This is a genomic window from Streptomyces sp. NPDC020845, from assembly GCF_044334165.1.
GTDB lineage: Bacteria > Actinomycetota > Actinomycetes > Streptomycetales > Streptomycetaceae > Streptomyces.
Genome location: NZ_JBIRSJ010000003.1, coordinates 624663 through 681406, shown reverse-complemented (window position 1 = coordinate 681406; position 56744 = coordinate 624663). Strand labels below are relative to the sequence as shown.

The following is a 56744-nucleotide window of genomic DNA, read 5'->3' as shown; positions in this document are numbered from 1 at the left end:
GCGATGTGTGTGGTGGGACGCCCCCTGGGTCTGTGCCTGCCTCGTGTGTCTGTGCGGTCATTCCCCTTCCGGGGCAGTGGGGTCCGGGGTATCCGGTGTATCCGGGGCGTCCGGGGTCGGCAGTGCGATGCCCGGCCGGTACTCGACGCCGTGCTCGGGCGGAACCGGCTCGCCGGTGTCCGCGTCCGTGCAGTACGCGCTGAAGACCTCCGCCTCGCTCAACGGCCGCAGCCAGCCCTGGTGCAGCGACCAGCCGCGGACCGTGTCCGGCGATCCGGGCGTGCTGGTGCGCAGCACGATGCCGCCAGGGCTGTCCGTGGCGATTCCGCAGGCCAGCACGGTGCTGAAGATCAGGGCCTCGGTGCCGTCGAGGTCCGCCGACCGCTCCACCGGCCCCTCCCCCGTCGCTTCCGCGTGCACCACGGCCACGAGCGGGACGCTGCTCGCCATGACGCTGCACACCACGTGGTGGCTGCCGGACCCGGCCGCCGTGAGCAGTCGCCGCAGTGCGGCCTGGGCGCGGCGGAACGCGGCGTGGCCCGGGTCTTCCGAGCAGCCGCAGCCGCCCGCGCGGGACAGCAGGGCCGTGGCGTACTCCCAGGTGGCCTGCTGCTCAGCCGCGCCGATGAGCCGCTGGAGAAGCTGGTCGAGCGGCTGACCCTCGTACGTAACGGTCGGGCCCGCGGCGGCGACTTCAGCCGTGTAGCGGGTGCGGGCGGCGGAGGTGTCGGGGTCGATGCCGGAGTCCGCGCAGAACTCGTCGTACTCGACCGGGTCGAACAGCGCGATGGATGTGTGCACGCCCTGCGACGCGAGCATCCGCAGCAGCCCCTCCGTCTGCCGCAGATACGCGGTGTGGTCGTCGAAGGCGAACGACGCGTACTGCCGCATAGCCGCGAAGTCCTCCTCGTCGGCCAGCAGCGCCACGGTGCTGGGCGCCTCTCTGCGCAGCGCGCGCCGTGCGGTCCGCTCCCTCCGGTGCGCGCCACCTCGTGCGCTGTCTTGTGTGCCGCCCGGTGTGGTGTGTTGTGTGGTGTGCGCCATGACTCCCCCTCAGCGCGGTCGATCAGTGCTCACTCACCGTAACCGGGGGCACTGACAACGCACCGTCGCCGAGGTGGTGTCAGGCGTCCGGCTCGGTCGGCCGCTCGCGCGCCAGGCGCTCGTAGAAGCGCAGCAGCTCCACGTTGTCGACCGAGCCCGGGTTGACGGCCTTGTCCAGGGCGGTGCCCTGGAGCAGGCGCTTGACCGGCACCTCGATCCGCTTGCCGGTCAGGGTGTGCGGCACGCCGGGCACCTCGATGATCTCGTCGGGCACATGGCGCGGGGAGAGCTGTTCGCGGATGGTGCGCTTGATGCGGTCGCACAGCCCCGCGTCGAGGGTGGCGCCCGGCGCGAGGTGGACGAACAGCGGCATCCAATAGCCGCCGTCGGGCTGTTCGACGCCGATGACGAGGGATTCGCGGATCTCGGGGAGGCGTTCGACGGCCTCGTAGATGTCCGCGGAGCCCATCCGTACGCCCTGCCGGTTGAGCGTGGAGTCGGAGCGGCCGTGGATGACGACCGTGCCGCGCGAGGTGAGGGTGATCCAGTCGCCGTGCCGCCAGACCCCGGGGAACATGTCGAAGTAGCTGTCGCGGTAGCGGCTGCCGTCCGGGTCGTTCCAGAAGCGGACCGGCATGGACGGCATGGGTTGGGCGACGACCAGCTCGCCGACCTCGTCGATCACCGGTTCGCCGCTCGGGTTCCAGGCCCGCAGGTCCGTGCCGAGCCCGGGGGCCTGAAGCTCTCCGATGTGGACCGGGAGGGTGGGGACGGCTCCCGCGAAGCAGCTGCACACGTCCGTGCCGCCGCTGACCGAGGCGATCCACATGTCGCCCGTACTGCCGGCGGCGAACTCGTCGTGGATCCAGCGGAAGCCGTCCGGCGGGAGCGGGGAGCCGGTGGTGGCCACGCAGGCCACGCGCGAGAGGTCGAAGTCGCGGGCCGGGTGGACCCCCGCCTTGCGGCAGGCCATGACATAGGCCGCCGAGGTGCCGTAGAGCGTGGTCCCGGTGCGTTCGGCGATCCGCCACTGGGCGGCGGTGTCCGGGTAGCCGGGGCTGCCGTCGTAGAGGACGACGGTGGCGCCCGCCAGCAGGCCCGACACCAGGAAGTTCCACATCATCCAGCCGGTGGAGGTATACCAGAAGAACCGGTCGCCGGGTCCCAGGTCGCAGTGCAGGCCGAGCTGTTTGAGGTGTTCGATCAGGATGCCGCCCTGGGACTGGACGATCGCCTTGGGCAGTCCGGTGGTGCCCGAGGAGTAGAGCACCCACAGCGGGTGGTCGAACGGCACCTGCTCGAAGACCGGTTCCGCCGCCTCGCGCACCACCGCGTCCCACTCCAGCGCGCCCTCGGGGGCGGGGGTGCCCAGCAGCGGGATGTGGACGACGGCGCGCAGGGTGGGCAGTTCGCGGCGCAGCTCGGCGACGGTCTCGGTGCGGTCGTGCTCCTTGCCGCCGTAGCGGTAGCCGTCCACGGTGAACAGGACCACCGGCTCGACCTGCTGGAAGCGGTCCAGGACGCTGCGCGCGCCGAAGTCGGGGGCGCAGGAGGTCCATACGGCGCCGACGGCGGCAGTGGCCAGAAGCGCGACGACGGCCTGCGGGATGTTGGGGAGGTAGCCGCTGACCCGGTCTCCGGGGCGTACGCCTAGCCGGCGCAGCTCGGCGGCGACCGCGCCGACCTGGCCGCGCAGCTCGGCCCAGCCGACGGGCCGCGGTTCGTGGCTCTCGTCGACGTGGAGCAGCGCGGGTTCGGCGGCGCGGGCGGGGTCCTCGGCGGCGCGCAGCGCGTGTTCCGCGTAGTTGAGGGTGGCGCCGGGGAACCACTGGGCGCCGGGCATGGCGGCGTCGGCGAGCACGGTGTCGTACGGGGTGGTGAAGCGCACCTCGAACCACTCGGCGACCGCCTGCCAGAAGCGCGCCAGCTCGGTCACGGACCAGCGGTGCAGCGCCGCGTAGCTCGCCGCCGGGTCGGCGGGGTCGGGGGCCGGCGCCCCGTGCCGCTCGGCCGCCCAGGTGTGGAAGCGGGTGAGCTGGGCGCGGGCGATCCGCTCGGGGCCCGGCTGCCACAGGGGTCTCGGCAGGTGGTCTGGGTGCGCTGCGGTGGTCATCTGTCGGCTCCCGGCTCCCGGCGGTGCGCGGCTGCGCGTGGTGTGTCCGTTCAGGACGATGCCATGTGATCGACTTGTACACCAGGGCCGCCACTCCATATAGAGGGCCGTGGGGATGTGTGGGGACCACGGGTGAACGGCAGTTGAACAGCCGCACGCACGGGGTGTTGTCAGTGGCAAGGTGATCATCATGGATGCGCGTGACCTGGTGCGGTCGGTGAAGGTGGTCAGTACGGCGCAGGGGCTCAGGTCGCTGCGCTCGGCATGGCGGCGTTGGCGTTCCGACGCGGTCGGGCTGCCGCGGCGCGGACCGGAGCGCGCGCGGGTGCCGGGCCTGGTGCGGGGCGCGGATCCGGAGCCGGGGGGTGGGGTGGTGCGGTTCGCGCGGTCCTCGCTGCGGGTGCGGGTGACGGCGGGCGGCGCGGTGTTCTGCGGCTGGGACGGCGCCGAGCCGGAGCCCTCGTACGCGCTGGACGGGTCCTGCCCGGACCCGGACGAGCGGGTGCGGCTTGAGCCGGACACGGACGGTGGCTGGCGGGTGGTCGCCGAGCGGGTGACGGTGACGGTCTCGCGGAACGGGGCGGTGGAGGTGCGCACCCCGGGCGGGGTGGTGCTGCGGCGGGATCTGCCGCCGCGCTGGTGGGAGCCGGTGGCGGGTGGCGATGTGCCGGGCGCGAACCCCAACGGGCAAGCCGATGGGCGGGCCGATGGGCACGTCAATGGGCAGGTCAATGGGCAGGTGGACGGCCACGAGGCGGGCGGCCGAGGGCCGGACGCCGGCGGTGTGGCGGCGCGCTGGGAGCAGCGGTCGCAGGTCGCGGCGGACGCGCGGTTCTTCGGGCTCGGCGGGCGGGCGGCCGGGCCGCGGCTGCGGGACGGCTCGTACCGGCTGTGGAACACCGATCCGGGCGGCAGCTTCGAGCCGGGGGACGATCCGCTGTATCTGACCATGCCGGTGCAGCTGGTCGTGGCGGACGCGGGCACGCATCTGGTGTTCCACGACAACTCGTGGGACGGCACGGTCACGCTGCGGGAGGGCGAGGAGGGCAAGGGGTCCGGGCACGACCGGCCGGGCGGCTGCCGGACGCGGATGGAGGGCGGCCCGCTGCGCTACTGGGTGATCGTGGGCACGCCCGCCCGCGTGCTGCAGAGCTGGGCGGCGCTCACGGGCGCCGCCGCGGTGCCTCCGAGCTGGGCGCTGGGCTACCACCACGCCCGCTGGGGGTTCGGCGGTCAGGAGGAGGTGCGGCGGGTGGTGGCGGGCTACCGGGAGCGGGGGCTGCCGCTGTCGGCGCTGCACCTGGACATCGACCACCTCGCCGGGCACCGGGTGTTCACGGTGGACACCGAGCGCTTCCCCGATCTGCCCGGGCTGGCGGCGGAGTTGCGGGCGGGCGGGACGCGGCTGGTGTCGATCGTCGATCCGGCGGTGAAGGCGGAGCGCGGTACCGCGGTGTACGACAGCGGCGCGGCGCAGGACGCGTTCGTACGCGATACGCGCGGGCGCGAGGTGCGCGGGGTGGTGTGGCCGGGCGAGGCGGTGTTCCCGGACTTCACCGATCCGCGGGTGCGCTCATGGTGGGGCGGGCTGTACGCGGACCGTCTTGAGCAGGGCTTCTCCGGGGTGTGGCACGACATGAACGAGCCGGTCTCCTTCGCGGCCTTCGGCGATCCGACGCTGCCGCGCTCGGCCCGGCACGCCCTGGAGGGCCGCGGCGGCGACCACCGCGAGGCGCACAACGTCTACGGTCTGGCGATGGCGCGGGCCGGCTACGAGGGACTGCTGAAGCTGCGGCCCGAGGAGCGGCCGTTCCTGTTCTCCCGCTCGGGGTGGGCGGGGCTCCAGCGGTACGGGGGCAGCTGGTCCGGGGATGTGGCGACCGGCTGGCCGGGGCTGCGCGCCTCGCTGTCCCTGGTGCTGGGGCTCGGCCTGTCGGGGGTGCCGTACTCCGGTCCTGACGTCGGCGGGTTCACCGGCAGCCCGTCCCCCGAGCTGTATCTGCGCTGGTTCCAACTGGCCTCGTATCTGCCGCTGTTCCGCACCCATTCGGCGATATGGGCGGGGCGGCGGGAGCCGTGGGAGTTCGGGGAGCAGGTCCTGGAGCACGCGACGGCCGCGCTGCGCGAACGGCAGCGGCTGCTCCCGTACTTCGTCACGCTGGCGTACGAGGCCCGGCGCACCGGGGCCCCGTACGCGCGCCCGGTGTGGTGGCGTTGGCCCAAGGACCGGGCGCTGCGCGACTGCGAGGACGCGTTTCTGCTGGGGGACGCGCTGCTGGTGGCCCCGGTGCTGGAGGAGGGCGCGGAGCGGCGGTCGGTGCGGCTGCCGCGCGGCCGCTGGTACGACACGGCGACCGGCCGGGCGTACGAGGGGCCGGGGCAGGTGGTGCTGGACGCGCCGCTGTCGCGCGTCCCGGTGCTGGCGCGGGCGGGTGCGGTGGTGCCGGTGGCGGGCGCGGACGGCGGGGTGGAGCTGGAGGTATGGGCTCCGGCGCAGGCCCGCGGGCACGGCTGGACGCTGGTCGTGGACCCGGGCGACGGCTGGGACAAGCCGGAGTCGGTGCGGTTCACCACGCGGCTGCGGGACGGCGAGGTGGTGGTCGAGCGGACGGGCGCGGCGGAGCCCGGGTATCCGGTGCGGGTGCGCGGTCAGGTGCCGCAGGAGCGGCCGCGCGGGCGGTGAGTCGCGTACTGGCAGTGAGTCGCGTTCCGAACAAGGGCGGCCGGGGCTTGTTCGGGACCCCGCCGCCCTGATATCTGAGGGGGCCATGCCGAGATTCACTGCCGCGCTGCGCGCGCTCGCCCTGCCCTTCGCCGCCCTTCTGGCCGTCTCCGCCTCGCCCGCCCCGGCGCAGGCACAGGCCGAACCCAAGGCCCCGAAGGAGTTCGTGGCGCTGAGCGACGTGGACCCGACGATCCTTCAAGAGATCCGCTACTACACCCCGCACAACTTCACCGGCCACCCCGTGGACGGCTACCGCGAGCCGCTGTGCATCCTGACCCGCCCGGCCGCCGAGGCGCTGCACCAGGCGCAGTCCACCCTGCTGCGGCAGGGCTACACGCTCAAGGTGTACGACTGCTACCGGCCGCAGCGCGCGGTCAACGACTTCGTCGAGTGGGCCAAGGACCTCGACGATCAGTCGATGAAGGGGGAGTTCTACCCGGACGTCGACAAGACGCGGCTGTTCGAGGACGGCTACATAGCGGAGAAGTCGGGGCACAGCCGGGGCAGCACCATGGACCTGACCATCGTGAAGCTGCCCGCCGTGCCCACCCGTCCGTACGAGCCGGGCGAGAAGCTGGTGCCGTGCTACGCGCCGAAGGACGAGCGGTTCCCGGACAACTCGGTGGACATGGGCACGGGTTACGACTGCTTCGACACCCTCTCGCACACGCTGGACCCGCGGATCCAGGGTGCGCAGCGGGCGAACCGGCTGCTGCTGAAGGACACGCTGGAGGGTCTGGGCTTTGTGAATCTGGCCGAGGAGTGGTGGCACTACACCTACAAGCCCGAGCTGTTCCCGGACACGTACTTCGATTTCCCGGTCTCGCACAAGGCGCTGCGCGGAAACTGAGACCGCGGGTGCGCGCCCGGTGGGCGGCACGGCTCACAGCCGTCCGCCCGCCGGGTCGGCGGGGCGCGGGCCAGGGCGACGCGCTGCCGCTGGCCGCCGGAGAGCTCGGCGGGGGCGCGGCCCGAAGCCGTCGAGTCGGACCGTGGCGAGCGCGTCGCGGGCGCGGGCGATGCGCTCGGCCTTGCGTACGCCGCGCACCGTCAGGGCGTAGGCGACGTTCTGCTCGACGCTCATATGCGGGAAGAGGGCGTAGTCCTGGAAGACGGTGCGCACATCGCGGCGGTGCGGCGGCAGGGCGGTGACATCGCGGCCGGACAGCTCGACGCGGCCTGCGGTGGGCCGCTCGAAGCCGGCGGCGAGGCGCAGCAGGGTGGTCTTACCGGAGCCGGACGGGCCGAGGAGGGAGAAGAACTCGCCTTCCGCGAGGGAGAGATCGACGCCGTCGACCGCCCGTACGGAGCCGAAGTCCTTGACCACGGCCACCAGCCGGACCGCCGCTTCCGTCATGGCCACGCCTGCTCCCTCCATGGGGCGTCGTAAGGGCCCTCCGGGCTCTTGGTCACGCGCCCCGGCTGCGCCGGGAGGCGCCCTCTATGCCGGGGTTACGTGCCCCACGGCCGCTGTGCCACACTTCTGACGTACCGTCAGTTACTCGATTCCGCAGTCTGGGAGGCGTTGTGCCGCGCACCCGTACCCCGGTGGTCCCCGGGTGGTTCACCACCGAGGGCGAGGAGTTCCGGCTGCTGGGGACGCGGTGCCGGGCCTGCGGCTCGGTGTTCTTCCCGCGCGAGGACTCCTTCTGCCGCAGCCCCGGCTGCGCGTCCACCGAACTGGACGAGGTGCCGCTGTCCCGACGCGGCCGCGTCTGGTCGTACACCGACGGGCGCTACCGGCCGCCCGCGCCGTACGTCAGCGACCCGGACGCCGAGTGGCGGCCGTACACGCTGATCGCCGTGGAGCTGGCGGCCGAGCGGATGGTGGTGCTCGGGCAGGGCGCGCCCGGGGTGACCCTGGCCGACCTGGCCGTGGGGATGGAGGTCGAGGCGGTGCCCGGGGTGCTGAACGAGGACGCCGAGCACATCTGGACCACCTGGAACTGGCGGCCCGTCGTGCCCGTCGTGCCCGTCGTGCCCGTCACCGGGGAGCGGTCATGACCGGCGACGGCCGCGATGTGGCGGTGCTGGGCGCGGGGATGCACCCGTGGGGCAAATGGGGCCGCGGTTTCGTCGAGTACGGCACGGTGGCCGCGCGCGCCGCGCTGGCCGACGCCGGTCTGGACTGGCCGGCCATCGGGTCCGTGGTCGGCGCGAACACCGTACGATCCGGCTACCCCGGGCAGGTGGCGGGCGCGACCTTCGCGCGGGCGCTGGGCTGGCAGGGGGCGCGCGTGACCAGCGTGTACGCCGCCTGCGCCTCCGGTGCGCAGGCCATCAACACCGCCCGCACCCAGATCCTGGCCGGGCTGGCGGACACCGTGCTCGTCGTCGGTGCGGACGCGGCGCCCAAGGGATTCTTCGCCCCCGTCGGCGGCGACCGGCCCGACGACCCCGACTGGCTGCGCTTCCGGCTGATGGGCGCGACCAACCCCGCGTACTTCGCGCTCTGGGCGCGCCGCCGGATGGCCGTATACGGCGACACGCCCGAGGACTTCGCGCGCGTCAAGGTGAAGAACGCGGCCGCGGGAGCCGCCAACCCCCACGCCCGCTACCGCACGGCCGTCACCGCCGAGGACGTCGCCGCCTCCCCGGTCGTCGCCGATCCGCTGCGGCTGCTGGACATCTGCGCGACCTCCGACGGGGCGGCGGCGCTCGTGCTGAGCAGCATGGACTTCGCCCGGCGGCAGGGCGTCCCACGGCCGGTGCGGATCCGCGCGGTCTCCACCGTCACCCCGCGCTATCCGCGCACCGCGCTCGACCTGCCGGACATCGCGACCGACTCGGCGGCGGCCACCCTCGGCCCGGAGCCCGGCACCTTCCGCGCCGCCATCGCACGGGCGGCGTACGAGGAGGCGGGGCTCGGGCCCGAGGAACTGTCGCTGGCGGAGGTGTACGACCTGTCCACCTCGCTGGAGCTGGAGTGGTACGAGGACCTGGGGCTGTGCGGGGCCGGGGAGGGCGCGAAGCTGCTGCGCGAGGGCGCCACCGCGCTCGGCGGGCGGCTGCCGGTCAACCCGAGCGGTGGCCTCGCGTCCTTCGGCGAGGCGGTCCCGGCGCAGGCCATCGCCCAGGTGTGCGAGCTGACCTGGCAGCTGCGGGGCCAGGCCGGGGAGCGGCAGGTGGCCGGGGCGCGGGCCGGAATCACCGCGAACCAGGGGCTGTTCGGGCACGGGTCGTCGGTGATCGCGGTCCGCTGAGCGCGGCGGCGTGTGTCGGTGATCGCGGTCCGCCGAGCGCGGTCGCGCGTGTCGGTCATCCCCGCCCGTCGGGCGCGCCGCGCGTGTCGGGCATCGCGGTCCGCCGTGCGCGGTCGCGCGTCGTGTCGCGCGTGTCAGGCCAGTGACAGGAACAGCTTCTCCAGCCGCGCCCGCGTGCGCTCCCGGGTCTGCGGCCGGGCGCCGTTCTCCTCGGCGAGGCAGTGCTGCAGACCGTTGGCGATGATCGCGAACCCCGCCCGGTCCAGCGCCCTGGACGCGGCCGCCAACTGGGTGATCACCTCTTCACAGTCCCGGCCTTCCTCGATCATCCTGACGACCCCGGCGATCTGCCCCTGGGCCCGGCGCAGCCGGTTCAGCACCGCGGTCAGCTCCTCGGCCGCCAGCTCCAGCTCAAGTTCCGGCTCCACAGCCCCTCCCCTTCCAGATACCCGGCGGGCGACCTGCCCGGCCGGAGAAGACCCGAGACACACCACGGCCCGCACCCCGGACGGCGGGGTACGGGCCGTATCGCCGACGCGGCCTGGCGACGCCTGCCTAGCGCCTGGCCGCGGAGGCCATCATCGCGTGCTCGACGACCGAGATGAGCACGCTTTTGACGGATTCCCGCTCCCGGGCGTCACACAGGATGACCGGTGTGCCCGGGTCGAGGTCGAGTGCGTCGCGCACCGCGTCCTCCGGGTAGCGGGTGGCGCCATGGAAGCAGTTGACCGCGACCGTGAAGGCGATGCCGCGCCGCTCGAAGTAGTCGACCGCGGCGAAGCAGTCCTCCAGCCGCCGGGTGTCGGCGAGGACGACGGCACCCAGCGCGCCCGTCGCCAACTCGTCCCACAGGAACCAGAATCGGTCCTGTCCCGGGGTGCCGAACAGATAGAGCACCAGGTCCTCGCGGAGCGTGATGCGCCCGAAGTCCATGGCCACGGTGGTGGTCGTCTTGGCCTCCACCCCCGCGATGTCGTCGACCGGCCGACCCGCCTCGCTGAGCAGTTCCTCGGTGCGCAGCGGTTTGATCTCGCTCACCGCGCCCACCAGAGTCGTCTTGCCCGCGCCGAACCCGCCCGCCACCAGAATCTTCAGCGTGATGGGGTCAACGACATGAGAGCGGCCCATGTCAGAGTGCCCGTAGACCATTGATCACCTCGCGCAGAATCCTCTCGTCCGGCAGTTCCGCCGGAGGTACGGGCCGGGACACTCGGACGAGTGCCGCGTGCAACAGGTCTCCGATGAGCACCCGGACGACGCCGACCGGCAGGTCGAGTTCGGCTGCCAGTTCGGCGACGGACTGAGGGGAGTCCCGGCTCAGCTCGACGATGTCGATGTGCTCCGGGGACAACGTCTGGTCGGCGACGGGCATGTGGTTGACGCTGTCGGCGACGACCACCGCGATGAGGTCGAGCTTTCCCTCGGCGGCGCTACGGGTGCGACCCCGTGTCATCGCGTAGGGCCGGACCACCGGTCCCGCCGCGTCGTCGAACCAGCGGGCGTCGCCTTCACCCTCTGCGGACATCTCCCCTCTCCCCCGTCACCCGCCGGCTCGAGGCGCGCTGCCCAGATGCACGCCCACCCGCTTGACCAGCAGCGTCATTTCGTACGCCACCTGTCCGACATCCGAGTCGGCGTCGGCGAGCACCGCCAGACAGCTGCCGTCGCCGGCCGCGGTGACGAACAGGAAGGCGTCGTCGAGCTCGACGATGGTCTGGCGGACCCGCCCGACGTCGAAGTGGCGGCCCACTCCCTTGGCGAGGGAGTGGAAGCCCGAAGCCACGGCCGCCAGGTGCTCGCCGTCCTCGCGGGACAGGTCACGGGATCCGCCGGTGGGCAGGCCGTCGCCCGACAGCACCAGCGCCTTGCGGATGCTGCCGACGCGCCCGACCAGTTCATCGAGCAGCCAGTTCAGCTCGCCAGAACCTCTCGGCGAGGCGTTCCGTGCTGCGTGCGGTGCGGTCATCGACCGTCCCCCTCATATGTTGTTCCAGGTGCTGTGTCCGACCCGCCGTTCCCAGTGGCCGTCTGGCGCCGGCCGCGCTGCCATCCCCGTTGGAGCGAGGCCATGGTGGCCCGCGCCTGTTCGGCGTCGCGCTCGGGGTCGGTCTCGGCAGGGTATCGGTCCGCCTCGGTCTGCGGAGCGGGGTCGTTCTTCAACTGGGGTGCCAAGCTGGCCTGCCGCACCCGTTTGGGCAGACCGGACGCCGACCGCTGGGCCGGCACCGGGCGCTCCGGTCGCTCCGGTCTGGTGCGCTCCCCGTTCCAGGCCGCCTGCGCCTGCTGCTCGGGGGCGGGGGCTCGGCCCGCGTTCCAGGACGCGGATCCACCCTGGCCGTCGGCCGGGCCCGGGCCGTCGGAACGGCCCTCCCTCTGGGCCCAGGACGGCTGCGCACCGCTCTGCGTGCGGTCCTGCTGTGCACCGCTCTGCGGGCGGGCGTGCCGGCCGCCGACCGGGGCGCCCCGCACCGGGCGGCCGTTGTCGGAGACCAGCACCGGCGGTACGCGGCGGGGCAGCGGCGCGGGGCCCTGGTCCCGGCCGCCCGGCGCGCCGTCCCGCGCCTGCTGGTGCCGCGCCTCGGGCATCCGCTGATGCGGCACGGGCCCGGTGGGCCTGGCTGCCGCGGGCGGTGTCTGCGACAGCCCGCGGGCGCGGAAGATCGCGCCCACTTCGTCGTCGTCCTCGACGGCGTCCTCGGCACCGGCCTGTGCGAGCGGCGCGACGGACGGTTCGAGTTCGACCGGCCCGTCGACCACCGACACCTTGCGGCCCGCCCGGTCGGAGAAGTCGGAGAAGGAGACCGGCGGCTCCTCGTAGGAGACCGGCGGCTCCTCGACGGCCTGCAGCCTGCTGTCCGGACCCATCCTGACGTCGGAGACGCCGCGCCCGCGGTCCCGGCCGCTCTCGTACGCACCGCTCTCGTAGCTGTCGTCGGCATCCTGGCCGCCCTCACCGCTGTCGGTGAGCAGGGCCGAGGGGATGAGCACGATCGCGGTGGTGCCGCCGTACGGGGAGGGCTGCAGCGAGACCCGTACGCCCTGCCGCTGGGCGAGCCGGCTGACCACGAACAAGCCGAGCCGGTCGGTGTCGGACAGCTCGAACTCCGGGGTCTCGGCGAGCCGCTGGTTCGCCTCCAGCAGCGCGTCGGACGTCATGCCCAGGCCCCGGTCGTGGATCTCCAGCGTGAACCCCTTGGCGACCCGCTCGCCGTGCACCTGGACGGCGGTGTGCGGGGGCGAGAAGACGGTGGCGTTCTCCAGGAGCTCGGCGATGAGGTGGGTGAGGTCGCCGACCGCCGGGCCGTTGACCGCGAGCCGCGGCATGCGCCGGACCTCGATCCGCTCGTAGTCCTCGACCTCGGCGACCGCCGCGCGGACGACGTCCATCAGCTGGATCGGCTTGCGCCACTGCCGGGAGGGGGCCGCGCCGGAGAGGATGACCAGGCCCTCGGCGTGCCGCCGCATACGGGTGGTCATATGGTCCAGGCGGAACAGGTCGGCGAGCTCGTCGGTGTCCTCGGTGCGCCGCTCCATCGCGTCCAGCAGGGTCAGCTGGCGGTGCAGCAGCACCTGGCTGCGGCGCGCCAGGTTGACGAAGACGTCGGAGACGCCCTGGCGCAGCTCGGCCTGTTTGACGGCCGCCTCGACGGCGGCGCGCTGCAGGGTGTTGAGGGCCAGGCCGACCTGGCCCATCTCGTCCTGGCCGAACTCGCGGCGGGGCGCCTCGGTCTCCACGTCGATCTGCTCGCCGGCGCCCAGACGGCGCATCACGTTCGGCAGCCGCACGCTGGAGGCGTCCTGGGCGTCCTTGCGCAGCCGGGACAGGTCCCGGATCAGAGTGCGGCCGATCCTGAACGACACGAAGATCGAGGCGAGCAGGGCCAGCAGACCCAGGATTCCGGCGGCACCGGCCCTGAGCATGACGTCGTCGGCCACCGGGTCGATGCGCTTCTGGAGGCGGTCGGTGGCCTCCTTGCCCAGCCGGTCGTAGTCGTTGAGCATCGGCTGGGCGGCGGCCTCCCAGTGCTTCCGGTCCAGGGCGCGGAGCGCGTCGGACGGCTTGATGGAGGCCATGAGCTTGCCCTCGGCCAGGCGCAGCGCGGCGGGCGCGGCGTTGTTGCGCCGGTAGTCCGAGAAGATCTTCTGCTCGGAGGCGGGCAGGATCGGCAGGCTGGTCTCGTACAGCAGGTTGCGCTCGGCGATGAGGTCGGAAATCGCGTGCATGTCCTCCGGGTTCATCTTGCGCGCCGTCAGCGCCGAGACATACAGCGCGTCCTCGCGGGAGAGCGCCTCGCGGGCACGGATCATGGCGACCAGCGCGCGGCCCTGCTTGTCCAGGTCCGTATCGGGCACGGCGTGCAGCGAACTGCGGAAGGTGTAGCAGAGGTCGACGAGTTTGTTGTAATACTCATATGCCGTCGCGCGGCTGGCGCCGTGGTCCTCCACCTTGCGGCGCAGGCCGTCCAGGCCCTCGGCCGCCTTGAGAATGGCGGCGAGCTGATCCTCCGAATCGGAGTTCATCATGTCGCGCACATCGCCGTCCGCGGCCGCGTCCCTCAGGACGCCGATGACCTCGTCGGTCTTGCGCTGTAGCGCGTGGAGCACGGGAAGTGCGTCGGCCTGGCGCGGATCGGCCAGGAGGACGAGGGTCTGCCGGCGCTCCTTCTGAATGGCGTGAACGGCCTCCTCGGCCGGCTGACCGGCCTTGTCGATGATGTCGGAGGCGTCCAGGAGCCGAATCGCCTCACGAGTGGTGATCACTGTAGCGAAGGCCCAGATTGCCGTCAGCGAGACAAGTGGCACCAGCAACAGCGCCACGATCTTCCGGCGGATCGATTTCCCGCGAAAGCGCATGGCCTCCCCAACGTCAACCCCGTTATACGGGGGCGGTGTTCGAGTTCCGACAACAAGCGGCGCGAGCCTACTACTGCCCGTTCGACAACTCGAAGGGCTGTCCGCTTGATGCCGGGGCCGGTCACCCTGCCGCCATCATGAGTTGTCCGGTGATGGGCTGACTTACCCCCCGGCGCCCAACCCTCATTTGTCGGCCTCAGCGGGCCGGAATGAGCCAACCCTTGGCTGGATTTCCCCTCTCCGGGGGAACCTCCCAGCGCTGTTATTCGTGCACTGAGGGGGCACACTAAGGGGGAATACGACCCATGTCCCGCTTTCTGAAACCGCCGGACTTGGGCAGCCGCTGAAAGGTGTAGGGGCTTCATGGACGCCATGGACAAGGATCGCGACATCCCGCAGCGCGCGGTTCGCCCGCTGTGGACAGAGGAGCCGGCCCGAAGGCGCCGGCTCCCCGATCCGGTCCGTACGGCGGCGGTGCGCGCGGTCATCATCGTCGCGGTGACCTTGGTGCAGGCGATGATCGCGGTGCTGAGCGCGCTGGCCGACTCATGGCTGGCGTTCCCCTCGGTGCTGACCACGGTGGGCAGCACGGTTCTGGCCACCTGGGGTGTGCTGGACGTATGGGTGACGCGGCAGGTGTGGAACCAGCGTTACGGGGTGGTGTCCCGGCCCAGCAGCACGGCGCGGCAGCTGCGCCGGCAGCGCCGCCGGGCCCGCAAGGCGGGGCCGGTCGGCGCGCCCCCGCGAACCGCGGAGCGCGGACCGGCGCGAGGGGCGGCGGCATGAGGGGCTGGTGGTTGACGGTGCCCGCGCCGTCGCGGGGGCGTGCGCACCGGCGGCGAGCTCCCCGACGACAGCCGCAGGCCCCGCTGTCTCCGTAGGCCCCCGCAGCCCCGGCTAGTCGGCCGGGGTCTCCGCCGGGTCCGGGGCGTCCGGGCGGCGGTACATGCGGGTGGCCGTGATCTGCCCGTGCACCTGGCCGTCCTCCGGGTCCCGCTCGGGCAGCCCGGGCCGCAGATGCTCCTCGACGCTGATGTACTTCAGCCCCGCGCGCAGATCCGCGTCATTGCGCAACCGGATGACCAGCGGGAACTCGGCCAGTGCCGTCGTGTCGAACAGCCCCGTGGTGTAGAGCAGCTGGACGCCCAGCGCATCCGACACCGCCCGCTGAAGCTCCAGCAGATACGTCGCGTTGGCGCGCCCGATGGGGTTGTCGAGGAACAGCGTGCCCGCGTGGCGGTGCCGGTCCCGGCCCCGGTCGTTGGAGCGCAGCGCCGCCATCGTGCAGTACAGGGCGATGGCGGCGGTCAGCAGCTGCCCGCCGGAGAAGACATCGCCCATCTGCCCGACCGGCACCCGCTCGGCGCGCAGCACCGCGTCCGGCTTGAGGATCTCCACGGCCACGCCCCGCGGCAGGAGCGCCGCGTGCACCCCGCGCAGCAGCAGCGACATGCCGTCACGGCGCAGGTCGGAGTTCTTCCGCACGGCGGAGCGGGTCGCCTCGTCGATGACCTCGCCAAGCCGCTCGGCGAGCGTCGCCTGGTCCGGGTCCTCGAAGCGGATCCGCAGGAACTCCTGCCCCGACCACTCCCCGAGCCCTTCGGGCAGCCGGGAGAGCCGCTGGGCCGAGCGCAGCGTCGCCAGCGACGACTCGACCAGGCCGCGCAGCCGGTCCACGATGCTGTCCCGGTTGCGCTCCAGCTGGGCCAGCTCGTCGGTCAGCACCCGCAGCCGGGGCGCGAACGCCTCGGCCCAGGCCGCGGCGTGCTCCGGCAGGGCGGACGCGGGCAGCTCGCGGATCTGCTGCCGGGCGGGGGTGCGCACCTGCTCGTAGCGGTTCGCGTTGGCATGCCGTACGAGCACATCGCTCGCCTCCCGGACGGCGGCCTCGGCCGCCGACAGGTCACCCGCGCAGCCGCGCAGCGAGCGGCGGGTCTCGGCGGCCGCCTGCCGGGCCTCCGCGAGGCTCCCGGCGTACGCCTCGGGCTGCGCGGGTGTTCCGTCGACGGCCGCGTCCTGGTGGTCGCGGAGCAGGTCCCGCAGCAGCGCGGCGGTCTCATCGAAGCCGCCCGCCGCGTCCTCGGCGGCGCGGTGGGCGCGCAGCAGCTCGCTGTGGGTGGTGCGGGCGGTCTCCAGCGCGTCCGTACGGGTGCTGAGTTCGGCGTTCGCCGAGCGCAGCAGCTCCTTGGCCTGCTCGGCGTCCTGCGGGACCATCCCCTCCGGCAGCTCGGTGTGCGCCTCGCCGTCCGCGGGCGCCAGCCGCTCCGCCTCGCCGCGCAACCGGCCCAGCTGCTCGCTCGCCGCCGACGCGCGCGTCTCCATCATGTGCACCAGCGACTCGGCGCGGGCCGCGGCCGCCTGGCGGGACGGGCCGTCCGCGCCGTCCGTGCTCTCCAGGAGCTGGGCGGCGCGGGTGCGGACCTTGTTGGTGAGCCGGTCCAAGGTGGCCAGCGCGGCGCTCTCGTCGCTCTCCGCACGGGCCTGTTCGGCGCGCAGATCGGCGCCGACGCCGACCTTCTCGTACACCTGTGAGGCCGCGCGATACGCCTCGCGGAGCGCGGGCAGCGAGGCGGTGGGCGGCGCGTCGTCCACCACGTCGTCGGGCGCGCCCGCGATCTCGGCGCGCTCGGCGCGCAGCGCGCGGGCGGTGCGGTGCGCGTCGTCGGCCGCGCGCTGGGCGGCGCGCCGGTCCTCGTCCGCCGCGCGCGCCCGGTCCACGCACGCCGCGGCCCGCTCCTCGTACTCCGCGGCCTCGTCGGCCAGTTCGCGCAGCCTGGTCTGCCAGGCGGCGCGCTCCCGCAGCCGGAACGCGAGCCCCGCCAGCGCGTCGGCCGTGCGGCGGGCCCGCTGCGCCGCTTCCTGCCGCTCATCGCGCACCCGGGCCGCCTCGCCGGCCGCCTCGTCCGCCTCCACCCTCGCCGTACGGGCCTCCGCCAGCTCCCGCTGCGCGGCGTCTGCCGCCTCACGAGCCGCCTCGGCCGCCTCCGCCAGCTCCGCGAGCCGCCCGGGCGGGCATCCCGTACGCCACGCCGACAGCCGCGCCGCCAGCGCCCGGTCCCCCGCCAGCCGGGCCGCGAGCGCCCTGATCTCCTCGTCCCGCGCGGTGGCCCGCGCGCGCAACTCCCGCCGCTCGTCGTCGGCGGCCCGCTCGTCGTGCATCGCCGGGTTCGGCGGCACCAGGAACACGCCGCTGTCCTGCGCCCCGGGCGGCGGCGTCGGCGCGAGCAGCGCGGCCGCCGTCCCTACGGCCACGGCGGAGCGCGGCAGCAGCGACGCCGTGCCGAGCACCTCGCGCGCCCGCGCGTGCGTGTCGGGGTCGGTGATGACCACCCCGTCGACCAGCTCCGGCCGTGCGGCCAGCACCGCGGCGTGGTCGACGGGGTCCACGGCCTGCGCCAGATACCGCCAGCCGGGCAGCGCGGGGATGCCGTGCTCGCCCAGGTACTCCACCGCGGCCAGCACATCGGGGCTGGGCGGCAGCAGCCCGCCGTCGCCGAGCGCGCCGAGAATCCGCGCGTCGTCGGCCGCGGCCGTACGCAGATCGAAGAGCTGCCGCTCGGCGGAGGCGACGCTCTCGTCGAGCAACTCCCGCAGCGCGTCGGCGTTCCGGTCCAGCTCCTCAGCGCTCAGCGGCCCCTCTTCACGGGCCCGCTCGGCGGCACCACCCGCCGCCTGTCCCCGGCCGGAGCCCGCGCCCTGACGCGCGTCGGCCCGGCGCGCCGCACCGCCGGTCGGGCTCCCCTCCCCGCGAGCCATGGCGCCCGTCGTGGCCTCGGCTCCGCTGTCCCCGTCGCCGGGCGCATCCCCGGTCTGGTGGGCCGTAACGCCAGGCGCGCCCTCGGCCGGAGGGGCCCCGGCGTCCATCGCGGTCCCGCCGACAGCGGCACCCAGCCCTCCCAGGCCGGGCTCGCCGTCGGCCGGGCCGCCGTCGTGCTCGGCGCTGCGCGCCGACCCGCCGGGCACGGGCCCGGCGCTTCCCGTCATGCCCGCGCCACGACCAGCTGCCGCGCCGTCATCCTGACGGGCCGTAGCGGCCGTTGCGCCCTCGCCGCTGTCGGACGTGGCGGGCCGGTCGTCGCTGAGTTCGGGGGCCCAGCAGTCCTCGTCCGGAGCGGACGGGTCGGCGGTGCCCGCGCTCTCTTCGGGGACGTCCCCCGACTCGTTCACATGGGCGGAGACGCCACCGGGCGGGCGGGCTTCGGCCGGTAGGGAACGGGTGTGGCGCGCGGGAGCGGTCTGCTCCACTTCGTCGACGCGCATCGTCACCCGCTTCGGCCGCCCGGCCTCGGCCGCCGACGGGCGCCCGGCGCGCGGGGCCGGGACGGACGGGGTGGCCGGAGTGGCGGTGGGGAGGCCGAGGAGTTCGACGATGCGCTGTTCGGAGCCCAGGGACTCCGCCGCGCGACGCTCCGCGTCGTACGCCGCCACGGCCGCGCTGGACGCGTCGGCCGCGCGGGCGGCGGCCAGTTCGGTGCGGGAGTGCTCGGCGGCGGCCTCCTTGGCGGCGTCCGCGGTGCGGCGGGCCGCCTCGCGGGCGGCGTCCCAGGCGGCGACGGCGGTCTTCTCGGCGTCGCTGGCGGCGAGAGCGGCGCGGGCCGGGTCGGCGTCCGGGGCGGAGTCGTCCAGCCAGCCGGCGCGCACCGCCTCGGCGGTCTCCTGCTCGACCTCCACGAGCCGCTGCCGCAGGTGCTCGGTCTCGCTGCGGGCGCGCTGGGCGGCCGTGGCGGCGGCCGTGGCGTCGCGGTGGGCGGCCTCTCCCGTCTCCTGGAGCGCGGCGGAGCGCTCCTCCTCCTCGTTGGCCAGCCGCTCGCCGTCCTCGGCCGCCGCGTGCAGGGTCCGTACGAGGTCGGCGGCGGCCTTGGCGCGGGCGGCCAGCGCGGGGGCGGCGTCCCGCTCGGCCTCGCGGATCGCGGCGGCGACGCGCGCCGAGCGGTCGGCGGCGGCGCGGTGGCGCAGCACCGTCTCGGCGGCCTGCCATGCGGAGTGCAGGGTGCGCGCGTCGTTGACCTCGCGCCGCTGCGCTGCCGCGCCCTTCTCCGCGGCGGCGAGCGCCAATGAAGCGTGCCGGTAGGCGAGTTCCGCGGCGACCAGGGAGCTGCGGCCGCGCGCACCCTCCGCCTCGGTGACGGCGTGGGCCGCGGTGGCGACCTGCTGGGCGAGCTCGGCGGCGCGCTCGCGCTCCTCGGCGCCGCGCCCCGACAGCCGCCGGGCGAGCGTACGGGTGCGGCGCTCGGCGCCAGCGTGCACCCCGCGGGCCTGCTCGCGCCGCTCCGCGGCGTCGGCGATGCGGGACAGCAGGTCGAGCGAGCCGGCCGTGAAGTCGCGCTCGGCCGTCAGCTCCGCGCGGCGGCCGAGCTTGTGGGCGAAGCCGTGCACGAGGTCGGCGAGCCCGTCCGTGTCGCGGGTGTCGGTGACGGCGCGCAGCAGCAGATCGGTGAAGTCGGAGTCGTTCTTGACGGCGAACAGGCCGGCGGCCTCGCCCTCGTCGGCGTTCATCTCCCGCTGGTAGCGGAAGAGTTCGGGGTCGAGTCCGAGCTCGCCGAGGTGTTCGTTCCAGCGCTCGTGGATCTCCACCCAGGTCACGTCGAGGTGCGGATAGGCCTTGTCCGCCTCGGTGATGGCGTCGCGGAAGCCCTTCATGGTGCGGCGGCGGCCGCGGGCCGTGGAGGTGCCCTCGACGAGGGGCCGCACGGCCGCGGACTCGGCGACCGGCAGGGAGTCCAGGCTCAGGCCCGGGCCGGGGCGGAAGGAGTACCACGCCTCGGCGAACTTCCGCGGGTCGTTGGACACCTGGCGGCCGCGCCATTCGCTGACCTTGCCGACGACGACCGTCTCACCGGTGACCGTGTGCTGCCACTCCAGCGCGACGTGCCCGCAGTCGTCGGCGAGCAGGAACTTGCGCAGCACGCCGGAGCTGGCGCCGCCCAGCGTGTTGCGGTGGCCGGGCAGCATCACCGAGAAGATCAGCTTGAGCAGGACGGACTTGCCGCCGCCGTTCTCCAGGAAGAGCACGCCGGCGGGCGCGGGACGCCGCGGCGGGCCGACGGGCTCCTCCTCGAAGAACTCCGCCTGGGTGGGGGCGGGGCTGGGCACCGGCTCGCCGACTCCGCGCAGGTCCAGCACGGTGTCGGCATAGCGCGCACCGGCCGGCCCGATGGAGTAGAGGCGGACCCGGGACAGCTCGTACATGGCGGCGGACTCTCGTTGTCGTGAAGGGAGAAGATCGGGGAGGGGACGGTCGGGGAGGGGACGGTCGGGGAGGGGCCGGCTTGAGCGGGGGCGGCCGGGTGGTGGCTGGTCAGGGCGTGTGGAAGGGCAGACCCGCGTCGGCGACCAGCTCCAGGTCGTCGCTGTCGTCCGGCGGCAACAGCGACGCGCTGCCGTCGCTCATGGGCACGACGCCCAGTTCGAGCAGTTCGGCCATGGCGGCGCTGCCCGCCATGTCGCGCACCTGGAGCTGGTAGCGGGCGGTCGTGCGGTACGCGCCTCCGGCGTCGTCCCCGGTGCGCTGGAGAAAGCCGGAGTCGACGAGGAAGGCGACGGCCTTGCCGACAATGCCGGTCGTCGAACCGGCGAGCCGCCGCGCGTCCTTGGTGGCACCGGTGGCGCTGCGCCGCGCGTACACCCGCCAGGCTGCCTCCAGGCCGGGCGCGTCGGTGGCCGGGTCGGTGTTCTCCCCTTCCTCCTCGGCGCGCTCCTCCAGACGGCGGCACGCCTGCCGTACGAAGGCGTCGATGCCGTTGACCGTGACCCGGCCGATGTAGCCGTCGTCAGCAAGGTCCTCGGGGCGCGGGAAGGCCATGGCCGCTACGGCGAGATGGGCGAGGCCGTGCAGGAAACGGTCGGCGGAGTCGGTGGAGGCCCGGCGGGCGTAGTCGCCCATGCGGACGGCGAAGACGGAGTCCTCCGCGGCGGCCACGGCCATCCCGGCCCGGGTGGAGACCTCGAGCACGATCAGGCCGAGCCCGGCGGCCACGGCGTCGGCCAGCCGCGCGAACGCCGGGTCGTCGCGGTGGCGGCGCAGCAGCTCGGCGTACTCGACGTCACGGGCGGGCAGCAGCTTCGGCTGCAGCCCGAAGGCGACCAGACGCGCCGCGTCGGCCGCGTCGGCGGGCGTGAGCGGAGCGGCGCCTTCCGCCGCGCCCGGCAGTCCCGCCGTGCCCGCGCCCAAAACGCCCGACACTCCCGACGCGCCCGGCGCGCTCTGTGCCGAGGACGTCAGCTCCGGCTGCGCGCCGTCTGTGGGGTCGTACTCGCTCACGGGTGAAGCTCCTTGTGGGCCGCGGCCTGGTCAGGGCCGCGGGTCGCGGTAAATCCGGTGGCGCCGGCCTGCGCCGTCTGGGTCGCTCGCCGAAGCGGAAGCCGAAGCGGTGGAGGGTGCTGCCCGGCGCGGCGGGCGGCCGCCCTGCGGCAGGCCCCCGCGCCGCCGCCCGCTCGCGCGCATGCGCGCGGCGGCACCAGGGAGGTGCCGCTGGGCCCCGCCGGCAGAGGCCCGCGGGGAAGTGCCGCGGAACAGGCGGGCAGCCACGCGCCCGGCGGCTCCGGCGCCCGGCCGGCCACCGGACCGGGGCGCCCCGAGCACGGCGTCGAACCGCACCGTCGCGGTCCGGCCCCGCAGGCGCGCGCCGCCTCGCCCCGCCGTACGGCGCACCCGCCGCGGCAAAACGCCGCCCCACGGCAGGGGCAGGGTGCCGCCCCGCGGCATGGCACCGCCCCACGGCGTGGCACTGCCCCTCGCCGTGGCGCCACCCCACGGCGCGGCGCCGCTACGGCCGGTCCGCCGCATCGGCACGACGCACGCGTCACGCCACCTCCGCCATATCCGCACAACGCGCGCATTACGCCACCTCCGCGCGGTCCGCCGCCATCCCGGCCGCGTCCAGCAGCGCCATGCCCAGTATCAGGTCGGCGCCGCCGAACTCCGGGTCGTCCAGCTCGGTCCCGTCGTCGACGGCGAACAGCAGCCGCTCCTCGCCCTGGCGGTAGGCGGTGCCGACGGGCGGGCTCGCGGCGTGGACGGCCAGCAGGGCGATGAGGTACGGGAGTTCGGGGTCGCGGCGGCGGGCCTCGGCCAGCAGGCCGGAGAGCCGGCGGGGGGCGTCGGCGGGGAGGTCGAGCAACTGCATGGCGACCGCCAGCTGCTCCTCGCTGAAGCGGCTGTCGTCGGGGGTGGCGATCAGGTCGGGCTCGGGCATCTCCGCGCCCAGGTGCTCGCGCTCCACGGGCGGGGTCAGCAGCATGTCCACAAGGTCGCCGACGCGCACGGACGTCGGGGTGCGATACCCCGTGCCGCGGGCGAAGAAGGCGTCGGTGACACGGAGGGCGCGGTCCACGGGAAGCGGCAGCAGGGGCGCGAGGAGCTGCCCGTACAGGTCGAGTCCGGCGTGCGCGGCCGGGGTGGCGAAGGCCTGGCGGTCCTGCTCGGCGCGGAACAGCGGCCCGGCCTCCAGCAGCCGGGACTGGAGCTGGGTGTGACGGCGGATGCAGTCCTTGACTATGTCGACGAGCTCGGCGGCGCGCCGCTTGTTCTCGGCGCTCTCCGCCTCGTCGCGAGCCTTGCGGATATTGGTCAGGATCGCGTTCTCATGGCGGTAGCGGTCGGCGACGTGGTCCAGGGCCTCGCTGATCAGGTCGGGGACCGTACGCAGCCAGTCGACCGCGCGCACATTGCGCCGGGTGGCGTCGAGGGTGCGGCGCAGCGTCTCGGAGTACTGCACGGTGCGGTAGCGGGCCTGTTCGGCGGCGAGTTGGGCGTCGGCCAGGCGGCCGCGGCTGATCAGCACCTCCAGCTTCACCTCGGCGGCGATCTGGGCGCTGGTGACGTCCGTGTCGAGCGCGCCCACCAGGACGTTGACCGCCTCGTCGGTGGTGCGCAGATAGACGCTGCCGCCAGGCCCCGGCACCTCCTCGACCAGCTTGAAGTCGTAGTCGCGGCGCACATAGACGCCGTCGGGGCCGAACGTGCCGTAGACGGCGCGGAAGCCGCGGTCCACACTGCCGACGTTGATCAGGTTTTCCAGCACCCAGCGGGCGACGCGCTCATGCTCGGCGGTGGGCCGGTCCGGGGCCTGCGCGCCGACGCGGGGCAGCAGCCTGGCCACTATCTGCTCGTGGTCGGCGCCGGTGTCGAAGTCCATGTTGAGCGTGACCAGGTCGATCGCGGCGAGGGCGACCTCCGCCATCGCGTACACCGAGTACTCGCCCGCGAGGCTGCCCTTGCGCGCGTCGAGGTCGTGCAGCGGCGCGGTGCAGGCGAGCGCGCGCAGCCGCCGGGCCAGGCCCTCGTCTGCGGCCGGACCCGGGGCCGGGCGTGCGGCCCCGGCGTACCCGTTGAGCTGGGGCGCGGCGGCTCCAGGCGGTGGAGAAGTCACGTCGCACAGATTAGGCGCTCGCACCGACAACGGACGAAACGGCGCGGAGCGGCCGGGCACGCGGACGGATCCATCAGTCTACGGCGCCTCCCGAGCCGCTGCGCGGACCTGGGTCGGCCGCTGCGCGGACCTGCCTTCGTCAGCCGCCAACGGTCGGCTCTGTACGACCCCGTCAGCCGCCGGGCGGGCCCTCGTCCAGGGCGAGTGCCGCGAAGGTGGCGAGCCAGTGGTCGCCGGTGAAGTCTCCGGAGACCACGTACGGCAGTCCGGCGGCGAGGTGGTCCTCGGCCGCCGAGGTCAGGACGGGGCCGCGCGGATCGCCCTCGGGCAGCGCCGCGGCGATACGGCGCAGCGCGGCCGCCCTGCTGAGCGAGAGCCCGATGAGATGGCCGATCTGCGGGTCGGTGGGGTCGGAGACGACCGGCGGGGTGAGCAGCGGGGCCGGGGCGCCGCGTTCGAGGCCGGGCAGGAAGCCGTCCAGCCAGCCGGCGAACCTGGCCCGAGGGAACACCCGGCCGACCGCTTCGGCTTCAGTCAAGGCGGGTGAGAGGAAGTCCTGTCCTGAGGGCTCCCAGTGGGCCGGGGCGTCGTGGTCGTCGCCGAACCAGCGGACGACCGCCGCCGCGACCGGCTCGGCGAGTGCCGCCCGCCCGGCCGCGGCGGCGCTGTCGAGGATCAGGCCGAGGGCGAAGGCGCTGTTGGTGTGGACGCCGTGCCGGACCGGGTAGGTGGCCCGCCGGAGCCAGTCACGCAGCAGCGCCTCGACGGCGGCGGCCGCCGGCTCCAGGGCCGCAGCCCAACCGCTGCCCGCCGGGCCCAGGGCCCGGCATTCGGCGGTCAGCGCCAGCAGCCATGCCCAGCCATAGGGACGCTCGAAGGACGGATGGGCGCGCAGATAGTCCGCCTCGGCCGCCAGGTGCGCGGCCGTGAGGTGCTTGTCCAGCACTCCGGTCACCTCCTCGGCGCGGACCCGGTCGGGGCAGCGGCGCAGCAGCCGGACCAGCAGCCAGTGCATATGCACCGAGGAGTGCCAGTCGTACGAGCCGTAGAAGGCGGGGTGGTGGTGGCGCGGCGGCACCAGGTCCTCGGGGCCGCGCAGCAGATGAGTTGGGGCGTATGGGTAGGGCCGGGTGACGTTGGCCGTGGCCACGGCGGCGAACCGGTCGGCGAGTTCGGCGAGTTCCGGGGCCGCCGCAGTCCGGGGTGGCGTCGTATCGGGTCGGCCGCTGCTCAATGGGTGGCTCCCTCGGCGACTCGGAGGTCTTCGCGGGTGGTCACGGCCGCGGTGATGATCGCCCGCAGCGCCTGCGCCACCGTCTCGATGGGCAGCGAGGGCTCGGCCCGGTCCACGACCTGCTCGGGGGCGTACGGGACATGGACGAATCCGCCGCGCAGGGCCGGCTTGCGGGTGGTTATCAGGTGGGCGAGCCCGTAGAAGACGTGGTTGCACACGAAGGTGCCGGCCGTCTGGGACACGGAGGCGGGAATTCCGGCCGCCCGCACCGCCGCGACGCACGCCTTGACGGGCAGGGCGGCGAAGTAGGCGGCGGGGCCGCCCGCGACGACCGGCTCGTCGACGGGCTGCCGTCCGGCGTTGTCGGGGATACGGGCGTCGTCCACATTGATCGCGACGCGTTCCACGCTGATGCCGGTGCGGCCCCCGGACTGCCCCACGCACAGCACCAGATCGGGGTCGGCCCGCTCCACCGCCGCGGCCAGCTCGTCGAGCGCGGTGCCGAAGACACAGCTCAGCCGGGCGGCGGTGACCTGGACGCCGGGCGGGGGTCCGGCGTCGACCAGCGAGACGGCCTGCCAGGAGGGGTTGACGGCTTCGCCGCCGAAGGGTTCGAAGCCGGTGAGAAGCACACGGGTCACGGGAGTCTCGGGGGGCACGGGGATCGCGGCGGGCACGGGAATCACGGGGGTCCTTGGGGTCCCAGGAGTGGTCACTGATGTCACACGGGCCCCCTCAGAAGGCGAAGAGCGAGATGATGACGATGTTGCACACCAGCAGCGCCCCGGCGGTGGGGATCTGGGCCTTGATGGGCCCGTACTGGTCCTTGAGTTCGAGCAGCGCGGCGGGCACGAGGTTGAAATTGGCGGCCATAGGGGTCACGAGAGTCCCGCAGAAGCCGGCCAGCATCCCGACGGCGAGGACGACCGCCGGTTCGCCGTGCATCTGCTGAATGAGTACGGGCCAGCCGATGGCGGCGGTCATCACCGGGAACGCGGCGAAGGCGTTGCCCATGATCGTGGTGAACAGGGCCATGCCGACGCAGTAGACGGCCACGGCGACGTACTTCTGGCCGTCCGGCAGCAGCTGTTCGGTGATCTTGCCGACCTGGGTGCCGACCCCGGCCACCTGGAAGATCGAGCCGAGTACGGCGAGCAGTTGGGGCAGCAGCAGCGCCCAGCCCATGGACTCCAGCAGGCCGCGTCCGGCGTGCAGCGGTACGGCGGGGTTGTGCTCGCGGACCACGAGCATGGCGACCACGAGACCGGCGATGGCGCCGAAGCCGAGGCCGAGTACGGTCTCGCTGCCCGGCTCCAGGACCGGTTCGCCGCCGACGCGCCAGTGCTTGAGGGCGGAGGCGCAGACGACCGCGACGGTCGGGATGGTGAGGGCGGGGATGAACAGTTTGCCGCGCAGCCGTGCGGCGAGCGCGGTGCGCTGTTCGGCGGTGGTGGTGCGCGGGGTGCCGCGCCCGGTGAGGCCGAAGCCGGCCAGGCAGACCATGACCAGCACGGCGAGGCCCAGCGGTTCGGCCGGGGCCTGCTTCTTCACCACCCAGGTGCTGTAGAAGAAGCATCCGCCCAGCAGGCCCCAGAAGGCCGCGGAGCCAAGGCGCTTGGGGTTGCTGCGGTCGACCGCCATCTGTGCGGCCATGGCGAGGAAGACGGCGCCGACGAGCCAGTAGAACCACTCGACCTTGATCACTTGGCATCCTCCGAGGTGCGGTCGCCGGCCTGGGCCGAGCGGGAGGCCGCGGCCGCCAGGTCGCGGTCCAGGGTGCGGTCCAGGCGCAGCAGCCGGGCGCCGTGGATGAGGAAGGCGCATACGGCGGTGGGGATCGCCCACAGCGCCAGCTGGAGGGGCTCCAGGTGGGTGTGGTAGGTGGTGTTGACGAAGCCGGTGATCAGCAGGATCGAGCCGATGGCGAGAAAGCAGTCCTCGCCGAAGAAGAGGCCGACGGTGTCGGCGCTCGACGCGTACGAGCGGACGCGCTCGCGCATCCGCTCGGGCAGCGGGCCGTGGCGGCGCTCGGCGGCCCCCTCGGCCATCGGCGCGACCATGGGCCGCACGCTCTGCGCCGGTCCGCCGATGCTGGTGAGGCCGAAGGCCGCGGTGAGCTGACGGAGCCCCAGGTAGAGGGCGAGGAAGCGGCCGGCGGTGAGTTTGCCGAGCCGGCCGATGAGAACGCGGGCCTGCTCCTGGAGGCCGTTGCGCTCCAGGAGGCCGATGACCGGGAGGGTGATGACGAAGATCGTCACCGAGCGGCTGGAGGCGAAGCCGTTGCCGAAGGCCGCGAGGACTTCTTGCGGCGAGAGCTTGCCCAGCAGCCCGGTGACGATGCCGGCGACTCCCACCACCAGCAACGGGTTGCGTCGGGTGGCGAATCCGAGGACCACCACCAGGACGCCGAGGAGAACGATCATGTCCCGCCTTCCGTGCGCAGGACCTCACGAGCGACGCCGTGAGGAAGAATGCACCGGAGGCTAGGCGATCGTTGAACGATCCGACAAGACTTCGATATGCAGTTGTTTCTCGGCCTGGGGATCGTTTACGACTCGGAAACCCGCTGGGCGTAGGCGTCGGCCAATTGGAGCCGGGAGTCCTCGAGGTAGGAGGCGAGCAGCCGCTCGCCCTCAAAGGCGTCCCCGGACTGCAGCACCTCCAGGATGTGCCGATTACGGACCAGATACGGCGCATGGAAGCGTCGCGGGTCGTCCATGACGTGGAAGACCAGCCGGAGTTCGGCCAGCACGCCCCGCATCAGCTCGTCGGCGCGCGGGCTGCCCGCGAGCGCCACGATCCCCTGGTGGAAGCGGATGTTGGCGGTGGACAGGTCCTGCCAGGCCCGCGCCTGCGCGGCGCACTCCCCGGCCAGGACGGCCGACTCGACGGCCTCCAGCGGGTACGGCGGCTTCCCGAGGCCGCGCACGGCGCCGCACTCCACCAGCGCGCGCACGCGGTAGATGTCGTTGAGGTCGTCCACCGTCACGACGCGTACGAACACGCCGCGGTTGAGCTTGTGCACCAGCAGCCGCTCGTGCGTGAGCAGCCGGAACGCCTCCCTGAGGGTGTTGCGCGAGACGCCGAGCGCCCCTTTGACGCTGTCCTCGGACAGCCGGGTGCCGGGCGGGAAGAACCCTTCGGCGATGCGGTCGCGCAGGACGTCCGCGACGCGCTCGGCGGTGCTCGTCCGCCCCAGCAGTGCGCGGTCGCCCTCCAACTCGGCCAGTGAGGACGCCTCCGCGATCCGCCGATCCGCCCCGTCTATCACTCTTGCTCCTCTTTTTGGGTTATTCACCGCTTCTGAATGCCCTATGGCGAGAAGTCAATCCCAGAACCCTTCCCGGAACAACATTCATCTTGTCGGATCGTTCAACGATCGCTTAGGTTGTCATGTCATGGCGGACCTCACCATCGACCTCAACGCCGACCTCGGCGAGGGCTTCGGACGCTGGCGGCTCACCGATGACGACGCCCTGCTGTCCATCGTCACCAGCGCCAACGTCGCCTGCGGCTTTCACGCCGGCGACCCCTCGACCATGCGCCGGGTGTGCGAGCTGGCCGCCGAGCGCGGTGTGCGCATCGGGGCGCAGGTCTCGTACCGGGATCTGGCGGGCTTCGGCCGCCGCACCATGGACGTACCGCCGCATGAGCTGACCGACGAGATCGCCTATCAGATCGGCGCCCTGCGGGTGTTCGCGCGCTCGGCGGGGTCGGACGTGGTCTACGTCAAGCCGCACGGCGCGTTGTACAACCGCTGCGTACACGATCAGGCCCAGGCCGCCGCGGTCGTCGAGGGCATACGGCTGGCTGCCGACGCCCCGCTCCCCGTCCTGGGGCTGCCCGGCTCCCGGCTGCACGAGGCGGCCGGCGCGGCCGGACTGCCCGTCGTGCGCGAGGGGTTCGCCGACCGCGCGTACACCGCGGCCGGGACGCTGGTCCCCCGCGGCGAGCCCGGCGCCGTCGTCACCGACCCGGGCACCATCGTCAAGCGCTCCCTCGCCTTCGCCCGGGACAAGTCGGTGACCTCGATCGACGGCCGACTGGTCGAGGTGGACATACGGTCCCTGTGCGTGCACGGCGACACCCCCGGGGCGGCCGATATCGCCCGCCGGGTCCGGGCCGAACTGGAGGGTGCCGGCGTGCGCGTGGAGCCGTTCGCATGACCGGCAGCTCCGGCGGGGGAATCCGCGTGCGCGGTCTGCCGGTCGGGGACCACGCGCTGCTGCTGGAAGTGGACACCGGCGAGGCCGCCCTGGCCCTCCACGCCGAACTGCTGCGCCGCGCCGAGGCCCGGACGCTGCCCGCGGTACGGGAGATCGTGCCCGCGGCGCGCACCGTACTCCTGGACGGGGTGGCCGATCCGCGCCGCCTGGCAGCCGAGGTGGCCCGGTGGGACATCCCCCCGCCGGCCGGCGGCTACGACGCCACCGTCGAGATCGCGGTGCGCTACGACGGCCCGGACCTGGCCGATGTCGCCGAGCTGTGGGGGGTCGCCCCGCACGAGGTCGCGCGCATCCACGCGGACACCGAATTCCGGGTCGCCTTCTGCGGTTTCGCCCCCGGCTTCGGCTATCTGACCGGCCTGCCGGAGCGCCGCCATGTGCCGCGCCGCGCCACCCCGAGGACCAGGGTCCCGGTCGGCTCGGTCGCCCTCGCGGGCCCGTACACCGGCGTCTACCCGCGCTCCTCCCCCGGCGGCTGGCAGCTGATCGGCACCACCGACGCGGTGCTGTGGGACACCGCGCGCACCCCGGCCGCGCTCCTGGCCCCCGGAACCCGCGTCCGCTTCGTACCGGAGCGACCCGCCAGAGAAGCAGAGGAAGCGGAACAACAAATAGGAGCAGGGAAACAACCCGCAGGGAAACAGCCCGCAGGGAAACAGCCCGCAGGGAAAGAGACCTCCGCATGACGGACAGCGCCTTCGCGGTGGTGCGGGCCGGCGCGCTGACCACCGTCCAGGACCTCGGCCGGGTCGGCCACGCCCACCTCGGCGTACCGCGCTCCGGGGCGCTCGACGCGCCCGCCCTGCGGCTCGCCAACCGCCTGGTGGGCAACCCCGAAGGGGCCGCGGCCCTGGAGACCACGCTCACCGGCTGCGCCGTACGGCTGCGCCGCGCCGCGACGGTGGCGGTCACCGGCGCCCCCTGCCCGGTCACCGTGGACGGCCGCCCCGCCGCATGGGGCGCGCCCGTGCGGGTGCGCTCGGGCGCGCTGGTGGAGGTCGCCGCGGCGGCCCATGGCGTGCGCAGCTATCTGGCGTTCGGCGGCGGCGTGGAGGCCGAGCAGGTGCTCGGCAGCCGCTCCACGGATCTGCTCTCCGGCCTCGGGCCGCCCCCGCTCGCCGACGGCACGGTGCTGCGGCTGGGCGCGCCGTACGGTCCGGCGCCCGCCGTGGACGCGGCGCCCTGCCCGGGGCCGGCGCGCGAACTGGCCCTGCCGGTCGCGCTCGGCCCGCGCGACGACTGGTTCACCCCCCGGGCGCTGCGCACCCTGGCGACCGGCGAGTTCCGGGTGTCGGCCGCGAGCAACCGCATCGGGCTGCGCACCGAGGGGCCCTCGCTGGAGCGCGTGAGGGACGGCGAACTGCCCAGCGAGGGCATGGTCCTGGGCGCGCTGCAAGTCCCGCCGGACGGCCGCCCGGTGCTGTTCCTGGCCGACCATCCCACGACCGGCGGCTACCCCGTCATCGGCGTCGTCCCCGAGGACCGTCTCGCCGCGGCCGCCCAGGCCGTCCCGGGCACGGTGGTGCGCTTCGTGCCACGCCGGGCCGGGTAGACACCCGCGCTGATCAGTACGCCGAGCAGTACCCCGCACGGCACGCCGATCGGTAGGGCGATCGGTACGCCTAGGGGAGGCCCACCGTACGGCCGAGGGTCGCCACGGCTTGGCCGAAGAACTCCTCGCGCGCCTCGACGACGCCTTTGAACTGGCCGAAGAGCTCAAAGCTGACCAGGCCGAACAGCTGCGCCCAAGCCGCGATGAACCGCGCGAGCGCCGCGTCGGGCAGCTCGATCCCCAGGGTCCCGGCCAGAGCTCGCGTATCTCCCCGCACCGCCTCGGGCACCTCGGCCTCCTCGGGGACGCGCAACGTACCCACGGCGTGGGCGTCGCCCACGATGGCGAGCAGGGCGAGACCCACGCGGGAGGCGGGCACGACGGTGGTCTGGGGCGCGGAGTAGCCGGGCACCGGGGAGCCGTAGATCAGCGCGTACTCGTGCGGATGGGCCAGCGCCCACTCCCGTACGGCCCGGCAGACCGCGCCCCACCGCTCGACGGGCTCCTGGCCGTCCGCCTTCGCCAGTGCCGCTTCCGCGGCGGCGCCGAGGGCGTCGTACGCGTCCACGATGAGCGCGGTCAGCAACTCGTCGCGGCTCGGGAAGTAGCGGTAGAGGGCGGACGAGACCATGCCGAGCTCGCGGGCGACGGCGCGCAGCGACAGCTTGGCCGCGCCCTCGCGGGCGAGCTGGCGGCGCGCCTCTTCCTTGATGGCGGCGGTCACTTCGGTACGGGCCCGTTCCCTGGCCCCTCGGATCGCACTCATGGCAGCCAGTCTCTCATCTGGACGGAGCACCGGCCAACAACAAGAGCAGTGCTCTTGCAACGGCGCACCCATTCATGCACACTGATCTCAAGCGAGAGCACCGCTCTCGAAATGGAGCACGGCAAGCACAGGAGGACACCATGTCGGAGCACCACATCAAGCCCAGCCGGTTCGACAGCGCCATGAACGCCACCGTCGCCTGGCTCGCCCGGCGCGGGGTGAGCTTCTTCGGCACCGCCGAACTGTCCGTCGTCGGCCGGAAGTCCGGTGAATGGCGGCGGGTGCCGGTCAACCCGCTGTCGATGAACGGCGAGCGCTATCTGGTGTCCCCCCGCGGCGCCTCCCAGTGGGTGCGCAACATGCGGGCGGCGGGCGGCGGGCGACTTCAGCTCGGGCGCCGCCAGCAGGCCTTCACCGCCATCGAGCTGCCGGAAGGCGCGGAGAAGACCGAGGCGCTGCGCGCCTACCTCGACCGCTGGGGCTGGGAGGTGAAGAGCTACTTCGACGGGGTGACCGCGAAGTCCTCGGACGATGAACTGGCGCGGATCTCCCCGCTCCACCCGGTCTTCCGCATCACCACCGACGACGCCTCCACCACCGCCTCCGCCGAGCCCCCGGCCGCCAAGGCGTGAGCGGCGGCCGGCGGAAGGCATCGGGGCCGCCCGGGCGACGGGCCGGCCAAGCGACGGGCCGGCCGTGCCGCTACCGGCGGTCGAACGCGGTCAGCGCCCGCCGGGCCGCCGGATGGGTGCGGACGATCTCGGCGAGGGTCGTCGTACCGCGCGTGATCTTCGTAAACGCCCGCCACGCCGGCCTGAAGCCCGTGAGCGCCGCGTGGAACATTCCGGGGCGGCGCGCGAACACCGAGTACAGCCGCCGCCCGACCCCCATCTCCACCCCGAGCCCCGCCTTGATCGCGAAGGCGTAGTTCAGCGCCTGGCGCCGGGCGTCGACCGCGTCATGGGCCTCGGCGATCCGCACCGCCCACTCCCCCGCGAGCCGCCCCGAGCGCAGCGCGAAGGAAATGCCCTCCCGGGTCCACGGCTCCAGCAACCCCGCCGCGTCCCCGCACACCAGCACCCGGCCGCGCGACAGCGGAGAGTCGTCGGAGCGGCAGCGGGTCAGATGGCCCGAGGAGATACGCGGCTCGAACCCGGCGAGCCCGAGCCGGGCGATGAAGTCCTCGAGATAACGCTTGGTCCCGGCGCCCTCGCCGCGGGCCGAGATCACCCCGACCGTCAGCGTGTCGCCCTTGGGGAAGACCCAGCCGTAACTGCCCGGCAGCGGGCCCCAGTCGATGAGCACCCGGCCCGACCAGTCCTCCGCCACGGTCGGCGGCACCGGAATCTCCGCCTCCAGACCGAGGTCGACCTGGTCGAGCTTGACCCCGACATGGGCGCCTATCCGGCTGGCGCTGCCATCCGCGCCGACCACAGCCCTGGCCAGCACGGTCTCGCCGTCCGAGAGCACCACGGCCACGGTGCGCCGGTCGGGCACGGACGGGCCGTGCTGCTCGACGCGCGCCACCGCGGTGCCGGTACGCACCTGAGCGCCCGCGTCCTTGGCTGCCTCGACCAGCCCGGCGTCGAACTCGGGCCTGTTGATCAGCCCGAACAGAGCCTGCTTGGAGCGGCGGGTACGGGTCAGCTTGCCGTTCAGCGAGAACGTCACGGCGTGTACGCGCTCACGCAGCGGGAGTTCGAAGCCGGGCGGCAGCGCATCGCGCGTGGGGCCGATGATGCCGCCGCCGCATGTCTTGTAGCGCGGCAGCTCGGCCTTCTCCAGCAGCAGCACCCGGCGGCCCGCACAGGCGGCGGCGTAGGCGGCGGAGGCACCCGCCGGGCCCGCCCCCACCACCACGACGTCCCATACCGACTCGTCCGCCGGCTCCGCCGGGGAGGCCCCGTTCCGGGCCGCGTTGTCGCTGCTCACGTGTGCTTCCGCTCCCACTCGACCGACCTGATCGCCCTGCGCCACCACCGCCGCGGGCCACCGTCGCATCCTACGGCTCACCAGGGTGTGACCCCGCTGTGGGATGATCGGCAGCACAACTATCAAGTCGTACAGTCGTACATCCGTGCCATCGCGCGCATCCCACAGGAGCGTCCCCACATGGAGCAGGCACCTCACGCCCGAGCCGACGGCCCCGTGGCCACCACCCCGGCCGACCGCCGGGCCATCGCCGCCACCGTCGCCGCGCTGCAGCCCCGCGCCAAGGCCGAACTGACCGAGCTCGTGGCCTTCAAATCGGTCGCGGACCCGGCGCAGTTCCCCAAGAGCGAATGCGAGGCCGCCGCGCGATGGGTCGCCGACGCGCTGCGCGCCGAGGGGTTCACGGATGTGGCGCTGCTGGACACCCCCGACGGCACCGAGTCGGTCTACGGCTTTCTGGCCGGCCCGGCCGGGGCCCCGACGGTGCTGCTCTACGCGCATTACGACGTCCAGCCCCCGCTGGACGAGGCCGCCTGGATCTCCCCGCCCTTCGAGCTGACCGAGCGCGACGGGCGCTGGTACGGGCGCGGCGCCGCCGACTGCAAAGGTGGCTTGATCATGCACCTCACCGCGCTGCGCGCGCTCAAGCAGCACGGCGGGATCCCGGTGAACGTCAAGGTCATCGTCGAGGGCTCGGAGGAGCAGGGCACCGGGGGCCTGGAGCGCTACGCGGAGGCGCACCCCGAGCTGCTGACCGCCGACGCGATCGTCATCGGCGACACCGGCAACTTCCGCTGCGGGCTGCCGACGGTCACCGCGATGCTGCGCGGCATGGCGCTGCTGCGGGTCCGGGTGGACACCCTGGAAGGCAATCTGCACTCCGGCCAGTTCGGCGGCGCCGCCCCGGACGCGCTCGCGGCGCTGATCCGCATCCTGGACTCGCTGCGCGCCGAGGACGGCTCCACCACCGTCCAGGGTCTGGCGGCCGACGAGACCTGGAGCGGACTCCAGTATCCGGACGAGGACTTCCGCAAGGACGCCAGGGTGCTGGACGGGGTCGAGCTGATCGGCTCGGGCACGGTCGCCGACCGCGTCTGGGCCCGCCCCGCGGTCACCGTCCTGGGCATCGACTGCCCTCCGGTCGTCGGCGCCACCCCGTCGGTGCAGGCGAGCGCGCGGGCGGCGGTGAGCCTGCGGGTGCCGCCGGGCGTGGACGCGGGCCAGGCGGCCGAACTGCTCACCGCCCACCTCCGGTCCGCCGCGCCCTGGGGCGCGCGGGTCGCCGTCGAACAGGTCGGCCAGGGCCAGCCGTTCCGCGCGGACACCGCCAGCCCCGCGTACACGGCGATGGGGCGGGCCCTGAGCGAGGCGTACGACGGTCAGGAGATGGCGATCGCGGGCGCGGGCGGCTCGATCCCGCTGTGCAACACGCTCGCCTCGCTCTACCCGGAGGCGGAGATCCTGCTGATCGGGCTGAGCGAGCCGGACGCGCAGATCCACGCCGTCAACGAGAGCGTTTCGCCGGATGAGCTGGAACGGCTCTCGCTCGCGGAGGCGCTGTTCCTGCGCTCTTACGCGGACGAGGCCGCGGATACGGCGGCCGCCTCGACGCGATAGCCGCTGCGCGGGGCGCCTGCTGAGCGGGCGTCACGCCCCGCGCGGCGGGGCACCCGCTGATACCTCCCGACCGGTCCGGTCGGGCGCGGTGCCCCGCCGGGCCGGTTCCGGCCGCCGGGCTGGGACACGGCCGGAACAGCTCGGGGCCGCGGTCCCGGCGGCCCCAAGCCCGTACCCGAAGCGCGACCGACCCTGGCCCCGGCCGCCGTCGGCCGCAGATCTGAACCGGGGCCGGGTGCCCCCCGGCCGGGACAGGCCGGAGCGGCCTGGCGCAGGCCCAGCCGGCCAGGCCGGTTCCGGCGGCCGGGTCGAGACGGATCGGAGCAATTCGGGGCCGCAGCCCCGGCGACCCCAAGGCCGCACCCGAAGCGCGGCCGGCCCCGCCGGAACAGGAGCCCCACACGAGCTCCCGGAGACCGAGCCGACGCAAGCCGGGCCGGGGCCGGCCGAAACACGCCCGGTCCAGGGCAGGGCCGGCCCTGGCCGGGGCCGGGAGCCGCCGGACCAGACGCCGGGCCGTAAGCCGCCCCGTACCGCGGCGCGGCACGGGCGCCACGGAGCCGTACCGAGCCCGTCCCCGCCGGTCAGCCCGTCGGCGTGCCCGCCTCGAGGTACAGGGGGCGCCCCTGTTCTCGGGCGCGCAGCGCCCAGCGCAGTCGGCTCAGGCGTACCGGAGGCAACAGCTCCGCGGCTTCCCCCTCCGTGACGAAGCGCCAGGCGCGCAGTTCGGAGGCCGGGAGCAGGACGTCGCGGGCCGCCTCGGCGGTGAGCCGTCCGCCGTCGAAGAGCAGCCGCAGGCCGCCGTAGCCGGGTGGGCAGGGCTGCTCCCAGTCGACGACCAGCAGCCGCAGCGGCTCGGCCGGTCTGAGGCCCAGTTCCTCGACCACCTCCCGGACGCCGGCGTCGGTGGGCGGTTCGCCGGACTCGACGACGCCGCCGGGGAACTCCCAGCCGGGCTTGTACGTGGGGTCGACGAGCAGGACCCGGTCGTCCTCGTCGAAGAGCAGCACCCCGGCCGCCAGGGTCTCGGCTCTGGGCTCCGGGGTCTGCACGATGTCGCAGCTGCCCGCGCCCTCGCGGACGGCGTCAGCGATGTGCTCGGCGGTCTGCCGGGGGGTGAGCCCGGTGGTGTCCACGACATACGCGTCGTCGACGAGCCACGGCAGGGCCGAACGGTAGGGCGCGAGGTGGTCCAGGCACCAGCGGCGGACGGATTCGCTGCCGTCCGCGTCGCCCGGGATGGCCTCGCGCTCCGCTATTCGCTCGCGCAGTATCGTTTCGTCGGTGTGCAGCAACACATGCCGCACGGGGATACGCCGGGCCGCGAAGCCGCCGAAGATCTCATCGCGGTACTCCTGCCTCAGGACTGTCATCGGCACCACCAGCGGGCCGCCGACCTCGGCGATCAGCGCCGCGCCGGTGTCGACGACCAGCCGCCGCCAGGACGGCAGGTCCTGGTAGTCGGACACCTCGTCAAGGCGCTTGCGCGGCAGCATCATCCGCAGGCCGTCGCCGACAAGTTCCGGGTCATAGAACGTGCTGCCCGGCAAGAAGTCCACCAATTCGCGGGCCGCGGTGGTTTTGCCCGCGCCGAACGCACCGTTCAGCCAGACGATCACATTTCCCCCTATTCCATCGCCCCCTGTCAGTTGCCCGCATCACCCTGTTGTGAAAACGCCCGGGGGCCGGGGAGTGACGGATCGCGCCGCCGCCGAGGCGGCGGCGCAGGCCGTCAGCGCACCCCGGAGCCGCCCTTCAGCCCTTGCTCGCACCGAGGGTGAGGCCCGCGATGAAGTGCCGCTGGAGGAGCAGAAAGACCAGCACCGTGGGCAGCGCCACGATCACCGAGCCGGCCGCCAGCAGGTTGTAGTCCGTGAAGAACTGCCCGCGCAGGTTGTTGAGCGCGGAGGTGATGGGGAGCTTGTCGCCGTCGGAGACGAAGACGAGGGCCCACAGGAAGTCGTTGTACATCCAGGTGAACTGGAGCGTGCCGAGCGCCGCCAGCGCCGGGCGGCACAGCGGCAGGGTGATCCGCCAGTACTGGGTCCACACCCCCGCGCCGTCCACCACCGCCGCCTCCAGAATCTCCAGCGGCAGCGTGCGCATGAAGTTTGCCAGGACGAAGACGCAGAAGCCGACTTGAAAGGCGACCTGGACGGCGATCACCGCCCAGTAGGAGTCGTACATCGTCATCGAGTCCGACATCCAGTACGGCAGGTTGATCTTGGTGAAGAGGACATACAGCGGGGTGACGATCACCTGCTGCGGCAGCAGGTTCCCGGCCGTGAAGACCATCAGCAGGATCAGCCCGCCGCGCATCTTCAGCCGGGAGACGGCGAAGGCGACGAACGAGGCGAAGAAGAGCGTCAGCAGCACCCCGGGCACCGCGATGATGAGCGAGTTGACGAAGTACTTGCTCATGCCCGAGTCGCTGAACGCCTGCTTGTAGTAGTCGAACGACAGATGGCGCGGCAGCGAGAAGTAGCCGTGCTCGGCGGTCTCCTCGTACGGGCGCAGCGAGGCGTAGACGGCCAGCAGCAGCGGGGCGAGGAAGGCGAGCGAGACGGTCATCAGGAAGGCGTGCAGCCCCAGGCGCGCGGGGCGCGTCCGGCGGCGCCCGCCCCGCGTGGGCGTCGCGGGCGCGGGGGTCCGCGCGGGTGCGGTCCGGGCGGGTGCGGTCCGGGCGGGTGCGGTCATCCCCCTGGTCATCCCTTCTTCTCCCCTCGCAGCTCCTGCACCAGATAGGTCACGATGAATCCCAGCGACACGGTGAGCAGGACGACGGCGATGGCGGATCCGAAGCCGATCCGGCTGGCCTCGCCGATGATGTTGTCCGTGACGAGCACGGAGAGCAGTTCCAGGCCGTTGCGCCCGTGGTTGATGGCGTAGACGATGTCGAAGGCGCGCAGCGCCTCGATGACGGTGATGACGCCGACGATGACGTTGACCGGCCGGAGCGTGGGCCACACGACCCGGAAGAAGGTCTGCCGCTCGTTGGCCCCGTCGAGGGCCGCGGCCTCCTTGAGCGAGGGGTCCACGGACTTCAGCCCGGCCAGATAGAGGATCATCACATAGCCGGTGTGCCGCCAGGCGGCGGCCAGCAGCACCACCCAGATGTTGAGGTCGGGGTCGCCGAGCCAGTCGACCGGGTCGTCGGTGTTGCCGATGATGGCGTTGAGCACGCCCTGGTCGCGGGAGAAGACCAGTTGGGCGATGAAGCCGACGATGGCGAGCGAGAGCACCACCGGCATGTAGAGGGTGGACTGGTAGAAGCGGCTGAACCGGACACCCTTGTCGAGGAGTACGGCCAGCAGCAGCCCGAACGGGGTGGCGACGAACCCCAGGAAGGCCAGCCACAGCAGGTTGTTGCGGGCGGCCGGCCAGAACGGCGGATAGTCGGTGAACAGGGTGCGGTAGTTGTCGACGCCGACCCAGTGGATATCGCCGATGCCGTCCCAGCTGGTGAAGGACAGACCGATGGAGGCGAGGGTCGGCCCCCAGATGAGGGTGAGGTCGAGCAGTACGGGTATGCCCAGCAGCACGCCGATGACGGCGAGGTCGCGGGTGGTGAACTTCCGCGGACCCCGCCGCCTGGCACGCCGCGCGGTGGTGTGCGGCACGGCGTGTGTCTCCTAGTCGCTGGTGAAGATGGTCTTCTTCTGGGACTCGATGCTCTTCGTCAGGGAGTCGATGTCGTTCGGGCTGTTGATGAACTGCTGGATGGCCCGGATCATCACCTGGGACGCGAAGTCGGGGCGGGTGTCACGGTCCATGAACTGCGAGATCTGCTTCGCGTCGGCGATGAGCTCGACGGCCTTCTTCTGCAGCGTGTTGTACGAGGAGGTGGACGCGCCCTCGTTGACCGCGATGTTGTTGGGGTCCCGTTTGAGGTAGATCCCCTCGGCGGCCGGGGTGGCGAGGTACTTCAGCAGCTCCTTGCCCTGCTTCTGCCGTTTGGACTTCTTGGACAGCAAAAAGCCGTCGATCGGCGCCTCGACCGCGTCCTGGCCGTACGCGGAGTCGATCTCGGGGAAGGGGAAGAAGTCGAGGTCGTCCCGGTCGGCCTCGGGGAACTGCTGACCGGGGTGCGGGAGGCCGAAGACCGCCATGCCCGACTTCTTCTGCGCCAGGCTCTGCGCGGCCTCCTGCCAGGTGCGCCCGTTGGCCCCCTTCTGGTGGTACGGCATCAGACCGCGCCACAGGTCGAAGACCTGCTTGACCTTGGGATCGGTCCAGGACTCCTTGCCCCGCATCAGGGAGATGTGGAAGTCGTAGCCGTTGGCCCGCATATTGAGGTAGTCGAAGGTGCCCATGGCGGGCCAGCCGTCCTTGTCGCCGAAGGCGATCGCGTCCAGGCCGTCCTTGTCCATCCGCTTGGCGAGCGCGCGGTACTCGTCGAAGGTCTTGGGGATCTCGTAGCCGTGCTGCTGGAACACGCTCTTCCGGTAGAAGACGGCCCATGGGTAGTAGTAATACGGCACGAAGTACTGCTTGCCGTCCTCGCCGGAGGACTGCTGCTTGAGCGCGTCGGAGAAGCCTTTGAAGCCCTTCCAGATGTCGCTGATCTCGGCGAGCAGCCCTTGTTTGGCGAAGAACTGCATGCGGTACCCCGCGAACCACATGAAGACATCGTCCGGGGTGCCCTTGAGATAGCGGTTGATGTTCTCCTGGAAGGACTCGTGGTTGACGGTGTTGACCTTGAGCTTCTTGTCGGACTTCTTCTCGTACGCGTCGAATACCTCGGCGAACGCCTTGCGCGGTACGGCATCCGAGGCGTTGGACCCTATCTTCACCTCGTCGCTGGGGCCCCCACAGGCGGTGAGCAGCGTCGGGAGGGCGACCGCACCGGCTCCGATCGCGGTGCCCCGGAGCAGAGCACGACGGGAGATCCGATGTTCTGACGAAGACTGTGCCATGTGCCCCTCCAAGGAGGTTCAATCGAACACAACCGAACGCGAGTGAGTGGATCTCACCCGCCGGACGGGGCCCAGTCAAGAGTTATGACGAGATATCGAACAACCGTTACCGGTTCTCTTCCAACAGACTCCAACACGGTCTACCGTAAACGACCGCGAGTTACGTGCTTTGACGCAGCGTCACCCCGTCGAGAACGGAGGACCCGCATCATGCGCCATGTCTCTTCCCTGGCCATCCGCCGAAGAATCATCGGAGGAGTGGCCGCAGCACTGCTTGGTACGACCGGGGCCGCCGGGCTGACCGTCCCGGCCGCGGCCCAGCCCGCGACCGCGTCCACGGCCCAGCACGCCAACGCCAACGTCCTTGCCGCCACAGACACGGCACCGGCCGCCGCGGCACCGGGCGACGGGCTCGCCCTCACTCCCCCGATGGGCTTCAACAACTGGAACTCGACCCATTGCCGGGGCGAGTTCAACGAGGCGATGGTCAAGGACATCGCCGATATCTTCGTGACCAAGGGCCTGAAGGAGGCCGGATACCAGTACGTCAACCTCGACGACTGCTGGGCGCTGCCCCAGCGCGACGCGGACGGCAAACTGGTCCCGGACCCGGTGCGCTTCCCGAACGGCATCAAGGCCGTCGCCGACTATGTGCACTCCAAGGGGCTCAAGTTCGGCATCTACACCAGCGCCGGCACCAAGACCTGCAACAGCGCCGGCTTCCCCGGTGCACTGGGCCATGAGCGGTCGGACGCCCAGCAGTTCGCCGACTGGGGCGTGGACTACCTCAAGTACGACAACTGCAATAACCAAGGCGTGGACGCCAAACAGCGCTATCTCGCCATGCGCGACGCGCTCCAGGCGACCGGCCGCCCCATCGTCTACAGCATCTGCGAATGGGGCCAGAACAAGCCATGGGAATGGGCCGCGGACGTCGGCCAACTGTGGCGTACCACCGGCGACATCAGCGACAGCTGGGGCAGCATGCTCTCGATCGCCAAGGCGAACCTCCCGCTCGCCCCGCACGCCGGGCCCGGCCACTGGAACGACCCCGACATGCTGGAGGTCGGCAACGGCGGGATGACGCCCACCGAGTACCGCAGCCACTTCTCCCTCTGGTCGATCATGGCGGCGCCGCTGCTGATCGGGACGGATCTGCGCAAGGCCACCCCCGGGACATACGAGATCCTGGGCAACCGCGAGGTCATCGCCGTCGACCAGGACGGGCTCGGCAAGCAGGGCCAGGTGCTCTCCTCCGAGGGCGGGGGCTGGGTCATCGCCAAGGAGCTCGCGGACGGCGACCGGGCGGTCGCGCTCTTCAACGAGACCGACCGGCCCCGGCACATCGCCACCACCGCCGCGGCGCTCGGCCTGCCGGAGGCGGACGCGTACCAACTGCGCGACCTTTGGGAACACCGGAGCTACAACACCGCCGGAGACGTGGCGGCCACCGTCCCGGCCCATGGCACCGCGCTGTTCCGCGTCTCGGCCGACCGGCGCTGGGCCGCCTATCCGCCGGCCGTGGAACTGGGCACCGACGCCGCCGCGCTGGCCGAGGCCGGGACCACCGCCAAGGTCGCCACGACCGTGACCGACCTCGGCCGCACCCCCGCCCGCCAGGTCTCGGTCCGCCTCATCGGCCCTGACGGCTGGCGCGTCGAGGCCACCTCCCCGACCAGGGCCGCCACCCTGCCCACCGGCCGGAAATTGACCACGCGCTGGCAGATCACCGCGCCCGCCGGCACCCCGGCCGGTGCATACGAGCTGAAGGTCTCGGCGGACTACCGCTCCCCGCAGGGCACCCGGGCCGCGGCACAGCTGTCGGCTCCGGTGCATGTGGTGGTGGCCCCGCCCTCCGGGACCTCGTACGCAAGCGATCTGCCGTGGCTGAGCGCGGTCAACGGCTGGGGTCCGGTGGAGAAGGACACCAGCGTGGGCGAGAACCCGGCGGGCGACGGACATCCGATCACCATCGGCGGCACCGTCCACGCCAAGGGCCTCGGGGTGCACGCGCCCAGCGAGGTGACGTACTACACCGGCGGCCGGTGCACGAGCTTCACCGCCCAGGTCGGCGTCGACGACGAGGAGGACGCCGCCGGGACGGTCGCCTTCGAGGTGTGGGCGGACGGCGAGAAGGTCGCCTCGACGGGGACGCTCACCAACGCCGACCCGGCCACGACCGTCACCGCCGCGCTCGGCGGCGCGACGACCGTCAAGCTGGTGACCACCGACGCCGGGGACGGTGTGACCAGCGACCACGGGGACTGGGCGGAGGCGGCCTTCAGCTGCTGACGACGCCGCCGCGCGGGCGGAGCCATCGCGCTCCGCGGCCGGCCCTTCCCCGCGCGCCCGTCAGCACACGGGCAGCCCGGGGAGGGGCTGGTCGTTGTCCCCGCCCTTGATGTAGACGTCGCTGATGAACACGTTGGTGTGACCACTGTCGTCGTCCGTCTTGGCCCACCACACGTTCGTCCACTTGCCGTAGGTCTCCCGACGGCCCAGGTTCTGCTGGCAGTAGAAGTAGTTCAGGCCCTGGTTGAGGGTGCCGACCGGTTCTCCGGAGGCGGTGTACGAGGTGGCGGCGCGCCAGACCTCGCAGTTGTACTTGCCCCCGCCGGCATCATGGCAGACCGGCGAGGGGTCGGGGTCCGCGGAGCCGCCGCCGGCCCCGCCCCCGTTGGCGGAGTTGCTGTCGTCGCCGCCTCCGCCGCCGCCTGAAGTCCCGTCGCCTCCGCCGCCGCCCTTGCCGTCCTTACCGCTGTCCGAGCCGTCGTCCGAGCCTCCGGACGCGCCGTTTCCGCTGTCGCCGGGCTTGCCCGAGGCGGACGGGGAACCGGAACCCGAAGGCTCCGCGGTCTTCTTCCCGCCCTTGTCGCCCTTGTCTCCCTTACCGTCCTCGTCGTCCTTGCCGTCCGTGCTCCCCTTGCCCCCGGCCTTCCCGCCGTCCGGTGAGTCGGAGTGGGTGGGGGACGCCGATGTGTCCTCCTGGCTCCCGGCCGCGGTCTTGTCGCCGTCGTCGCCGACAAGCGCGTACGTCACGCCGCCCCCGGCGAGCAGAACGGCGACGGCCATGGCCGCGAGCAGCGCCTTTTTACGCCCGGGCCGCCGCGGCGGCGCCGCGCCGCCCGGAGCCCCGCCGCTCACCAGCGGCTCCTCGGGGATCTGCGGCGGCCCGAAGCCGGGCGGGGCCGAGGACAGCAGGGGGGAGCCGAGGGACGAGCCGGCGGGCGAACCCCCTGAGGGGCCGAAGGCCGGGCCGCCGAACGGCCCGCCGGGCGAGCCAGCAGGCGAGCCGCCGGACGGACCGGAGGGCGAACCGCCGGACTGGCCGCCGGCCGGACCGGAGGGCGAGCCGGGGGAGCCGCCGGCCGGGCCGACGGACGGGTCAGCGGACGACCCGCCGGGGGGACTCACGGCCGGGTCGCCAGCCGGACCAGCGGACGAGCCAGCGGGCGAACCGCCGAACTGGCCGCCAGCCGGGCCGAAGGCCGGACCGGCGGACGAGCCAGCGGGCGAACCGTCGGCCAGACCGGCGGACGGGCCGAGAGCCGGACCGCCGTCCGGGTCGCCCGTCCGGGCGCCGCGCGGCGCCCCGGCGCCCAGCACGTCCGGTGTCGTCGGCGTCCGCCCGGCCCACCCCGCGGCGGCCCAGGGGTCCTCGCCGGCCGCGACGGCCTCCAGCATCACCCGCGCCTGGCCCGCGGACGGCCGCGCCGCCGGGTCCTTGTCCATCATCGCGTGCAGGACCGGCGTCAGCGGCCCGGCCCGCCTCGGCTCCGGGAGCGGTTCGGTGACGATGGCCGTCAACGTCGACCACACCGACGTACGCCGGAACGGGGACGAGCCCTCCACCGCCGCGTACAGCGTCATGCCGAGCGCCCAGATGTCCGAGGCCGGGCCGGGCTCCTGGCCCTGGGCGCGCTCCGGTGCGAGATAGTCGAGGGAGCCGATGAGCTCGCCGCTGCGGGTCAGCTTGGTCGTCGCGTCGTCGCCCGGCGCCTCCATGCTCGCGATGCCGAAGTCGGTGAGGACGACCCGGCCGTCGTGGTCGAGCAGCACATTGCCCGGCTTCACGTCCCGGTGCAGCACGCCGGCGTGATGGCCCGCGCCGAGGGCGTCCGCGACCTTCGCGCCGATCGCCGCGGCCTCCAGGGGCTCCACGACGCCCCGCTCGTCGATCAGATCGTCCAGCGACCGGCCTTCGATGAGCTCCATGACGATGACCGGAAGCCCGCTCTCCTCGGTCACGTCGTGCACCGTGATCACACCGGAGTGGCGGATCCGCGCCGCGGCTCTGGCCTCCCGCTGCATCCGGACGCGCAGATCGGCGAGTTCGGGCCCGGAGGAGTCGGTGTAGGCGCGCAGCACCTTGACCGCGACCTCCCGGCCCAGCACCTCGTCCACGGCCTTGCAGACCACGCCCATACCGCCCCGGCCGAGCGTGCCGGTCACTCGGTATCGACCGCCCAACAGCCTGCCGGTCAGGTCCCCGCTCATGTCCCCCGGTGACACCGTGCCTCAGTCCCCCTTGTAAGCCGTGGTCGCGCAACAGCTTAGGGGCAAGCACCGACAGTCCCGCTCAACTCGCGGGCGTGCGGGCCCTGTCGGGCCGGCCTACGGGGGGCTCGCTTCGCCAGCCCTGGCGAGTGAGCCGAAGGGGCGCGACCCTGTCGAAAGGGAGAGCGCGCGCAGGCCCCGAGGCTACCGCCGCGTGGTCGACCGTCGACAGGGGCTGAGGCGCCCCCGGGGGCACCTCCCAGCGGTAGCTGGGGGAGAACCGAGCCCTAAGAAGGGCTGCCGAAGCCGTCCAGTCCGGCCTGCTGGGCCGCCGCCGCGGCGGCGCCGACCAGGCCGGCGTCCGTGCCCATCTGCGCCGGGACGACCTCCAGGCCGCTGACGAACGACAGGGTCGCGTAGTCGCGCAGCGCGCGCCGCAGGGGTGCGAAGAGCACGTCCCCGGCGCCCGCCACCCCGCCGCCGACCACGGCCACCTCGATCTCGACGAGCGTCGCGGTGGCCGCGATCCCGGCGGCCAGCGCCTGCGCGGCACGTTCGAAGGAGGCCCGCGCGACCGGGTCGCCGGTCCGGGCCGAGGCCGCCACGGCCGCCGCGCTCGTATCGCCGCCCGGGCCGGGGCGCCAGCCGCTCTCCAGGGCGCGGCGGGCGATATTGGGGCCGCTGGCGATGCGCTCGACGCAGCCGCGCGCGCCGCACGGGCACGGGTCGCCGTCGAGGTCGACGCTGATGTGGCCGATGTGCCCGGCGTTCCCCGTGGGGCCCGGGTGGAGTCGGCCGTTCAGCACCAGGCCGCCGCCGACGCCCGTGGACACCACCATGCACAGCGCGCCGGTACGCCCGCGCGCCGCGCCCTGCCAGTGTTCGGCCGCCGTCATCGCCACCCCGTCGCCGACCAGCGCGAGCGGCAGTTCGCCGACCGTCTCCCGGACCCCGGCGACGAGGGGGAAGTCGCGCCAGCCGGGGATGTTGACGGGGCTGACGGTGCCGACGGAGGCGTCGACCGGGCCCGCGCTGCCGATTCCGACCGCGGCGACCCGGGACCACTGCCCGCTGCCGGACAGCTCGTCGAGCACCGCTGTGACCTCGCGCATCACGGTCTCGCCCGGCTCCTGGGCGGGGGTGGCGCGTCTGGCCCGTACGACCAGTTTGCCGCTGCCGTCCACCAGGGCACCCGCGATCTTGGTACCGCCGATATCCAGTGCGGCGATGAGGTCACGTGGCATATGAGTCGACTCCCCCGGCAGACCTAGACGTATCGCTGTGGGGCAACAGTCTTCCCTGCCGCTGACAACGTTGTCCAGGGGCTATGCTCGGACACCCTTCCGCACGACCACCAGCGAACGACCAGCGAACGACCAGCGACGGGACAACCGCACCGTGACCGACACCGCTCCGGGCACCGCCACCACTTCGCGCCGCTACGGCACCCGGCCCACCATGAAGGATGTCGCCGCGCGCGCCGGGGTCGGCCTCAAGACGGTCTCACGAGTGGTCAACGGCGAGCCGGGGGTCACGCCCGACACCGAACGGCGCGTCAAGGAGGCCATCACCGCGCTCGGCTTCCGCCGCAACGACAGCGCCCGCATTCTGCGCAAGGGCCGCACCGCCAGCATCGGACTGGTCCTCGAAGATCTCGCCGACCCGTTCTACGGGCCGCTCAGCCGCGCCGTCGAAGAGGTCGCCCGCGCGCACGGCGCCCTGCTGATCAACGGTTCGAGCGCCGAGGACCCCGAGCGCGAGCAGGAGCTCGTGCTCGCGCTGTGCGCGCGCCGGGTCGACGGGCTCGTCGTCATCCCGGCCGGGCGCGACCACCGCTACCTGGCCCCGGAGATAGCCGCGGGCGTCGCCACGGTGTTCGTGGACCGCCCGGCCGGCCGTATCGACGCCGACGCCGTGCTCTCCGACAGCTTCGGCGGCGCGCGGGACGGCGTCGCCCATCTGATCGCCCATGGCCACCGCCGCATCGGCTTCCTCGGCGACCAGCCGGGCATCCACACCGCCGAGGAGCGGCTACGCGGCTATCGCACGGCGATGGCCGAGGCCGGGCTGCCGGTCGACGACGCGTGGGTGTCCCTCGGCCCCACCGACCCCGAGCGGGTACGGGCGGCGGCCATCGCGATGCTGGACGCACCTGAGCCGGTCACCGCGCTGTTCGCGGGCAACAACCGGGTGACGGTCACCGTCGTACGGGTCCTGGCCGGGCGCCCCCGACCGGTGGCCCTCGTCGGCTTCGACGACTTCGAACTCGCCGATCTCCTCTCCCCCGGTATCACCGTCATCGCCCAGGACTCGGCCCAACTCGGCCGTACCGCGGCGGACCTGCTCTTCCGCCGCCTCGACGGGGCGGGGGGCGAGCCCCGGCGGGTGGTCCTGCCGACCCGCCTGATCGCCCGCGGCTCCGGCGAGTTGCCGTCGGCCGCGTAACGCATGCGCAGCGAACCGCACACGGAAACAGGCTGCGAACTCAGGCCGCGAACTCAGGCCGCGAGCACCTTGGCCTTGGCGCGCTCGTACTCCTCGGCGGTGATGTCGCCGTGGTTCTTGAGCTCCACCAGCTTGGAGAGCTCCTCGGCATGACCGCTCGCCGCGGTCTCCCGCACGAACTCCTTCAGATCAGCCTCCGCCTTCAGGGCCGCCTTCGCTTCGCGCTCGCCCATCCCGCGGCCCCGTGCGATCAGGTACACGAAGACGCCGAGGAAGGGCAGCACGACGACGAAGAAGCACCAGCCCGCCTTGGCCCAGCCGCTCATCGAGTCGTCCCGGAAGAGGTCGCCGATTATGCGGAAGAGCAGTATGAACCACAGGATCCACAGGAAGACCCAGACTGTGGTCAGGAACACGTCTAGCAACGGATAGCTCATCATCCGCCTCCCATCGGACGCGCCCGGCGGACCCAACGAAGGGACAGAAGGCTCCCACCGGGGCCCACTACTCCCAGCGTACGGCGCCTTCTCGGGCCCGGTCGGCGCAGCACCGGATGCCGTAGGCGCACGGGCGCGTACGAATGGAGAGAGCGAAGTCGTTCGGAGGAAGCGAAGTCGCCGCGAGCCGGAGGCCGGAGAGGGCGCCCCATGGACCTGCAGATTCTCCCGCTCGCCGTCACCATGATGGCGGGGCCGCAGATCGTGGCCGCCGTGATCCTGGTGACCGCGCCGCGGCCGGTGCGGGTGTCCCTGGCGTTCCTGCTCGGGGTGGCGGTCGCGACGGCGGCGGGGGTCACGATCACCCGGGGGATCTTCGCGCTGCTGGGCCAAGTGGTCGCGCCGGGCAGCCCGTCCGACCCCGGATCGGCCGGGACGGTCGTCCAGCTCGTACTGGTGGCGCTGCTGGTGTTCGCGGCTGTGAAGACGTACGTGAGGCGGGAGACGGCCGAGCCGCCGAAGTGGCTGGGCTCGCTGATGGAGGCGGGGGCCTGGAAGGCGTTCACCGTCGGTCTCCTGGTCATCCTGGTCATGCCGTCCGACATCGTGGTCATGCTGACCGTGGGGGCGTCCCTGGAGCAGCACGGCGTGGGTGTCGCGGCGGCGCTGCCGTTCATCGGCCTGACCGTGCTGATCGCGGCGTTGCCGCTGCTGGTCTATCTCCTCGCCGGTGAGCGCGGGCGGCGGGCCATGCCCCGGGTCCGGGAGTGGCTGACCTCGCACAGCTGGATGGTCACCATCGCCACCTGTCTGCTCTTCATCGTGCTCATCCTCACGTAGCGGCACCCCTGGCGGCACGCCCGTAGCGGCCCCTTCGACGACAGGCCTACCGACCGCCGCGCCCGGTGGGCGCCCGGGGGCGGGCCGCGCGGGGCCGGGGCACCCGGCCGGTCGCGGCCAGCAGCGCGATCGCCGCGAGCGCGGCCAGCAGAACCAGCGTCAGGAGCAGCACCGTTGCCGCGGTGGGACGGTTCCAGAGGCCGAACGCGGCGGCCGTCGGCAGCAGCACCCCGAACGTCAGCCCCCGGCGGTGGCCCGCGGCCCAGGCGCCGACCCGCCCGGTGCGCAGCCCGCGCGCCGCGCTCCAGCGCGCGGCGGAGTCGGCGCCGCGGTCGGCGCCCTTGCGCGCCGCGCGGGGCAGTCGGCCGGGTCCCGCCAGGTAGGCGCCCAGCGCGACGGCGAGGCCGAGCACCCCCGCGGTGCGGACGGTGGTCCACAAACCGCGCAGCAGCGTGTCGTATACGGCCGCGGCTGCCGCCCGGGGCAGCACGCTCGGCGGCAGATGGGCGAGCCAGTACCGGCGGGCGACGGCCAGGCCCGCGCCCAGGGCGAGAGAGGTGACGGCGGTCCCCAGCGCGGCGCGGGCCAGGGCGCGGCGGCGCCGGCGCGCGAGCAGGACGCCCGAGGTGCCGAGCAGCGCGGTGAGCCCGGGCAGCCAGACACCGGCCAGGTCCAGCAGGCGCGCCCCGAATCTGACCCGGCCCAGTTGGTCGGAGTGGAACAGGACCATGCGCCGGTCGACGTCGGGGATGGCGCTCGCCGAGGAGAGTCCGACGTTCAGCAGCTGCCGCTTGACCTTCTTGACGGCCGCGCCCACGTCCAGGGTCACGGTGTCGCCGTCCACCCCGACCGCCCCGTGCCCCTCGCCGGTGAGCACATGCACGAGAGCGGAGTGGCCGGCCCGGTTGGCGCCGACCCACACCGCCGGGAACTGGTCGCCGCGCACGACATGCGCCGCCACCCTCGTCAACGCCTGGTCGACGGCCGGGTCCAGCTTGAGCCCCAGCCCCTGGACGGCGTCGGCGGCCTTGGGCGAAACCCCCTGGCGGCGGAGCCAGGAAGCGATGTCCGAGGTGAGGTCCCGGCCGCTGCGGCGGGCGTTCAGGGCTTGGCGTACGTGCCGCAGCGCGGCGTCCTGGATGGCCGGGTCCTTGGCGAGCGGGGAGACCGTCGCCATGTAGCGGCCGGTGTCGAGGAGAACGTCGTGGAGCCACACCGACACCAGGGACACCGGTACGAGCAGACAGGCGAGCGAGATCAGCAGCCCCGACGCCGCGCTCCTGGCGATCCCCCCGGCGCGCCGGACCCCGCGACGGCACACCCGGCCGCCCCGTGCCCCAGCGGCTGAGTGGTCGTGCGGTGGCTTCGTCGGGAGCTTCGGTGTCGGGGGCTTCGTCGTCGGGGGCTTCGGTGTCGGGGGCTTCGGTGTCGGGGGGCCGGCCGGTGACTCGTCGGGGGCGCCGGTCATGACAACATCTCCCGCCTTCCCCGGCGGGACCGCATCCCGGGTGAGGCGTCGGAGTGAAGCGCGCGGAGTCGGGCCCGGCGGAGCTCTCCCGGCCCGGCGGGGTCAACTCGTGGCGGGGGCCCGGCCCGACAGGGTGTTCAGGGCGGCGCGGTCCAGGCCGGTCAGCCGCTCCACCTCCGCGCCGTCCACCGCGCCGCAGTCCAGGCCGCGCAGCAGATAGCCGCTGAGGGCCTTGGCCGTGGCCGGTTCGTCGGCGATCGCGCTCCCGGCGCCGCCCGCGCGGTCGACGTACGCGGCCAGCCGGGCCGCGGCCTGGGGCAGGCCCTCCCGGTAGAAGCCGTAGACGGCGGCGTAACGCGTCGGCAGATGGCCGGGGTGCATGTCCCACCCCTGGTAGTACGCGCGCGCCAACGACCGCCGTACCAGGCGGTGGTGGAGCCGCCAGGCCTCGTGGACCTGCTCGGACGAACCGACGGGCAGAACGTTGGTCGAGCCGTCGGAGAGCCTGACGCCGGTGCCCGCGGCGGCGACCTGCATCACGGCCTTGGCGTGGTCCGCGACGGGGTGGTCCATGGACTGGTGGGCGGCGCTGACCCCGCAGGAGGCGCTGTAGTCGAAGGTTCCGTAGTGCAGCCCGGTGGCCCGGCCCTCGGCGGCGTCGATCATACGGGCGACGGTGGCGCGGCCGTCGGGGCCGAGGATCGCCTGGGTGGTCTCGATCTGGATCTCGAAGCCGATCCGGCCCGCGGCCAGGCCGTGCGCCCGCTCGAACGCCTCGCACAGCCGGACCATGGCGGTGACCTGCTCGGCGTAGGTGACCTTCGGCAGGGTGAGAACGAGTCCGCCGGGCAGACCTCCGGCGTCCATCAGCGCGGTGAGAAAGATGTCGAGGGTGCGGATGCCACGGTCGCGGACGGCGGCCTCCATGCACTTCATGCGGATGCCGACGTACGGCGGCGCGGTGCCGTCCGCGACGGCGGCGGCGACGAGCGAGGCCGCGCGGGCGGCCGCGGCGTCCTCCTCGGCGTCGGGGCGCGGGCCGTAGCCGTCCTCGAAGTCGATGCGCAGATCCTCGATGGGCTCGCGCGTCAGCTTGGCGCGCATCCGCGCGTAGACCGGCTCGGCGAGGTCGTCCTGGATGCCGAGGACGGCGGCCAGCGCGGCGGCGTCGGGGGCGTGTTCGTCGAGCGCGGCGAGCGCCTGGTCGCCCCAGTCGCGGACGGTGCCCGCGGTGTAGAGGTCGGCGGGGACGTAGACGGTGTGGACGGGCTGGCGGGTGCCGGGGTCGCCGGGGTAGCGGCGGGCGAGTTCGGCGTCGACGCCGGCGAGGGAGGCGGCGATTCCGTCACGTACGGCGCCGGGAAGACTGGTCGTGAACGTCTCCTGCTGCCCCATCCCCGTATCCTCCATCACACCAGCCAGCCTTTCCGAAATGCGGAATCCATAATCCGCACAGCGAAGTTATCTGCGGCTCGACCCCAGGTCAACACCCTCCCTCCTTCGCCAGAAACGCACGCGGCCCCCACGCACGGAGCGTCGTCCGCGCATGAGGGCCGTCCAGTGGCAGAGGCGTCAGCCCTTACGGGCCTTGATCTCCTCGGTCAGCTGCGGGACCACCTCGAAGAGGTCGCCGACCACGCCGTAGTCCACGAGGTCGAAGATCGGGGCCTCGGCGTCCTTGTTGATGGCCACGATCGTCTTGGAGGTCTGCATACCGGCCCGGTGCTGGATGGCGCCGGAGATGCCGGTCGCGATGTACAGCTGCGGCGAGACCGACTTGCCGGTCTGGCCGACCTGGTTGGTGTGCGGGTACCAGCCCGCGTCCACCGCGGCGCGCGACGCGCCCACGGCGGCGCCGAGCGAGTCGGCCAGGGCCTCGACGAGGGGGAAGTTCTCCGCGCCGCCGACGCCACGGCCGCCGGAGACCACGATCGCGGCCTCGGTCAGCTCCGGGCGGCCGGTGGACTCACGCGGGGTGCGGGCGGTGACCTTGGTGCCGGTGGCCTGCTCCGAGAACGAGACCTCAAGAGCCTCGACGGCACCGGCGGCCGGGGCGGCCTCCACGGCGGCCGCGTTCGGCTTGACGGTGATCACCGGGGTGCCCTTGCTGACCCGGGACTTGGTGGTGAACGCCGCGGCGAACACCGACTGGGTCGCGACCGGGCCCTCGTCGCCGGCCTCCAGGTCGATGGCGTCGGTGATGATGCCCGAGCCGATCCGGACCGCCAGCCGGGCGGCGATCTCCTTGCCCTCGGCGGAAGAGGGGACGAGGACGGCGGCCGGGGAGACGGCCTTGTAGGCGGCCTGCAGCGCGTCCACCTTCGGTACGACCAGGTAGTCGGCGTACTCCGCGGCGTCGTGCGTGAGCACCTTCGCCGCGCCGTGCTCGGCGAGCGTCGCGGCGGTGTCGGCTGCGCCGTTGCCCAGGGCGACGGCGACGGGCTCGCCGATGCGGCGGGCCAGGGTCAGCAGTTCGAGGGTGGGCTTGCGGACGGCGCCGTCCACGTGGTCGACATAGACGAGGACTTCAGCCATGGGAATCGATCTCCTGCGGAAAAAGTGCGGGCGGTTGGCGGTGCGTCGGGCGCGGCCGGGTCAGATGAACTTCTGGCCCGCCAGGAACTCGGCAAGCTGCTTGCCGCCCTCGCCCTCGTCCTTGACGATCGTGCCCGCGGTACGGGCCGGGCGCTCCGCGGCGCTGTCGACCGCGGTCCAGGCGCCCTCCAGGCCGACCTCGTCCGCCTCGATCTCCAGGTCCTCCAGGTCCCAGGAGGTCACCGGCTTCTTCTTGGCGGCCATGATGCCCTTGAAGGAGGGGTAACGGGCCTCACCCGACTGGTCGGTGACCGACACGACGGCGGGCAGCGAAGCCTCCAGCTGCTCGCTCGCGGTGTCCCCGTCACGGCGGCCCTTCACTGTGCCGTTGGGGCCGCCCTCGACCGAGACCTCCGACAGCAGCGTGACCTGCGGGACGCCCAGGCGCTCGGCGAGCAGCGCCGGCAGCACGCCCATGGTGCCGTCGGTGGAGGCCATACCGCAGATCACCAGGTCGTAGCCGGTCTTCTCGACCGCCTTGGCCAGCACCAGCGAGGTGCCCAGCGCATCGGTGCCGTGCAGATCGTCGTCCTCTACATGGACGGCCTTGTCGGCACCCATGGACAGCGCCTTGCGCAGCGCGTCCTTGGCGTCCTCGGGGCCGACGGTCAGCACGGTGATCTCGGCCTCGGCCCCTTCCCGCCGACGCTCCTCCGCGATCTGCAGCGCCTGCTCCACCGCGTACTCGTCCAGCTCGGAGAGCAGGCCGTCCACATCGTCGCGGTCGACAGTCAGATCTTCGGCGAAGTGCCGGTCGCCGGTGGCGTCGGGCACGTACTTCACACAGACAACGATCCTCAAGCTCACGCCGGCTCTCCTACTGCATCGTCTCTTCGTGCTGCCTTGTCCAGGCAGCATAGGCGCCTTCGGGTGCGGATTCCGGCCGGTCGGCGACCGGGGTGGGCCCTGCACCGATCGAAATATTACTCGTCAGTACACCCAGGTCGTTCCCCGTAAGCAACCCGGTTGAACTGTGACCTTGCCAACGGCAGCCGTCGGCGGATCAGACCGCCGCGCCGAGCGCCGCGATCACATCCGCCGTACGCGGCTGCCCGGCCGCGCGGCGCACGATACGGCCCGCGGCGTCGAGCACCAGCACCGTGGGGGTCCGTACGACATCCAGTCTGCGCACGAGGTCCAGTCGCGCCTCGGCGTCGATCTCCACATGCGCCACGCCGTCCACCATCCGGGCGACATCGGCGAGGACGCGCCGGGTGGCCCGGCACGGCTGGCAGAACGCGCTGGAAAACTGCACGAGCGTCGCCCGCTCCCCCAGCCGCGCACCCAGTTCCGCGGCGTCCAGCCGCCCGCCCTGGTCACCCTCGCCCTGTCCGCTTCGCACCCGCTGTCCTTTCGATCGTCCCTCTCGATCGTCCCTCGACGGATGCAGCACCGGATCCCCGGGGGACATTCCTCCCCGCGCCCGCCCCGGCGCACGCCCGTCCGCCGACGTGATGAGGATCTCGCGGCCCCAGGTGTTCGCCCGGTAGGCAGACGGGCGCGATATGGGGCACCATCTGCCAGAAGCCCAGAACCTACGGCCGCGTAACTTCCGTCGGGAGAGCCCTCCCAGGAAACGAGAAGGGTCCCCCCATGGCAGAGCTCGTCTACCCGCCGGTGATCGGTGTCGCCCGCACCATGTTCAAGGCACTGGACCTGCGCTTCGACATCAAGGGCACCGAGAACATCCCCAAGCGGGGCGGCGCGGTACTGGTGAGCAACCACATCGGCTATCTGGACTTCGTCTTTGCCGGACTGACCGCGCGTCCGGCCAAGCGGCTCGTCCGCTTCATGGCCAAGGACTCGGTCTTCCGGCACAAGGTCGCCGGTCCGCTGATGCGCGCGATGAAGCACATCCCCGTCGACCGCGCGGCGGGCATGGACGCCTACCGCCACGCGCTGAAGGCGCTGCGCTCGGGCGAAATCATCGGGGTGTTCCCGGAGGCGACGATCTCCCAGTCGTTCGCCCTCAAGAACTTCAAGACGGGCGCGGCCCGGCTGGCCCAGGAGGCGGGCGTACCGCTGCTGCCGATGGCGCTGTGGGGCACCCAGCGGCTGTGGACCAAGGGCCACAAACGCGATCTGGGCCGTAACCACTTCCCGATCACGATGCGGGTGGGCGCGCCCATGGAGGCCGACCCGACCGAGCCGTCCGACACGCTCACCGAGCGGCTGCGCTCCCGGGTGCAGGAGCTGCTGGAGGCGGCGCAGCGGGCGTACCCGGTGCGGCCCAAGAACGAGGACGACACCTGGTGGGTCCCGGCCCACCTCGGCGGCACCGCGCCCACCCCGGCCCAGGCGGCCGGTCTCGACCGCCGCTGACCCCGCTCCGTACGGGCCCTGTCCGACCGGGCCCGCTCCGTACGGACCCTGGCCGACCGTGCCCTGTCCGACCGGCTGTTCCATCGGCCGGACAGAGCCCGGAGCGGTGCTACGCCTTGCCCATCTCCTCGCGAAGCGCGGCGACGAACCCGTCGACGTCCTCCTCGGTCGTATCGAAGGAGCACATCCACCGCACATCGCCCGCTGCCTCGTCCCAGAAGTAGAAGCGGTAGCGCTTCTGCAGGCGCTCGGCCGCGTCGTGCGGCAGCCGGGCGAAGACGGCGTTGGCCTGGACCGGGTGGAGGATCTGGACTCCCTCGACCGTACGGACCCCCTCGGCCAGCCGCCGGGCCATGGTGTTGGCGTGGCGGGCGTTGCGCAGCCACAGGTCGCGGGCGAGCAGCGCCTCCAGCTGTACGGAGACGAACCGCATCTTGGACGCCAGCTGCATGGACAGCTTGCGCAGATGCTTCATACCGCGGACCGCGTCCGGGTTGAGGACCACCACGGCCTCGCCGAAGAGCATGCCGTTCTTGGTGCCGCCGAAGGTCAGCACGTCCACGCCCGCCACATTGGTGAAGGAGCGCATCGGCACGTCCAGGGACGCGGCCGCGTTCGCTATCCGGGCCCCGTCGAGGTGGACCTTCATACCGCGCTCATGGGCGTGGTCGCAGATGGCGCGGATCTCGTCCACCGTGTAGACGGTGCCCAGCTCGGTGTTCTGGGCGATGGAGACGACCTGGGGCATGGCCCGGTGCTCGTCGTCCCAGCCGTACGCCTCGCGGTCGATGAGCTCGGGGGTGAGCTTGCCGTCCTCGGTGGGAACGGTGAGCAGCTTCAGCCCGCCCACGCGCTCGGGAGCCCCGCACTCGTCGACGTGGATATGCGCGGTGTCGGCCGCGATGACCGCGCCCCAGCGGTCGGTGAGCGCCTGGAGGGCGACCACATTGGCGCCGGTGCCGTTGAAGACCGGGAAGGTCTGCGCCGCGGCCCCGAAGTGGCTGCGCATCACCCGCTGGAGATGCTCGGTGTACTCGTCCTCGCCGTAGGCGACCTGGTGGCCGCCGTTGGCGAGGGCGAGCGCGGCGAGGACTTCCGGATGGGCTCCCGCGTAGTTGTCGCTGGCGAATCCGCGCAGATCGGGGTCGTGGTGGCGGCGGGCGTCGGTGCGCCCTGGGTTCACGGCTTGGGGGTCAGCCACAGACGGGTTCCGTTCACTTCCCGGGCGGGCCGGTCCCAGAGTCCGGCGATGGCCTCGGCCAGCTCCTTGACGTCCGTGAAGCCCGCGAACTTCGCGTTGGGGCGCTCCGCTCGCATGGCGTCGTGCACCAGCGCCTTGACCACCAGGATGACAGCGGCCGCGGCCGGGCCGCCCTCGTCCCCCAGCTTCCGGAAGGAGTCGGCGAGCGCGAGGGTCCATGCCTCGGCGGCGGCCTTGGCGGCGGCGTACGCGGCGTTGCCGGCGGTGGGCTGGGAGGCGCCCGCCGCGCTGATCAGGACATAGCGCCCCTTGCCGCTGCGCAGCAGGGCGTCGTGGAAGGCGAGCGAGGTGTGCTGGGCGGTCCTGATCAGCAGGTTGTGCAGGGTGTCCCAGTCGGCGAGCGGTGCGTCGGCGAAGCTCTTGCCGCCGCGCCAGCCGCCGACCAGGTGCACCAGTCCGTCGACCCGGCCGAACTCCTTCTCGATGCGGTCGGCCCATGCGCGGGCCGCGCGCAGATCGAGCAGGTCGACGGTGTCGCCGGTGACGGTGGCCCCGCCGTGGGCGTAGCGGGCGGCGTCCACGGCTTCGGCCAGCCGGGCGGGGTCCGCGTCGGAGGCGATGACGGTGGCCCCGGCCTCGGCGAGGCGGAGCAGCACGGCGCGGCCCGCCGGGCCCGCGGCGCCGGCCACCGCGACCACGGCTCCGTCCAGGGGCCCCTTGCCGTTCGGCTCGTTCGGGGTGGGGCTCGACGTCGGTGTGGTCATGGTCGTCGCCTCCTCGGGCGCTCCGCTCATCCCTGCCATCGGCTTCCCTGCCATCGGCTTCACGCGGCCGCCTTGACGTCGCTGTCGGCCGTGATGCCCTTGGTGGAGGCGACCACGGCGCGCAGCTTCTTGGCAAGCGCCTCGTAGAACATGCTGAGCGGGAACTCGTCGGGGAGCACGTCGTCCACCAGCTTGCGCGGCGGCTGGGTGAGGTCGAGGGCGTCGGGGCCCTTGGCCCACACCGAGCCGGGGTGCGGGGCCAGATAGGACGAGACCAGCTCATACGCCTTGAACCAGTGGACGAGCTTGGGGCGGTCGATGCCGTCGCGGTACAGCTTCTCGATCTCGCCGCACAGCTGGTTGGTGACCTGCGGGGCGCGGACCCAGTCGATGTGCAGGGTGTTGTCCGTCCAGCGTACGACGTCGTGCTGGTGCAGATAGGCGAAGAGCAGCTGGCCGCCGAGCCCGTCGTAGTTGCGTACGCGGTCGCCGGTGACGGGGAACCGGAACATCCGGTCGAAGATCACGGCGTACTGGACGTCGCGGGCCTGGGCGATCCCCTCGGCCTCCAGCTTCACGGCCTCCTTGAAGGCGGTGAGGTCACAGCGCAGCTCCTCCAGGC

The 56744-nt window shown here is 72.9% G+C and carries 46 protein-coding genes and 1 pseudogene (1 of these 47 only partly in view); 14 read left to right on the top strand and 33 right to left on the bottom strand.

Annotation, left to right across the window (positions count from 1 at the left end; genetic code table 11):
* Nucleotides 1-57: 57 nt before the first annotated feature.
* On the bottom strand, nucleotides 58-1044 hold the full coding sequence (locus ACH4U7_RS10160; protein ID WP_398527491.1) for a hypothetical protein: 987 nt from the start codon (nucleotides 1042-1044) through the stop codon (nucleotides 58-60).
* Nucleotides 1045-1123: 79 nt separating this feature from the next.
* Entirely contained in the window at nucleotides 1124-3157 is a 2034-nt protein-coding gene (locus tag ACH4U7_RS10155; protein ID WP_398527490.1) for an acetoacetate--CoA ligase, read from the bottom strand.
* A 190-nt stretch (nucleotides 3158-3347) separates the two neighbouring features.
* Here ACH4U7_RS10155 and ACH4U7_RS10150 point away from each other — a divergent pair, with 190 nt between their 5' ends.
* Nucleotides 3348-5840 (top strand): glycoside hydrolase family 31 protein, encoded by a 2493-nt coding sequence (locus ACH4U7_RS10150; protein WP_398527489.1) that lies wholly within the window; start codon nucleotides 3348-3350, stop codon nucleotides 5838-5840.
* Between the two features lie 85 nt (nucleotides 5841-5925).
* On the top strand, nucleotides 5926-6732 hold the full coding sequence (locus tag ACH4U7_RS10145; protein ID WP_398527488.1) for a M15 family metallopeptidase: 807 nt from the start codon (nucleotides 5926-5928) through the stop codon (nucleotides 6730-6732).
* Between the two features lie 62 nt (nucleotides 6733-6794).
* Here ACH4U7_RS10145 and ACH4U7_RS10140 read toward each other — a convergent pair.
* A pseudogene (locus ACH4U7_RS10140) lies at nucleotides 6795-7239 on the bottom strand (ABC transporter ATP-binding protein); the annotation flags it as partial.
* Between the two features lie 170 nt (nucleotides 7240-7409).
* On the opposite strand from ACH4U7_RS10140, the gene ACH4U7_RS10135 reads away from it, so the two are divergent.
* Both ACH4U7_RS10135 and ACH4U7_RS10130 read left to right on the top strand, forming a co-directional pair.
* The gene (locus ACH4U7_RS10135) at nucleotides 7410-7886 is read left to right on the top strand and encodes a Zn-ribbon domain-containing OB-fold protein (RefSeq protein ID WP_385613435.1); all 477 of its coding nucleotides are present in this window, start codon (nucleotides 7410-7412) and stop codon (nucleotides 7884-7886) included.
* A complete protein-coding gene (locus tag ACH4U7_RS10130; RefSeq protein WP_398527487.1) occupies nucleotides 7883-9085 on the top strand; it encodes a lipid-transfer protein in 1203 nt (400 codons plus the stop codon). Before ACH4U7_RS10135 ends, ACH4U7_RS10130 begins: the two co-directional genes overlap by 4 nt.
* A 134-nt stretch (nucleotides 9086-9219) precedes the next feature.
* Here ACH4U7_RS10130 and ACH4U7_RS10125 read toward each other — a convergent pair whose 3' ends face one another.
* From ACH4U7_RS10125 to ACH4U7_RS10105, 5 genes are all read right to left on the bottom strand, one after another.
* On the bottom strand, nucleotides 9220-9513 hold the full coding sequence (locus tag ACH4U7_RS10125; RefSeq protein WP_089510057.1) for a metal-sensitive transcriptional regulator: 294 nt from the start codon (nucleotides 9511-9513) through the stop codon (nucleotides 9220-9222).
* A 127-nt stretch (nucleotides 9514-9640) separates the two neighbouring features.
* Nucleotides 9641-10234: a GTP-binding protein gene (locus ACH4U7_RS10120; protein WP_398527486.1), complete on the bottom strand. Its 594-nt coding sequence runs from the start codon at nucleotides 10232-10234 to the stop codon at nucleotides 9641-9643.
* Nucleotides 10215-10610 (bottom strand): DUF742 domain-containing protein, encoded by a 396-nt coding sequence (locus ACH4U7_RS10115; protein ID WP_385613427.1) that lies wholly within the window; start codon nucleotides 10608-10610, stop codon nucleotides 10215-10217. Before ACH4U7_RS10115 ends, ACH4U7_RS10120 begins: the two co-directional genes overlap by 20 nt.
* 15 nt (nucleotides 10611-10625) lie before the next feature.
* Complete coding sequence (locus tag ACH4U7_RS10110; protein WP_014174597.1) at nucleotides 10626-11051, bottom strand: roadblock/LC7 domain-containing protein; 426 nt, start codon at nucleotides 11049-11051, stop codon at nucleotides 10626-10628.
* The gene (locus tag ACH4U7_RS10105; RefSeq protein ID WP_398527485.1) at nucleotides 11048-13939 is read right to left on the bottom strand and encodes a nitrate- and nitrite sensing domain-containing protein; all 2892 of its coding nucleotides are present in this window, start codon (nucleotides 13937-13939) and stop codon (nucleotides 11048-11050) included. Before ACH4U7_RS10105 ends, ACH4U7_RS10110 begins: the two co-directional genes overlap by 4 nt.
* 363 nt (nucleotides 13940-14302) lie before the next feature.
* On the opposite strand from ACH4U7_RS10105, the gene ACH4U7_RS10100 reads away from it, so the two are divergent.
* Nucleotides 14303-14725, top strand: coding sequence for a hypothetical protein (locus ACH4U7_RS10100; RefSeq protein ID WP_398527484.1), 423 nt, complete (start codon nucleotides 14303-14305; stop codon nucleotides 14723-14725).
* 111 nt (nucleotides 14726-14836) lie between these two features.
* Here the strand turns inward: ACH4U7_RS10100 and ACH4U7_RS10095 are convergent, their stop codons facing one another.
* The 8 genes from ACH4U7_RS10095 to ACH4U7_RS10060 form a co-directional block, all read right to left on the bottom strand.
* Nucleotides 14837-20128, bottom strand: a complete 5292-nt coding sequence (locus ACH4U7_RS10095; protein ID WP_398527483.1) for a hypothetical protein — start codon at nucleotides 20126-20128, stop codon at nucleotides 14837-14839.
* A gap of 109 nt (nucleotides 20129-20237) precedes the next feature.
* A complete protein-coding gene (locus tag ACH4U7_RS10090; protein ID WP_398527514.1) occupies nucleotides 20238-21122 on the bottom strand; it encodes a hypothetical protein in 885 nt (294 codons plus the stop codon).
* 655 nt (nucleotides 21123-21777) lie between these two features.
* Complete coding sequence (locus tag ACH4U7_RS10085; protein ID WP_398527482.1) at nucleotides 21778-23310, bottom strand: hypothetical protein; 1533 nt, start codon at nucleotides 23308-23310, stop codon at nucleotides 21778-21780.
* 172 nt (nucleotides 23311-23482) lie between these two features.
* Complete coding sequence (locus ACH4U7_RS10080) at nucleotides 23483-24544, bottom strand: DUF2891 domain-containing protein (protein ID WP_398527481.1); 1062 nt, start codon at nucleotides 24542-24544, stop codon at nucleotides 23483-23485.
* The gene (pcp, locus tag ACH4U7_RS10075) at nucleotides 24541-25185 is read right to left on the bottom strand and encodes a pyroglutamyl-peptidase I (protein WP_398527480.1); all 645 of its coding nucleotides are present in this window, start codon (nucleotides 25183-25185) and stop codon (nucleotides 24541-24543) included. Before pcp ends, ACH4U7_RS10080 begins: the two co-directional genes overlap by 4 nt.
* Before the next feature lie 94 nt (nucleotides 25186-25279).
* Nucleotides 25280-26248: a DUF979 domain-containing protein gene (locus ACH4U7_RS10070; protein ID WP_398527479.1), complete on the bottom strand. Its 969-nt coding sequence runs from the start codon at nucleotides 26246-26248 to the stop codon at nucleotides 25280-25282.
* Complete coding sequence (locus ACH4U7_RS10065; RefSeq protein WP_398527478.1) at nucleotides 26245-26967, bottom strand: DUF969 domain-containing protein; 723 nt, start codon at nucleotides 26965-26967, stop codon at nucleotides 26245-26247. Before ACH4U7_RS10065 ends, ACH4U7_RS10070 begins: the two co-directional genes overlap by 4 nt.
* 125 nt (nucleotides 26968-27092) lie before the next feature.
* Complete coding sequence (locus ACH4U7_RS10060; RefSeq protein WP_398527477.1) at nucleotides 27093-27815, bottom strand: GntR family transcriptional regulator; 723 nt, start codon at nucleotides 27813-27815, stop codon at nucleotides 27093-27095.
* A gap of 127 nt (nucleotides 27816-27942) precedes the next feature.
* On the opposite strand from ACH4U7_RS10060, the gene ACH4U7_RS10055 reads away from it, so the two are divergent.
* The 3 genes from ACH4U7_RS10055 to ACH4U7_RS10045 are packed head-to-tail and all read left to right on the top strand — an operon-like array spanning nucleotide 27943 to nucleotide 30322.
* Complete coding sequence (locus ACH4U7_RS10055) at nucleotides 27943-28710, top strand: LamB/YcsF family protein (RefSeq protein ID WP_398527476.1); 768 nt, start codon at nucleotides 27943-27945, stop codon at nucleotides 28708-28710.
* Complete coding sequence (locus tag ACH4U7_RS10050; RefSeq protein ID WP_398527475.1) at nucleotides 28707-29456, top strand: allophanate hydrolase subunit 1; 750 nt, start codon at nucleotides 28707-28709, stop codon at nucleotides 29454-29456. Before ACH4U7_RS10055 ends, ACH4U7_RS10050 begins: the two co-directional genes overlap by 4 nt.
* Nucleotides 29453-30322: a biotin-dependent carboxyltransferase family protein gene (locus ACH4U7_RS10045; RefSeq protein WP_398527474.1), complete on the top strand. Its 870-nt coding sequence runs from the start codon at nucleotides 29453-29455 to the stop codon at nucleotides 30320-30322. The genes ACH4U7_RS10050 and ACH4U7_RS10045 overlap by 4 nt, the downstream gene beginning before the upstream one ends.
* Before the next feature lie 70 nt (nucleotides 30323-30392).
* Here ACH4U7_RS10045 and ACH4U7_RS10040 read toward each other — a convergent pair whose 3' ends face one another.
* Nucleotides 30393-31088, bottom strand: coding sequence for a TetR/AcrR family transcriptional regulator (locus ACH4U7_RS10040; RefSeq protein WP_398527473.1), 696 nt, complete (start codon nucleotides 31086-31088; stop codon nucleotides 30393-30395).
* A gap of 140 nt (nucleotides 31089-31228) precedes the next feature.
* Between ACH4U7_RS10040 and ACH4U7_RS10035 the strand changes: the two genes are divergently transcribed.
* Nucleotides 31229-31720, top strand: a complete 492-nt coding sequence (locus ACH4U7_RS10035; protein ID WP_398527472.1) for a nitroreductase family deazaflavin-dependent oxidoreductase — start codon at nucleotides 31229-31231, stop codon at nucleotides 31718-31720.
* A gap of 70 nt (nucleotides 31721-31790) precedes the next feature.
* On the opposite strand, the gene ACH4U7_RS10030 is transcribed toward ACH4U7_RS10035, so the two are convergent.
* Nucleotides 31791-33020: a geranylgeranyl reductase family protein gene (locus ACH4U7_RS10030; protein WP_358640100.1), complete on the bottom strand. Its 1230-nt coding sequence runs from the start codon at nucleotides 33018-33020 to the stop codon at nucleotides 31791-31793.
* A 180-nt stretch (nucleotides 33021-33200) separates the two neighbouring features.
* Between ACH4U7_RS10030 and ACH4U7_RS10025 the strand changes: the two genes are divergently transcribed.
* Nucleotides 33201-34637: a dipeptidase gene (locus ACH4U7_RS10025; RefSeq protein ID WP_398527471.1), complete on the top strand. Its 1437-nt coding sequence runs from the start codon at nucleotides 33201-33203 to the stop codon at nucleotides 34635-34637.
* Nucleotides 34638-35221: 584 nt separating this feature from the next.
* Here ACH4U7_RS10025 and ACH4U7_RS10020 read toward each other — a convergent pair.
* From ACH4U7_RS10020 to ACH4U7_RS10005, 4 genes are all read right to left on the bottom strand, one after another.
* Nucleotides 35222-36256, bottom strand: a complete 1035-nt coding sequence (locus tag ACH4U7_RS10020; protein WP_089510072.1) for an NUDIX hydrolase — start codon at nucleotides 36254-36256, stop codon at nucleotides 35222-35224.
* Nucleotides 36257-36392: 136 nt separating this feature from the next.
* Nucleotides 36393-37334 carry a carbohydrate ABC transporter permease gene (locus tag ACH4U7_RS10015; protein ID WP_398527470.1) on the bottom strand — a complete coding sequence of 314 codons (942 nt, stop codon included), beginning with the start codon at nucleotides 37332-37334 and terminating at the stop codon, nucleotides 36393-36395.
* 8 nt (nucleotides 37335-37342) lie between these two features.
* Entirely contained in the window at nucleotides 37343-38257 is a 915-nt protein-coding gene (locus ACH4U7_RS10010) for a carbohydrate ABC transporter permease (RefSeq protein ID WP_385613388.1), read from the bottom strand.
* Between the two features lie 12 nt (nucleotides 38258-38269).
* A complete protein-coding gene (locus tag ACH4U7_RS10005) occupies nucleotides 38270-39553 on the bottom strand; it encodes an ABC transporter substrate-binding protein (protein ID WP_398527469.1) in 1284 nt (427 codons plus the stop codon).
* Between the two features lie 210 nt (nucleotides 39554-39763).
* Between ACH4U7_RS10005 and ACH4U7_RS10000 the strand changes: the two genes are divergently transcribed.
* Nucleotides 39764-41845, top strand: coding sequence for an NPCBM/NEW2 domain-containing protein (locus ACH4U7_RS10000; RefSeq protein WP_398527468.1), 2082 nt, complete (start codon nucleotides 39764-39766; stop codon nucleotides 41843-41845).
* Nucleotides 41846-41905: 60 nt separating this feature from the next.
* Here ACH4U7_RS10000 and ACH4U7_RS09995 read toward each other — a convergent pair whose 3' ends face one another.
* Together ACH4U7_RS09995 and ACH4U7_RS09990 are read right to left on the bottom strand one after the other, a co-directional pair.
* A complete protein-coding gene (locus ACH4U7_RS09995) occupies nucleotides 41906-44050 on the bottom strand; it encodes a protein kinase (RefSeq protein ID WP_398527467.1) in 2145 nt (714 codons plus the stop codon).
* 287 nt (nucleotides 44051-44337) lie between these two features.
* Nucleotides 44338-45294 (bottom strand): ROK family protein, encoded by a 957-nt coding sequence (locus tag ACH4U7_RS09990; protein WP_398527466.1) that lies wholly within the window; start codon nucleotides 45292-45294, stop codon nucleotides 44338-44340.
* Nucleotides 45295-45448: 154 nt separating this feature from the next.
* Between ACH4U7_RS09990 and ACH4U7_RS09985 the strand changes: the two genes are divergently transcribed.
* Nucleotides 45449-46495 carry a LacI family DNA-binding transcriptional regulator gene (locus ACH4U7_RS09985; protein ID WP_398527465.1) on the top strand — a complete coding sequence of 349 codons (1047 nt, stop codon included), beginning with the start codon at nucleotides 45449-45451 and terminating at the stop codon, nucleotides 46493-46495.
* A 53-nt stretch (nucleotides 46496-46548) separates the two neighbouring features.
* Here the strand turns inward: ACH4U7_RS09985 and ACH4U7_RS09980 are convergent, their stop codons facing one another.
* The gene (locus tag ACH4U7_RS09980; protein WP_089510078.1) at nucleotides 46549-46932 is read right to left on the bottom strand and encodes an SHOCT domain-containing protein; all 384 of its coding nucleotides are present in this window, start codon (nucleotides 46930-46932) and stop codon (nucleotides 46549-46551) included.
* Between the two features lie 210 nt (nucleotides 46933-47142).
* Between ACH4U7_RS09980 and ACH4U7_RS09975 the strand changes: the two genes are divergently transcribed.
* Nucleotides 47143-47772 carry a GAP family protein gene (locus ACH4U7_RS09975; protein ID WP_398527464.1) on the top strand — a complete coding sequence of 210 codons (630 nt, stop codon included), beginning with the start codon at nucleotides 47143-47145 and terminating at the stop codon, nucleotides 47770-47772.
* A gap of 46 nt (nucleotides 47773-47818) precedes the next feature.
* Here the strand turns inward: ACH4U7_RS09975 and ACH4U7_RS09970 are convergent, their stop codons facing one another.
* From ACH4U7_RS09970 to ACH4U7_RS09950, 5 genes are all read right to left on the bottom strand, one after another.
* Nucleotides 47819-49093 carry a hypothetical protein gene (locus ACH4U7_RS09970; protein ID WP_398527463.1) on the bottom strand — a complete coding sequence of 425 codons (1275 nt, stop codon included), beginning with the start codon at nucleotides 49091-49093 and terminating at the stop codon, nucleotides 47819-47821.
* 249 nt (nucleotides 49094-49342) lie between these two features.
* Nucleotides 49343-50635, bottom strand: a complete 1293-nt coding sequence (locus ACH4U7_RS09965; protein ID WP_398527462.1) for a DUF6986 family protein — start codon at nucleotides 50633-50635, stop codon at nucleotides 49343-49345.
* 177 nt (nucleotides 50636-50812) lie between these two features.
* The gene (locus ACH4U7_RS09960) at nucleotides 50813-51775 is read right to left on the bottom strand and encodes an electron transfer flavoprotein subunit alpha/FixB family protein (RefSeq protein WP_398527461.1); all 963 of its coding nucleotides are present in this window, start codon (nucleotides 51773-51775) and stop codon (nucleotides 50813-50815) included.
* Nucleotides 51776-51835: 60 nt separating this feature from the next.
* Nucleotides 51836-52642, bottom strand: coding sequence for an electron transfer flavoprotein subunit beta/FixA family protein (locus tag ACH4U7_RS09955; RefSeq protein ID WP_398527460.1), 807 nt, complete (start codon nucleotides 52640-52642; stop codon nucleotides 51836-51838).
* Nucleotides 52643-52838: 196 nt separating this feature from the next.
* Nucleotides 52839-53177 (bottom strand): TlpA family protein disulfide reductase, encoded by a 339-nt coding sequence (locus tag ACH4U7_RS09950; protein WP_385613362.1) that lies wholly within the window; start codon nucleotides 53175-53177, stop codon nucleotides 52839-52841.
* 251 nt (nucleotides 53178-53428) lie between these two features.
* Here ACH4U7_RS09950 and ACH4U7_RS09945 point away from each other — a divergent pair, with 251 nt between their 5' ends.
* On the top strand, nucleotides 53429-54157 hold the full coding sequence (locus tag ACH4U7_RS09945) for a lysophospholipid acyltransferase family protein (protein ID WP_398527459.1): 729 nt from the start codon (nucleotides 53429-53431) through the stop codon (nucleotides 54155-54157).
* Between the two features lie 109 nt (nucleotides 54158-54266).
* On the opposite strand, the gene ACH4U7_RS09940 is transcribed toward ACH4U7_RS09945, so the two are convergent.
* The 3 genes in view from ACH4U7_RS09940 to ACH4U7_RS09930 are tightly spaced (at most 59 nt apart) and all read right to left on the bottom strand, a layout consistent with a single transcriptional unit that may run on beyond the window.
* Nucleotides 54267-55358 carry a threonine aldolase family protein gene (locus tag ACH4U7_RS09940; RefSeq protein ID WP_398527458.1) on the bottom strand — a complete coding sequence of 364 codons (1092 nt, stop codon included), beginning with the start codon at nucleotides 55356-55358 and terminating at the stop codon, nucleotides 54267-54269.
* Nucleotides 55337-56122 carry an SDR family NAD(P)-dependent oxidoreductase gene (locus ACH4U7_RS09935; RefSeq protein ID WP_398527457.1) on the bottom strand — a complete coding sequence of 262 codons (786 nt, stop codon included), beginning with the start codon at nucleotides 56120-56122 and terminating at the stop codon, nucleotides 55337-55339. The genes ACH4U7_RS09940 and ACH4U7_RS09935 overlap by 22 nt, the downstream gene beginning before the upstream one ends.
* 59 nt (nucleotides 56123-56181) lie before the next feature.
* A protein-coding gene (locus ACH4U7_RS09930) for a DUF6421 family protein (RefSeq protein ID WP_398527456.1) crosses the window boundary here: on the bottom strand, nucleotides 56182-56744 show its end. 844 nt of this gene lie beyond the right edge of the window; 563 of the gene's 1407 nt are visible here — the last part of the coding sequence; the start codon falls outside the window, past its right edge — the gene reads right to left on this strand; it ends in the stop codon at nucleotides 56182-56184.

Coding starts and splice junctions, on each gene's coding strand:
- ACH4U7_RS10035 (WP_398527472.1), top strand. CDS start 31,229: ATGTCGGAGCACCACATCAAGCCCAGCCGGTTCGACAGCGCCATGAAC.
- ACH4U7_RS10145 (WP_398527488.1), top strand. CDS start 5,926: ATGCCGAGATTCACTGCCGCGCTGCGCGCGCTCGCCCTGCCCTTCGCC.
- ACH4U7_RS10095 (WP_398527483.1), bottom strand. CDS start 20,128: ATGTACGAGCTGTCCCGGGTCCGCCTCTACTCCATCGGGCCGGCCGGT.
- ACH4U7_RS10005 (WP_398527469.1), bottom strand. CDS start 39,553: ATGGCACAGTCTTCGTCAGAACATCGGATCTCCCGTCGTGCTCTGCTC.
- ACH4U7_RS10130 (WP_398527487.1), top strand. CDS start 7,883: ATGACCGGCGACGGCCGCGATGTGGCGGTGCTGGGCGCGGGGATGCAC.
- ACH4U7_RS10155 (WP_398527490.1), bottom strand. CDS start 3,157: ATGACCACCGCAGCGCACCCAGACCACCTGCCGAGACCCCTGTGGCAG.
- ACH4U7_RS10150 (WP_398527489.1), top strand. CDS start 3,348: ATGGATGCGCGTGACCTGGTGCGGTCGGTGAAGGTGGTCAGTACGGCG.
- ACH4U7_RS10120 (WP_398527486.1), bottom strand. CDS start 10,234: ATGGTCTACGGGCACTCTGACATGGGCCGCTCTCATGTCGTTGACCCC.
- ACH4U7_RS09935 (WP_398527457.1), bottom strand. CDS start 56,122: ATGACCACACCGACGTCGAGCCCCACCCCGAACGAGCCGAACGGCAAG.
- ACH4U7_RS09990 (WP_398527466.1), bottom strand. CDS start 45,294: ATGCCACGTGACCTCATCGCCGCACTGGATATCGGCGGTACCAAGATC.
- ACH4U7_RS09980 (WP_089510078.1), bottom strand. CDS start 46,932: ATGAGCTATCCGTTGCTAGACGTGTTCCTGACCACAGTCTGGGTCTTC.
- ACH4U7_RS10000 (WP_398527468.1), top strand. CDS start 39,764: ATGCGCCATGTCTCTTCCCTGGCCATCCGCCGAAGAATCATCGGAGGA.
- ACH4U7_RS09960 (WP_398527461.1), bottom strand. CDS start 51,775: ATGGCTGAAGTCCTCGTCTATGTCGACCACGTGGACGGCGCCGTCCGC.
- ACH4U7_RS10110 (WP_014174597.1), bottom strand. CDS start 11,051: ATGACCGCACCGCACGCAGCACGGAACGCCTCGCCGAGAGGTTCTGGC.
- ACH4U7_RS10055 (WP_398527476.1), top strand. CDS start 27,943: ATGGCGGACCTCACCATCGACCTCAACGCCGACCTCGGCGAGGGCTTC.
- ACH4U7_RS10100 (WP_398527484.1), top strand. CDS start 14,303: ATGGACGCCATGGACAAGGATCGCGACATCCCGCAGCGCGCGGTTCGC.
- ACH4U7_RS09975 (WP_398527464.1), top strand. CDS start 47,143: ATGGACCTGCAGATTCTCCCGCTCGCCGTCACCATGATGGCGGGGCCG.
- ACH4U7_RS10050 (WP_398527475.1), top strand. CDS start 28,707: ATGACCGGCAGCTCCGGCGGGGGAATCCGCGTGCGCGGTCTGCCGGTC.
- ACH4U7_RS09995 (WP_398527467.1), bottom strand. CDS start 44,050: ATGAGCGGGGACCTGACCGGCAGGCTGTTGGGCGGTCGATACCGAGTG.
- ACH4U7_RS10045 (WP_398527474.1), top strand. CDS start 29,453: ATGACGGACAGCGCCTTCGCGGTGGTGCGGGCCGGCGCGCTGACCACC.
- ACH4U7_RS10025 (WP_398527471.1), top strand. CDS start 33,201: ATGGAGCAGGCACCTCACGCCCGAGCCGACGGCCCCGTGGCCACCACC.
- ACH4U7_RS10065 (WP_398527478.1), bottom strand. CDS start 26,967: ATGATCGTTCTCCTCGGCGTCCTGGTGGTGGTCCTCGGATTCGCCACC.
- ACH4U7_RS10160 (WP_398527491.1), bottom strand. CDS start 1,044: ATGGCGCACACCACACAACACACCACACCGGGCGGCACACAAGACAGC.
- ACH4U7_RS09945 (WP_398527459.1), top strand. CDS start 53,429: ATGGCAGAGCTCGTCTACCCGCCGGTGATCGGTGTCGCCCGCACCATG.
- ACH4U7_RS10115 (WP_385613427.1), bottom strand. CDS start 10,610: ATGTCCGCAGAGGGTGAAGGCGACGCCCGCTGGTTCGACGACGCGGCG.
- ACH4U7_RS09965 (WP_398527462.1), bottom strand. CDS start 50,635: ATGGGGCAGCAGGAGACGTTCACGACCAGTCTTCCCGGCGCCGTACGT.
- ACH4U7_RS10105 (WP_398527485.1), bottom strand. CDS start 13,939: ATGCGCTTTCGCGGGAAATCGATCCGCCGGAAGATCGTGGCGCTGTTG.
- ACH4U7_RS10015 (WP_398527470.1), bottom strand. CDS start 37,334: ATGACCGCACCCGCCCGGACCGCACCCGCCCGGACCGCACCCGCGCGG.
- ACH4U7_RS10040 (WP_398527473.1), bottom strand. CDS start 31,088: ATGAGTGCGATCCGAGGGGCCAGGGAACGGGCCCGTACCGAAGTGACC.